This window comes from Hydrogenophaga sp. (assembly GCF_025699295.1).
Classification (GTDB): Bacteria; Pseudomonadota; Gammaproteobacteria; order Burkholderiales; family Burkholderiaceae_C; genus Hydrogenophaga.
Genome location: NZ_JAILWB010000021.1, coordinates 1 through 55,833, shown reverse-complemented (window position 1 = coordinate 55,833; position 55,833 = coordinate 1). Strand labels below are relative to the sequence as shown.

General features: G+C 67.7%; 52 protein-coding genes (1 of these 52 only partly in view). 18 read left to right on the top strand and 34 right to left on the bottom strand.

Annotated elements, in window-relative coordinates; translation table 11 throughout:
* A protein-coding gene (locus K5880_RS19620; protein ID WP_297656373.1) for an alpha/beta hydrolase crosses the window boundary here: on the bottom strand, positions 1 to 33 show its 5' portion. Its footprint begins 951 nt before the window's first position; 33 of the gene's 984 nt are visible here — the first part of the coding sequence; it begins with the start codon at positions 31 to 33; its stop codon lies beyond the left edge, outside the window.
* A gap of 124 nt (positions 34 to 157) precedes the next feature.
* On the opposite strand from K5880_RS19620, the gene K5880_RS19615 reads away from it, so the two are divergent.
* From K5880_RS19615 to K5880_RS19585, 7 genes are all read left to right on the top strand, one after another.
* A complete protein-coding gene (locus K5880_RS19615; protein WP_297656370.1) occupies positions 158 to 1,294 on the top strand; it encodes an iron-containing alcohol dehydrogenase in 1,137 nt (378 codons plus the stop codon).
* 387 nt (positions 1,295 to 1,681) lie between these two features.
* On the top strand, positions 1,682 to 1,927 hold the full coding sequence (locus K5880_RS19610) for a LuxR C-terminal-related transcriptional regulator (RefSeq protein ID WP_297656368.1): 246 nt from the start codon (positions 1,682 to 1,684) through the stop codon (positions 1,925 to 1,927).
* 54 nt (positions 1,928 to 1,981) lie between these two features.
* A complete protein-coding gene (locus K5880_RS19605) occupies positions 1,982 to 3,490 on the top strand; it encodes a hypothetical protein (protein WP_297656365.1) in 1,509 nt (502 codons plus the stop codon).
* 56 nt (positions 3,491 to 3,546) lie between these two features.
* Entirely contained in the window at positions 3,547 to 5,043 is a 1,497-nt protein-coding gene (locus K5880_RS19600; protein WP_297656362.1) for a hypothetical protein, read from the top strand.
* A 12-nt stretch (positions 5,044 to 5,055) separates the two neighbouring features.
* Positions 5,056 to 5,718: a glycoside hydrolase family 19 protein gene (locus K5880_RS19595; RefSeq protein WP_297656359.1), complete on the top strand. Its 663-nt coding sequence runs from the start codon at positions 5,056 to 5,058 to the stop codon at positions 5,716 to 5,718.
* Positions 5,715 to 6,776, top strand: a complete 1,062-nt coding sequence (locus tag K5880_RS19590) for a hypothetical protein (RefSeq protein WP_297656355.1) — start codon at positions 5,715 to 5,717, stop codon at positions 6,774 to 6,776. The genes K5880_RS19595 and K5880_RS19590 overlap by 4 nt, the downstream gene beginning before the upstream one ends.
* A gap of 345 nt (positions 6,777 to 7,121) precedes the next feature.
* Positions 7,122 to 9,368, top strand: a complete 2,247-nt coding sequence (locus tag K5880_RS19585) for a winged helix-turn-helix domain-containing protein (RefSeq protein WP_297656352.1) — start codon at positions 7,122 to 7,124, stop codon at positions 9,366 to 9,368.
* A 15-nt stretch (positions 9,369 to 9,383) separates the two neighbouring features.
* Here the strand turns inward: K5880_RS19585 and K5880_RS19580 are convergent, their stop codons facing one another.
* Entirely contained in the window at positions 9,384 to 10,337 is a 954-nt protein-coding gene (locus K5880_RS19580) for a rhodanese-related sulfurtransferase (protein WP_297656349.1), read from the bottom strand.
* Positions 10,338 to 10,403: 66 nt separating this feature from the next.
* Between K5880_RS19580 and K5880_RS19575 the strand changes: the two genes are divergently transcribed.
* Positions 10,404 to 11,144: a lysozyme inhibitor LprI family protein gene (locus K5880_RS19575; RefSeq protein WP_297656346.1), complete on the top strand. Its 741-nt coding sequence runs from the start codon at positions 10,404 to 10,406 to the stop codon at positions 11,142 to 11,144.
* On the opposite strand, the gene K5880_RS19570 is transcribed toward K5880_RS19575, so the two are convergent.
* From K5880_RS19570 to K5880_RS19555, 4 genes are all read right to left on the bottom strand, one after another.
* Entirely contained in the window at positions 11,141 to 12,235 is a 1,095-nt protein-coding gene (locus K5880_RS19570; protein WP_297656343.1) for a patatin-like phospholipase family protein, read from the bottom strand. The two genes, K5880_RS19575 and K5880_RS19570, sit on opposite strands and share 4 nt — an antisense overlap.
* Positions 12,236 to 12,267: 32 nt before the next feature.
* Positions 12,268 to 13,101 carry an HDOD domain-containing protein gene (locus K5880_RS19565; protein ID WP_297656341.1) on the bottom strand — a complete coding sequence of 278 codons (834 nt, stop codon included), beginning with the start codon at positions 13,099 to 13,101 and terminating at the stop codon, positions 12,268 to 12,270.
* Between the two features lie 108 nt (positions 13,102 to 13,209).
* Positions 13,210 to 14,037, bottom strand: coding sequence for an HDOD domain-containing protein (locus K5880_RS19560; protein WP_297656338.1), 828 nt, complete (start codon positions 14,035 to 14,037; stop codon positions 13,210 to 13,212).
* An 88-nt stretch (positions 14,038 to 14,125) separates the two neighbouring features.
* Positions 14,126 to 16,528, bottom strand: coding sequence for a Tex family protein (locus tag K5880_RS19555; RefSeq protein ID WP_297656336.1), 2,403 nt, complete (start codon positions 16,526 to 16,528; stop codon positions 14,126 to 14,128).
* Between the two features lie 109 nt (positions 16,529 to 16,637).
* On the opposite strand from K5880_RS19555, the gene K5880_RS19550 reads away from it, so the two are divergent.
* Positions 16,638 to 17,687 carry a DUF72 domain-containing protein gene (locus K5880_RS19550; protein ID WP_297656333.1) on the top strand — a complete coding sequence of 350 codons (1,050 nt, stop codon included), beginning with the start codon at positions 16,638 to 16,640 and terminating at the stop codon, positions 17,685 to 17,687.
* 163 nt (positions 17,688 to 17,850) lie between these two features.
* Positions 17,851 to 19,542, top strand: coding sequence for a methyl-accepting chemotaxis protein (locus K5880_RS19545; RefSeq protein WP_297656330.1), 1,692 nt, complete (start codon positions 17,851 to 17,853; stop codon positions 19,540 to 19,542).
* Positions 19,543 to 19,582: 40 nt separating this feature from the next.
* On the opposite strand, the gene K5880_RS19540 is transcribed toward K5880_RS19545, so the two are convergent.
* The gene (locus K5880_RS19540; protein ID WP_297656327.1) at positions 19,583 to 20,962 is read right to left on the bottom strand and encodes an MFS transporter; all 1,380 of its coding nucleotides are present in this window, start codon (positions 20,960 to 20,962) and stop codon (positions 19,583 to 19,585) included.
* Positions 20,962 to 22,176, bottom strand: coding sequence for a multidrug effflux MFS transporter (locus K5880_RS19535; protein WP_297656324.1), 1,215 nt, complete (start codon positions 22,174 to 22,176; stop codon positions 20,962 to 20,964). Before K5880_RS19535 ends, K5880_RS19540 begins: the two co-directional genes overlap by 1 nt.
* Before the next feature lie 125 nt (positions 22,177 to 22,301).
* On the opposite strand from K5880_RS19535, the gene K5880_RS19530 reads away from it, so the two are divergent.
* Positions 22,302 to 24,113: a monovalent cation:proton antiporter-2 (CPA2) family protein gene (locus K5880_RS19530; protein ID WP_297656321.1), complete on the top strand. Its 1,812-nt coding sequence runs from the start codon at positions 22,302 to 22,304 to the stop codon at positions 24,111 to 24,113.
* Positions 24,114 to 24,126: 13 nt separating this feature from the next.
* On the opposite strand, the gene K5880_RS19525 is transcribed toward K5880_RS19530, so the two are convergent.
* From K5880_RS19525 to K5880_RS19425, 21 genes are all read right to left on the bottom strand, one after another.
* Positions 24,127 to 24,486 (bottom strand): VOC family protein, encoded by a 360-nt coding sequence (locus K5880_RS19525; protein ID WP_297656317.1) that lies wholly within the window; start codon positions 24,484 to 24,486, stop codon positions 24,127 to 24,129.
* Positions 24,465 to 25,385, bottom strand: a complete 921-nt coding sequence (locus tag K5880_RS19520; protein ID WP_297656314.1) for an AraC family transcriptional regulator — start codon at positions 25,383 to 25,385, stop codon at positions 24,465 to 24,467. The genes K5880_RS19525 and K5880_RS19520 overlap by 22 nt, the downstream gene beginning before the upstream one ends.
* A complete protein-coding gene (locus K5880_RS19515) occupies positions 25,382 to 25,942 on the bottom strand; it encodes a methylated-DNA--[protein]-cysteine S-methyltransferase (RefSeq protein WP_297656311.1) in 561 nt (186 codons plus the stop codon). The genes K5880_RS19520 and K5880_RS19515 overlap by 4 nt, the downstream gene beginning before the upstream one ends.
* A gap of 18 nt (positions 25,943 to 25,960) precedes the next feature.
* The gene (locus tag K5880_RS19510; RefSeq protein ID WP_297656309.1) at positions 25,961 to 26,866 is read right to left on the bottom strand and encodes an SDR family oxidoreductase; all 906 of its coding nucleotides are present in this window, start codon (positions 26,864 to 26,866) and stop codon (positions 25,961 to 25,963) included.
* Positions 26,867 to 26,897: 31 nt separating this feature from the next.
* The gene (locus K5880_RS19505) at positions 26,898 to 27,353 is read right to left on the bottom strand and encodes a GNAT family N-acetyltransferase (protein ID WP_297656305.1); all 456 of its coding nucleotides are present in this window, start codon (positions 27,351 to 27,353) and stop codon (positions 26,898 to 26,900) included.
* Positions 27,350 to 28,285, bottom strand: coding sequence for a glutathione S-transferase family protein (locus K5880_RS19500; protein ID WP_297656302.1), 936 nt, complete (start codon positions 28,283 to 28,285; stop codon positions 27,350 to 27,352). The genes K5880_RS19505 and K5880_RS19500 overlap by 4 nt, the downstream gene beginning before the upstream one ends.
* 19 nt (positions 28,286 to 28,304) lie before the next feature.
* Positions 28,305 to 29,945 carry an isovaleryl-CoA dehydrogenase gene (locus K5880_RS19495; protein ID WP_297656299.1) on the bottom strand — a complete coding sequence of 547 codons (1,641 nt, stop codon included), beginning with the start codon at positions 29,943 to 29,945 and terminating at the stop codon, positions 28,305 to 28,307.
* A gap of 20 nt (positions 29,946 to 29,965) precedes the next feature.
* Positions 29,966 to 30,982: an NADP-dependent oxidoreductase gene (locus tag K5880_RS19490; protein ID WP_297656297.1), complete on the bottom strand. Its 1,017-nt coding sequence runs from the start codon at positions 30,980 to 30,982 to the stop codon at positions 29,966 to 29,968.
* Between the two features lie 29 nt (positions 30,983 to 31,011).
* Positions 31,012 to 31,440 (bottom strand): PaaI family thioesterase, encoded by a 429-nt coding sequence (locus K5880_RS19485; protein ID WP_297656296.1) that lies wholly within the window; start codon positions 31,438 to 31,440, stop codon positions 31,012 to 31,014.
* A 120-nt stretch (positions 31,441 to 31,560) separates the two neighbouring features.
* Positions 31,561 to 32,352 (bottom strand): SDR family oxidoreductase, encoded by a 792-nt coding sequence (locus tag K5880_RS19480; RefSeq protein WP_297656294.1) that lies wholly within the window; start codon positions 32,350 to 32,352, stop codon positions 31,561 to 31,563.
* Between the two features lie 73 nt (positions 32,353 to 32,425).
* Complete coding sequence (locus K5880_RS19475; protein ID WP_297656292.1) at positions 32,426 to 32,725, bottom strand: Dabb family protein; 300 nt, start codon at positions 32,723 to 32,725, stop codon at positions 32,426 to 32,428.
* Entirely contained in the window at positions 32,725 to 34,548 is a 1,824-nt protein-coding gene (locus K5880_RS19470; protein ID WP_297656289.1) for an acyl-CoA dehydrogenase, read from the bottom strand. The genes K5880_RS19475 and K5880_RS19470 overlap by 1 nt, the downstream gene beginning before the upstream one ends.
* A gap of 17 nt (positions 34,549 to 34,565) precedes the next feature.
* Positions 34,566 to 35,003 (bottom strand): PaaI family thioesterase, encoded by a 438-nt coding sequence (locus K5880_RS19465; protein WP_297656476.1) that lies wholly within the window; start codon positions 35,001 to 35,003, stop codon positions 34,566 to 34,568.
* Between the two features lie 17 nt (positions 35,004 to 35,020).
* Positions 35,021 to 36,196 carry an acetyl-CoA C-acyltransferase gene (locus tag K5880_RS19460; protein ID WP_297656286.1) on the bottom strand — a complete coding sequence of 392 codons (1,176 nt, stop codon included), beginning with the start codon at positions 36,194 to 36,196 and terminating at the stop codon, positions 35,021 to 35,023.
* A 34-nt stretch (positions 36,197 to 36,230) separates the two neighbouring features.
* Complete coding sequence (locus tag K5880_RS19455; RefSeq protein ID WP_297656283.1) at positions 36,231 to 38,345, bottom strand: 3-hydroxyacyl-CoA dehydrogenase NAD-binding domain-containing protein; 2,115 nt, start codon at positions 38,343 to 38,345, stop codon at positions 36,231 to 36,233.
* Between the two features lie 262 nt (positions 38,346 to 38,607).
* Positions 38,608 to 39,303 carry an ABC transporter ATP-binding protein gene (locus K5880_RS19450; RefSeq protein WP_297656279.1) on the bottom strand — a complete coding sequence of 232 codons (696 nt, stop codon included), beginning with the start codon at positions 39,301 to 39,303 and terminating at the stop codon, positions 38,608 to 38,610.
* Between the two features lie 14 nt (positions 39,304 to 39,317).
* On the bottom strand, positions 39,318 to 40,094 hold the full coding sequence (locus K5880_RS19445; RefSeq protein WP_297656277.1) for an ABC transporter ATP-binding protein: 777 nt from the start codon (positions 40,092 to 40,094) through the stop codon (positions 39,318 to 39,320).
* 47 nt (positions 40,095 to 40,141) lie between these two features.
* Positions 40,142 to 41,437 (bottom strand): branched-chain amino acid ABC transporter permease, encoded by a 1,296-nt coding sequence (locus K5880_RS19440; RefSeq protein WP_297656275.1) that lies wholly within the window; start codon positions 41,435 to 41,437, stop codon positions 40,142 to 40,144.
* Between the two features lie 2 nt (positions 41,438 to 41,439).
* Entirely contained in the window at positions 41,440 to 42,387 is a 948-nt protein-coding gene (locus tag K5880_RS19435) for a branched-chain amino acid ABC transporter permease (RefSeq protein WP_297656273.1), read from the bottom strand.
* Positions 42,388 to 42,518: 131 nt separating this feature from the next.
* Complete coding sequence (locus K5880_RS19430) at positions 42,519 to 43,754, bottom strand: branched-chain amino acid ABC transporter substrate-binding protein (protein ID WP_297656271.1); 1,236 nt, start codon at positions 43,752 to 43,754, stop codon at positions 42,519 to 42,521.
* A 151-nt stretch (positions 43,755 to 43,905) separates the two neighbouring features.
* A complete protein-coding gene (locus K5880_RS19425; RefSeq protein ID WP_297656269.1) occupies positions 43,906 to 45,549 on the bottom strand; it encodes a 3-(methylthio)propionyl-CoA ligase in 1,644 nt (547 codons plus the stop codon).
* Between the two features lie 202 nt (positions 45,550 to 45,751).
* On the opposite strand from K5880_RS19425, the gene K5880_RS19420 reads away from it, so the two are divergent.
* The 4 genes from K5880_RS19420 to K5880_RS19405 are packed head-to-tail and all read left to right on the top strand — an operon-like array spanning position 45,752 to position 49,615.
* On the top strand, positions 45,752 to 47,233 hold the full coding sequence (locus K5880_RS19420) for a protein adenylyltransferase SelO (RefSeq protein ID WP_297656267.1): 1,482 nt from the start codon (positions 45,752 to 45,754) through the stop codon (positions 47,231 to 47,233).
* 23 nt (positions 47,234 to 47,256) lie between these two features.
* Positions 47,257 to 47,676, top strand: a complete 420-nt coding sequence (gene msrB, locus K5880_RS19415) for a peptide-methionine (R)-S-oxide reductase MsrB (RefSeq protein WP_297656265.1) — start codon at positions 47,257 to 47,259, stop codon at positions 47,674 to 47,676.
* Positions 47,673 to 48,593 (top strand): cysteine synthase A, encoded by a 921-nt coding sequence (gene cysK, locus K5880_RS19410; RefSeq protein ID WP_297656262.1) that lies wholly within the window; start codon positions 47,673 to 47,675, stop codon positions 48,591 to 48,593. Before msrB ends, cysK begins: the two co-directional genes overlap by 4 nt.
* A complete protein-coding gene (locus K5880_RS19405; RefSeq protein ID WP_297656259.1) occupies positions 48,590 to 49,615 on the top strand; it encodes an LLM class flavin-dependent oxidoreductase in 1,026 nt (341 codons plus the stop codon). Before cysK ends, K5880_RS19405 begins: the two co-directional genes overlap by 4 nt.
* A gap of 82 nt (positions 49,616 to 49,697) precedes the next feature.
* On the opposite strand, the gene K5880_RS19400 is transcribed toward K5880_RS19405, so the two are convergent.
* A complete protein-coding gene (locus K5880_RS19400; RefSeq protein WP_366883275.1) occupies positions 49,698 to 50,645 on the bottom strand; it encodes a DUF533 domain-containing protein in 948 nt (315 codons plus the stop codon).
* A 144-nt stretch (positions 50,646 to 50,789) separates the two neighbouring features.
* Between K5880_RS19400 and K5880_RS19395 the strand changes: the two genes are divergently transcribed.
* The 3 genes from K5880_RS19395 to K5880_RS19385 all read left to right on the top strand — a co-directional run bounded on the left by K5880_RS19395 (position 50,790) and on the right by K5880_RS19385 (position 52,485).
* On the top strand, positions 50,790 to 51,335 hold the full coding sequence (locus K5880_RS19395) for a septation protein A (protein WP_297656253.1): 546 nt from the start codon (positions 50,790 to 50,792) through the stop codon (positions 51,333 to 51,335).
* The gene (locus K5880_RS19390) at positions 51,332 to 51,604 is read left to right on the top strand and encodes a BolA family protein (protein WP_297656249.1); all 273 of its coding nucleotides are present in this window, start codon (positions 51,332 to 51,334) and stop codon (positions 51,602 to 51,604) included. The genes K5880_RS19395 and K5880_RS19390 overlap by 4 nt, the downstream gene beginning before the upstream one ends.
* Positions 51,605 to 51,705: 101 nt before the next feature.
* Complete coding sequence (locus K5880_RS19385) at positions 51,706 to 52,485, top strand: peptidylprolyl isomerase (RefSeq protein ID WP_297656247.1); 780 nt, start codon at positions 51,706 to 51,708, stop codon at positions 52,483 to 52,485.
* Positions 52,486 to 52,552: 67 nt separating this feature from the next.
* Here the strand turns inward: K5880_RS19385 and K5880_RS19380 are convergent, their stop codons facing one another.
* The 4 genes from K5880_RS19380 to K5880_RS19365 all read right to left on the bottom strand — a co-directional run bounded on the left by K5880_RS19380 (position 52,553) and on the right by K5880_RS19365 (position 55,648).
* Positions 52,553 to 53,296, bottom strand: a complete 744-nt coding sequence (locus tag K5880_RS19380; RefSeq protein ID WP_297656244.1) for a heparan-alpha-glucosaminide N-acetyltransferase — start codon at positions 53,294 to 53,296, stop codon at positions 52,553 to 52,555.
* An 8-nt stretch (positions 53,297 to 53,304) separates the two neighbouring features.
* Entirely contained in the window at positions 53,305 to 54,057 is a 753-nt protein-coding gene (locus K5880_RS19375; RefSeq protein ID WP_297656241.1) for an alpha/beta hydrolase, read from the bottom strand.
* A 108-nt stretch (positions 54,058 to 54,165) separates the two neighbouring features.
* Complete coding sequence (locus tag K5880_RS19370; RefSeq protein WP_297656238.1) at positions 54,166 to 54,717, bottom strand: hemerythrin domain-containing protein; 552 nt, start codon at positions 54,715 to 54,717, stop codon at positions 54,166 to 54,168.
* Positions 54,718 to 54,814: 97 nt separating this feature from the next.
* Positions 54,815 to 55,648 carry a hypothetical protein gene (locus tag K5880_RS19365; RefSeq protein ID WP_297656235.1) on the bottom strand — a complete coding sequence of 278 codons (834 nt, stop codon included), beginning with the start codon at positions 55,646 to 55,648 and terminating at the stop codon, positions 54,815 to 54,817.
* Positions 55,649 to 55,833 lie beyond the last annotated feature (185 nt).

Genomic DNA, 55,833 nt, shown 5'->3' with positions numbered 1-55,833 from the left:
GAGCAATGCGCGGGGCTCGTTCGGGTTGACCATGGGTTCGATTGTGGCTGTCTTTTGGGCGACCGTCGCAGGGGCCTGTGCCATGGCCACATGCACGGGCGGCCCGTATAGTTTTCCACCAGCGGCCCACGAGCCCGCCACCATCACGGAGACACGCATGGCACAGATTCTTTACGTCACCAACATCCTGATCGACTTCGGCGCGCTGGCCCAGTTGCAGGTCGAGTGCGAGCGCGTGGGCATCGGCCGCCCGCTCATCGTCACCGACGCGGGCGTGAAAGCCGCGGGCCTGCTCGACAAGGCGGTGGCCGCCCTGCCCGGCCTCTCGCCCGCGGTGTTCGACCAGACGCCGTCCAACCCGACGGAAGCGGCGGTGCGCGCCGCCGTCGAGGTGTACCGCCAGGCGAACTGCGATGGACTCATCGCGCTCGGCGGCGGCAGCGCGATCGACTGCGCCAAGGGTGTGGCCATCGCCTGCACGCACGAGGGCCCGCTCAAGACCTACGCAACGATCGAGGGCGGATCGCCGAAGATCACCGAGCGCGTGCCGCCGCTGATTGCCATCCCCACCACCGCGGGCACCGGCAGCGAGGTGGCGCGTGGCGCCATCGTGATCGTGGACGACGGGCGCAAGCTCGGCTTCCACAGCTGGCACCTGGTGCCCCGGACCGCCCTGCTCGACCCCGAGCTCACGCTGGGCCTGCCGCCCATGCTCACCGCCGCCACCGGCATGGATGCCGTCGCCCACTGCATGGAAACCTTCATGGCGCCGGCCTTCAACCCGCCGGCCGACGGCATCGGCCTCGATGGGCTGCAGCGCGGCTGGTCGCACATCGAGCGCGCCACGAAGAACGGCCAGGACCGCGACGCGCGCCTGAACATGATGAGCGCGTCCATGCAGGGTGCCATGGCGTTCCAGAAGGGCCTGGGCTGCGTGCATTCGCTCAGCCACAGTCTGGGCGGCGTGAACCCGCGTCTGCACCACGGCACGCTCAACGCCGTGTTCCTGCCGGCCGTGATCCGCTTCAACGCGCAGGCCGAATCGATGCAGAAGGAGCAGCGCCTGCAGCGCATGGCGCACGCCATGGGCCTGGCCAGTGGCGGCGACGTGCCCGAGGCCATCCGGGACATGAACGCGCGTCTGGGCCTGCCTACGGGCCTGGCGGCCATGGGCGTGACGCCCGATCTGTTCGACCGCGTGATCGCCGGCGCGCTGGCCGACCACTGCCACAAGACCAACCCGCGCATCGCCAGCGCGGACGACTACCGGGCGATGCTGATCGAGTCCATGTGAGGCCCGGCCAGCGCGCGGCGCGCCTCTGTGGCGCGGGACACCCGCGACCCCACTGATGGCGCGGCCCATGGCCGCAGCCCCGCATGATGCTTGCATCCTGTCGCATGAGCGACGAGGGGTGCGGTGACGCGCGCGCCACGCCGCATTTCTCCCTGGGTCGACGACAGCGTGGTGGCTTCCGCGAGGTCATCGATTCATGAGATTTTCTTGATTCGTCCATCACGGCGCGCGCCCGCCCGCGCCGCACACTGACCGCGTCCCGATACCACGGTCACCACCCCGGACGTGACCAGGCCCCGGGGCAACGAGCCACCTGTCCGCCAACGACCTTCACCCCGGATCGGGTGGGCATGCGGCGCGCACGCCGTTCCAACAGGGAAAGAACCCATGACAGACCCACACGCACACCTCCATTGCAGCGACACGGCACTGACCGTGAGAGAAACCGAGATTCTCGACTTCATCGCCCGCGGCCTGACGTCCAAGCAGATCGCCCGCGAACTCAACATCAGCCCGTACACGGTGAACACCCACCGCGACAACCTGCGCCGCAAGCTGGGCGTGCACAACGGCGCGCAACTGGCGTATTGCCAGGCCACGCGCAACGGCGGCGCCTCCCGCGCTTCCCTGTGACAGCGCTTCACGCGTCCCGCGCGCCCCACCCAAGGAACCCACAGGAGTTCGACCATGCCCACGCCCATTCCCTACTCGCCGTCCCTGGTGCTCGGCGCCATCGTCGACCCGGCCGCGATGGACAACCTGCTGGCCATCTCGGCGGCCCAGGCGCCCATCGACGCGGCGCAGGAAACCCTCAACTCGTTCATCGCGATGAAGCGCAGCCTGGAGATGACGGCGCAGGAACTCATCAACATGGACATCAACCCGAGGGACCTGCTGAAGAAGATGCACGACGTCGATGCCGACGTGGACCGCGCCGCCACGGCCTACGCCACGACGCGGCTGGAGCAGGAACTCAAGATGCAGCCCCTGCGCGCCCGAACACGGGTGGTCAACTCCAGCATTGAAAGCCCGGTTGACTACAACCGCACAAAGATCAAGTCCATGCCGCTGGCGGCCGATTCACTCAAGATGGACGCGCAGTTCTTCTCGTTCGACGAGAACGACGAGAGCGACAGCAACACGCTCTCCAACATCAAGTCGTACGTCAGTGCATCCACCTCCATCCTGGGCAGCGGCGCCTCGTTCGAGATGGCCAAGACCGCGGTCAGCCAGGTGAACAAGCAACGGCAACTGCACAGGATCGCCGGCACCCTGGTGGTCACGGCGTCCTGCACGCACAAGGAAGCGCAGGTCCTCGCACCCTTCTACATCGACGTGGACAAGGCGGTGCGGGCCTGGAACCGCATGTTTCCGGACGCCAAGGACAAGATCGCCCTGGACCCGGTGGCCATGCAGCAGATTGCCGAGCAGGTCGGCACGGGCGCGGAGAAGTCGTTCCACATCGTCTCCGGCACAACGCTCGGCTCCAGCTTCGTGGGCATGGTGCACGTCCTGCAGACACAGGACACCCAGAGCAGCCAGGACGTCGAGTCCCGGGCCAGGGACCTGCAGTTCAAGCTGTCCCTGGGCGTGGCCAAGGCCGGACTCAAGGGCGGTTTCGGCATCGACAAGAACGTCGGCAAGGACATCAAGGCCCTGCTGAGCACGCAGGACATCACCTCGCACGTCACCCTGATCACCGCCGGCTACATCCCGACACTGAAGTCGAACCAGGTGTCCATCGGCGTCAAGCAGTTCGCCAACTTCGACCCGAACGCCATGATGACCGACCTGCTCAAGCTCTCGGACTACACGGCGTCGGAAAACGTGACGGTGCAGCAATCGGCGATCGCCGCGCGCGCCAAGGGCGAATTCGTGCAGCTCAAGACCGCCGCCATCACCAGCGTGATGCAGGGTCTGGCGGCCCTGGACGATGGCCAGAACAAGATGCTGGACATCGCGTCGATGATGGTCGCGTTCGAGGACTACGTGAAGGCCGCCACGGGCACGGACGAGAACGTCAGGATCGGGGTCCCGATCAACTACTACACCAAGCCGATCACGCGCAGCCAGCTCGCGCAGATGTGGGTCGGCAAGTACTACCCCAACAAATTCCTGGGCATCTCGGGCGACGACACCGTGCGGGTGGCTCCGCCCAAGCCCGAGGCCAGCGGCGATGCAGCGGCTTCGCAATGAAGCACATGGCACCGCAGATTCCCTGAACCCTCCTCCGAACCTTCCGGGAGCATCCCATGCCCTCCACCATTCCCTACTCGCCTTCGCTCGTGCTCGGCAGCATCGTGCACCCGGCCGCCATGGACAACCTGCTGGCCATGGCGGCCGTGCAGACGCCCATCGACGCGGCGCAGGACACGCTCAATTCGTTCATCTCGCTCAAGCACAGCCTGCAGATGACGGCCGACGAGCTGATCAACATGAACATCGACCCCAAGGACCTGGTGGCCCGGATCCACGATGTCGACACCGAGCTGGACAAGGCGGCCACCGCCTACGCCACGACACGCATCGAGCAGGAACTCAAGATGCAGCCCCTGCGCGCCAAGGTGCAGCAGGTCAACGCCAGCCTGGAGAGCCCGATCGATTTCAACCGCACCGTTCCCAAGGCCCTGCCTCTGGCGGCCGACACGCTCACGATGGATGCCCAGTACTTTTCCTTCGACGAGAACAAGCAGAACGCCGAGAACACGGTCAGCACCATTCGCCAGTTCATCAGCGCATCGGGCGCACTGGGCGGCACGCAGGGATCGGTCGAGCTGGCCGATTCCGCCGTCAAGCAGATCAACCACCAGCGCCAGCGGCACAAGGTCGAGGGCACGCTGGTGCTCACGGCCAACTGCACGCACCGCCAGGCAACGGTGCTGGCCCCGCTGGTGCTGGACGTGGACAAGGCAATTCGCGTGTGGAACCAGCTGTTTCCGAGCGACCAGGACAAGATCAAGATGGACCGCGCGTTCATGGCGCGCGTGGCCAGGGAGGAAGGTTCCGCGAGCGAGAAATCGCTCAGCATCATCTCCGGCGCCACTTACGGCTCCAGCTTCGTCGGCATGGTGCACGTGCTGCGCAAGGAAAAGACAGAGACCAGCCAGGACATGGAGGCCGACGAATCCGTGCTCCAGGCCCAGGTCGAGCAGGACTCCTGGTGGCGGTCCTCGGCCGGCGGACTGGGCGAGGACGACGACACGGCGTCCTCCAGCAAGTCCCTTCTGAGTCGCCAGGACATCACCTCGCACGTCACGGTGCTCACCTCGGGCGTGATCCTGGGCATCGAGGGTGTCGACGTGCAGACCGCCGTGCGCGCCTTTGCCGCCGAGGAAGGAGAAGGCGGGACCATGGCGGCGCTCACGGCCCTGGCCAACGCCAACAGCGGCGAGCTGCAGTCGGCCCAGGCCGCGGCCACGGCCGCGCGAACCGGGCAGGACCTGGTGGACCTCAAGAAAGCCACCGTGAACGCCGTGATCGGCAAACTCGGTGAAATCCAGGGCCAGAAAGTGCGCATGCTCAACATCGACTCGCTGATGACCGCGTTCGACAACTACGTCGACCGGGCGCGTGCGGGCGGCATCGGCGTGCCGATCAACTACTACTTCAAGCCCATCACGCGCAGCCAGCTGGCCCAGATGTGGCTGACCAAGTACTACCCAGGCCAGTACCTTGCGCTCGCTGGCGACGACAGCGCCGTGGCCGAGGCCGGCGCCAGTGCCGGTGGCGACGCGACCACGCAGAACTGACCGGTGACCGGCATGAACGCCAACGACCTTGCCGCGCTGACCGAACGGCCCGTGGACGCCGTGGCGCCATGGCTGCAACCGATCACCGCGGCGATGAGCGAGTTCCAGATCGACACGGCCGCGCGGCAGGCCGCGTTCCTGGCGCAGATCGTCCACGAATCTGACGGCCTGGCGCGGCTGGTGGAAAACCTCAACTACAGCGCCGCGCGCCTGACAGCCGTCTGGCCGCGCCACTTCTACCTGCCCCCGGACGCCCCCGAAGGCCGGCAGGATGCCAGCCAGTACGAACACCAGCCCGAAGCACTGGCCAACCTGGTCTACGCCAGCCGCCTGGGCAACGGCGCGCAGGCCAGCGGCGACGGGTGGCGTTTCCGGGGCCGCGGGCTGGTGCAGCTGACCGGCCGCGCGCTGTACACCGAGGCCGGCGATGCCCTGGGGCTCGATCTGGTGAACCAGCCCGATCGGCTGTTCGAGCCCGTTGCGGCCGCCCGCGCGGCTGGCTGGTACTGGCAGCGCATCCGTGGCAACGCCGACGCCGACGAGGCCACGCCCGCGGCCTTCCAGCGGTTGACGGTGGCCATCAATGGCGACCTGATCGGTCAGGACCACCGCGAGGCCTTGTGGCGACGTGCCCGGACCCTGCTGGGTGCGACGGGCGCGCCGGGGGTGTCATGAAGGCCGCCCCCCGCCTCGGGCAGGTGCTTCCCGCCCTGCTCTGGCTGCTGGCCTGTCTCTGCGGCCAGCCGGCGCAGGCCCAGTCGGCCGCGCCGCAGGGGGCCGACGCCGGGCGCCCGCGGGTCGTGCAACTGCAGGGGGAGCTCGAGGCCGACAGGGTCCTGCTGGTGCAGGTGGCGGGGTTGTCCGAGTGGGCCATGACACCCGGCCACGCACCCTGGCGCCTCGTGCCGTACATCAACGGGCTCCCGCTCCAGGGCCTGTACCCGGCGGCCGTGAACCTGCGTGCCGCCACGGTGCAGTTCCACCTGCGCATCACGCCTGAAAACCAGGCCACGTGGATGCGGGTACTCAGCCCGCTGACCCTGAAGCACCCGGTGGACTTCAGCATCGGCCCGGAACAGCAGGACCCGTTCGACACCGTGTTCTCCCGGCCGGACCACCCCGCGCTGCTGACGGTCGTCAACCCGCGCTGGATGACCGTGGCCACGTGCGTGCTGCTGGTGTTCGCCGTCTTCTTCTGCGCGCTGGCCACGAAGACCGATCTGCTCATGGAGAGGACGCCTTCCACGCAGGGGCCCGACGCGCTCGGCTTCAGTCTGGCCAAGGTGCAGCTGGCGCTCTGGTTTTTCGTCATCTTCGGCTCGTTTCTCGCGATCTGGCTGGTGACCGGCAACTTCAACACCATCGACGGCTCCCTGGTGGCCACGCTGGGCATCAGCGCCGGCACCGCCGTGGGCGACGCCTACATCAAGAGCGCCCAGCCCCGCGACACCCCGCCCACCGGCCCCGCGGTGCGACCCGGCTGGGCCGCGAAACGGTTCGTGCGCGAACTCGTCTCGGACGGCGAGGGCTATTCAATCTACCGCTTCCAGATGCTGGCCTGGACGGTGGCACTGATCGTCGTGTTCCTGGCCGACGTCAGCGACGATCTCGTGATGCCGACGTTCAGCCCCGAGCTGCTGTACCTGCTGGGCTTGAGCACGGGCACCTACGTGGCGCACCGGATGCCCGAGATGCGCCAGAACAAGGCGCAGGCCGCGACACCTCCTGCCTGACGCGGCGGCGGTCCGCTCCGCAGGCACGCTCCGGCCGGCCCCGGGGGCTTTTTTCCTTCGCCATCAGGACAGACACTCGACGCGCGGCCGGGGCTGGCGGCGGACCGCCTCCCGCCCGGAGCCGATGGTGCGTGCGAGAAAAATGCAATATAACGAAATCATTAATTGTCAAAAATAACATTTGTTCTTGCACTTTGGTGTTAATCAGAAGAGCGCGCCCGGCTGTATCCCCCGCCCCTGGAGGCGCGGGGCGGTGAGTGGAAAAGGCGACGACACCGATCCCATCCGTGCACCCTCTTGTCGTTTCGAACCCGATCGAAGCGACCCAGTCAGAAGGACCAAGTTATGAATGAACACATCAGGGGGCGGCGCGAGGAATTCCATTTCAACAACTGCGTCATCCGCAGCGACACCCGTGAGCTGTTGAGGGATGGCGTGGTGCAGAAAGTCGAGCGCCGGGCTTTCGACCTGATCCTGTACCTGCTCAGGCTCGAAGGCCGGGTCGCGAGCAAGGACGAGTTGCTCGAGCACGTCTGGGGCAACAAATACGTGTCGGATTCGGTGATCGCGCAAAGCATCATGAAGGCGCGCAAGGCCATGGGCATCAGCGGCAAGGAACCGGGCCCGATCAAGACCATTCACCGGGTGGGCTACCGCTTCGTGGGTGACGTGCGCCAGGTCGCCTGCCCTGCGGGCCATGGCGAAGCCCGCGAGCCCTTGTGCGCCCGCGCGCGCATCCTCTGGCTGCCCACCGAGTGCGAGCAGACGCCGCCCGACCTGTCCTGGGTTCGCTACGGGCTGATCTCGGTGGCCACGCAATTGCTGCAGTCGCACGGCGTCGGCATCGTCTCCGTAGGCGAATCCATCCACCTGTACGAATCGTCCCCCATGGAACGCACCGTGGAGGCGCTGTCCCTGCAACTCAGAACGCCCGGCACGGAACTGGGGGTGGTCTCCAGCAGGCTGGTGCCGATGGGCGGGGAATACCGGCTGGAGTGGCAGATGCACCTCGATGGCACACGAAGCGCCAACAGCGTGACCGGGCGGTCCCCCGCCGAGATGGCGCTGATGGCTGCGCAGGACGTCTCCATGCGCGCGCGCCTGCACGCCCTGCAACTCGCACCGGCCACCCCGGACGCGAGCTTCTGGAAGGAGCTCGAGAACCTGATCGCGCTGGCCGAGTCCCTCCACCTGACGGAGCAACTGGCGCCCCTGCTGGCACCCAGCGTGGCGCACGCGCACTGCCCGGCACGGGCCCTTGCCGAGTTCCTCTGGATCCAGGCACAGCGCGCCGACCCGCAGGCACCCGCGCTGGCCGCCGCGCTGACCGAACGGGCCCGCCGGACGGAAGAGGACGAATACGCCGGCTGGGCCGAACTGTGCCTGGCGCTGTACCACCTGCACGCCCTGCAGCCCGATCGGGCGCGCCAGCATGCGCTGCAGGCACTGCCGGTGGTGCGGCGCCACGCTATCGGGCCGTTCCGCCCCAGGGCGCTGCTGCTGGCATCACACATCCTCGCGTCCCTGCATCTGGAGGAAGAGGCCGGTGCGCTGCTGTGCGAAGCCGATCAGCTCATCGCGCAGAACCCGGTCAGCCACATGGTGTGCGCCGCGCAGCGGCAGCGCTGCGAACTGGCGCATCTGGACAGGCAGGGCGCCGCGCCGGCCCCCCTTCTCGCCAGCGCGCTGGCCAGCGCGCGCCACATGGGCTACCAGGCCCCCGCGGCATGGCTCGAGATCTATTGCGGCCTGCAGTGCTGCGCGGCGGGCGACTTCGACCAATGCCACCAGCATCTGCACGCCGCGCTCGTTGCCAGCGAACAGGGCGGCGCCACGCTGGCGCACATCCATGCCGTGCTGCAAATGGGCAGCTTCATGGCCCGCACCGAGGACCAGGGCGGGCTGGAGCAGTGCCTCGTGCGGCTCGCGCATGCCCGGCTGAGGGACGCGCCCCTGGGCGTGGCGGCATGGCGCTGGCTGCGGGCGCGGCACCTGATGCTCACGGGCCGGCCCCATGAAGCCCTGCCCCTGGCCGAACATGCGATGCACGAGCTGGCCGATCTGGGCATCTGGTGGTCGGAGGACAACTGGCTCTTTGTCGTGCAGGTGGCGTTGACCAGTGGCAACCGCACGGCGGCCCAGCATCTGGTGGCGCGCCTGCAGTCCCGCCAGCAGCGCAGGCCGCATGCCCTGCTGCGGGCGACCGCCCTGGCAACGCAGGGCATGCTCTGCAGTTTCGACGGCGAACCGGCGCCTGCGCTGCACCTTTTCGAGCAGGCGCACGAACTCGCGCGCCACGCGGTGCTGGCGCACGTCCTGCTGTTCGGCCTGGTCTGGCTGGCCCTGGTCAACGGGCGCCGGCCGACGCCATCGCAGCTCTCGGGGTGCGGGCACTGGTGCGATCGCACGCAGGCGGGGCGGCATGTGCGCGCCGCGGCACTGCGCGCTTTCCAGTGGCAGGCCGAAAGGCGCCAGCGCGAGCCGGCTCTGGCATGGGGCACGGGCACCGATCACGCGGTGCCCATGGTCTCGGAAGCGGCCGAGCCGCCAGCGCACCCGGCGCACACGGCCTGTCTGCCGATGCCGGTATGACCTGCGTGGCAACCCTCAGGCGGGGCGGCACGCCTCGTCGTGGCCGCCGATGCGCGCGCCCACATGGACCTCCCCGCGCTGCTCGGCCAGTTCCACCTGCCGCTGCCGTTCGGCCAGCCGTTCCTTCTCCTGCGGGGTTCGCTGGTCGTGGCAGTGGGGGCAGCTCACACCCTTGACGTAGCGCGGTGAGGCCTTCTCCTCGGCGCCGAGCGGCCAGCGGCATGAGCGACAGAGCTCGTGCGGCCCCTGCACCAGTCCATGCCCCACGCTCACGCGCTCGTCGAACACGAAGCACTCGCCCTGCCAGGTGCTCTGCTCGGGCGGGATCTCCTCCAGGTACTTGAGGATGCCGCCTTCGAGGTGGTAGACCTCGTCGAAGCCACGCATCTTCAGCAGCGCTGTCGACTTCTCGCATCGGATGCCGCCGGTGCAGAACATCGCCACCCTGGGCTTGCGGCCTTCGCCCTGCAGCGCGGGTTGGGCATCGAGCCAGGCCGGCAATTCGGTGAAGGTCCTGATGCCGGGGTTGACCGCGCCCCGGAAAGTGCCGATCGCCACCTCGTAGTCGTTGCGGGTATCGATCAGGAGCACCTGCGGGTCGGCCAGCAACGCGTTCCAGTCCTGCGGCTTCACGTACTGGCCCACGGTCCGGTTCGGGTCCAGCCCCGGCACGCGCAGGGTGACGATCTCCTTCTTCAGCCGCACCTTCATGCGGTGGAACGGTGGGTAATCGCTCCAGGAGGCCTTGTGCGGCAGATCGGCCAGGCGTGGGTCCGAACGCAGGTGCGCCAGCACCGCCAGCACGCCGGCTTCGGGCCCCGCGATCGTGCCGTTGATGCCCTCTCGCGCCAGCAGCAGCGTGCCCTTGACCTGATGGGCCTCGCAGCAGGCCAGCAGCGGTTCGCGCAGGTCGGCGAAATCCGGCAGGTCGACGAACTGGTAGAGGGCGGCGGTGAGGAAAGCTGGCATGGGCCCCGATTATCCCGCGCCCGCCGTGTGCCGGTCATGCCCTTCTCCCATGCTATGTTGCGCGCCATGAAATCCCGCCTTGTCGCCCTCTTCCTGAGCCTGAGCTGCGCCGCCGCCTGGGCGCAGCCCGCCGGATTCGACTGCGCCCAGGCCAGTGCCGTGGCCGAGCACCTGGTGTGCGCGCACCCCGATCTGGCCGAGGCCGACAGGGCGCTCAACGCCCTGTACCGTGCCGTGCTGAAAAAGCCGACCCGACCGCCCGGATTGCGTCAGGAGCAGTTGCGCTGGCTGCGCACGACGCGCAACCGCTGTGCGAATGCGGACTGCCTGCGGTCCGCGTACCGCCAGCGCGTGGCGGTGCTCCACGCGCTCAACATCCGGCCGTTGTCGCTCACGGACGCGGCTTTCCAGCCCGTGCTGGAGCGTGCCATCGCCCGGATCGACGACACCTGGGTGGTCGGCGGCCTGCGCCTGCGCGCCAACGCACCGCGGCGCCTGCAACTGGAGCTGCACGTGGACCCAGGCGACCACCTCGACTGGACGCTCTGGGGTCCCCGGGTGCAGCTCTTCTGCACCCACCCCGGCCGGCGCGAAGGCTACGCGGGCCGCTTCGAGCACCGCGACCAGGCCAACGGCATCGATTTCCTGCGCGTGCGGCGCGCACAGGCCCAGGGTTTTGTGCTGATGCGGTTCGAACTGGGCAAGGCGCTGCCGCTGAACGAGGACATCGTCTGCAGCGTCGGCTTCACCGAGTGGCTGCTGGACAGGCCCAGCACCCTGTACGTGGTCGACGTGCCGCCGCCTTAGAGCGGCTCGATGCGCGACAGGTCGGGGCGTTCCAGCCACTGCGCGAACTCGTCGGCGAGCCGCTGCGCGGCGCTGGTCGCCCCGCTCCAGACCTGCATGCGCGCCGCCAGATCCTGGCCGTAGCGCGTGAAGTCGCCCCGATCGGGCAGCTTGGCATTGGGCAGGGTGGCGATCCACGCCGGGTCGGGCGCGAGCACCAGCATGGAGTCCAGCGCCGGGCTGCTGCGGTGGCGCCCCGTCCAGGCCTTGTCGAGCCAGCCCGGCACCACCGCCTTCTGGAAGTGCGGGTACAGCACGATGGGCGAGGCCTCGGGCAGGCGGTAGCTCAGATGCAGGTGGTAGTCGGTCAGCCCGCCATCCCAGTAGGTACCACGTGGCGCTCCCTGGATGCCCTTCACCGGTCGCAGCACGAAGGGGATTGAGCAACTCGCCTGCAGCGCGTCCATGAAGTTGTCGGCGAACATCGGCACCTGGCGTGTGCGGTAGTCCTGCGTGGCAAAGGGCAAGGCACTCACTGCCCCCGAACCCGGTGGCACCGAAGAGAACACCACGCGCTCGAGCCATGCGCCCAGCGCCTTGCGGTGCACCGCGTTGGCGGCAAAGGCGCTCAGATAGCCCAGCGGTGTGCGCAACGCGCCCTCACGCCGCAGCAGCAGGCGCCCGCGCGAGGTGACGATGTGCAGGTGATAACGCGAGTGGGACAGCACCTCGTCCACCCGCCCGCCGTAGAACAGCTTCAGGTTGTCGGCAAACCGCCTGCTGATCTGGTCCGCGGTGGGCCGGCGCTGGCCGGGTGGCAGTTCGTAGTGCTGGGCGATGTAGTCGCGCTCGAGACGTTCGAACGCCGCCACCGTGTTGCCCAGGCAGGCCGTGGCCATGCGCCAGGCGCCGATGGAAGCCCCCACCAGGTGCACGGCCTGCGTGCTCCGCGGCAGCCATTCGCCGAACAGGAAGCGGTCGATCGGGCCGAGGATCAGGCCTTTGGGTCCACCCGCCGCTGCCGGAATCACGCCCACGTCCTGCGGGTTCAGGCCATGCAGTTCAATGTGTTGCCGGGCCCGGGGGCCAGCGTAAAGGCGAAGCGCTTGCATAGGGCTGCGATTGTGGCGCAGCCCCGGGGGTCTCACTGCGGTTCCGACGCCTCGGTGACTTCCGTGTGGCGCGATATGGACGGGATTTCCTCGGCCACCACCGTGTCGGGATCGATGCCGAGCACCAGGCCGACCGGGTCCGGGTAGGTGTTGATCAGCAGCTCGGCGCGCATCTGCTGCTCCTCGGCACGGGCGCGCCAGGAACCGATGTGGATCACGCCCGCGATCGGCTCGTACACGTCGTTGTCGAACGGCGCGGTCTGGTGCTCGATGGCATTGACCATGCGCTTGGGGAAATGCCACTCGCGCGCCAGCGCCGCGCCCACCTCGGCGTAGCTGTAGCCGAACAGGCCGCGCTCGGCCTTGGCGCGCTTGAGGTCGAGCATGGGCACGCTGCGGTCCAGGTCGATCATGGCCTCGGGCATGCCCACGTGCATCACGAGTTCACCAATGCCGTGGATCAGGCCGGCAGTGAACGCCGTGTTCTCGTCCATCTTGATCGGCAGCGCGATGTAGCGCGAGAGGTTGGCGGTGTTGAGGCTGTAGCGCCAGAACTGGTTGAGGTTGACGCCGCCCACGGTGTGAAAGCCCTCGCCCAGCGAGGCCGCGATCACCAGCGCGCGCACCTTGATGAGGCCCAGCACGTTGATCGCGTCGCGGGCCGTGCAGACCGAGCGGTGCAGGCCGAAGAAGGCCGAATTGGCGGTCTTCAGCAGCTTGGCGGTGAGCACCGGATCGTCCTCGATCAGCGACGCCGCCAGCATCGCATCGACGTCCTCCTGCTCGAAGGTTTCGATCAGCTTGCGCACCACCTTGGGGGCGGATGGCAGCACGTTCGGCTGCTTCAGGAGTTTCTCGAGCTGCATGGCGGTGGGCCCTTCGGTTGGTGCGTTTCCGTGGGAGGAGGTGCTAGGTCATTCATCGTCCGGGCCACGCGACACTTGAGAACTTTTTGCCCACAAATCCGCCGGCGGCTAGTCGATGAAGGCGCCCAGCGCCTGGCTGAACGACCACTCGGTCGGGTCCTTGCCCAGCACGCTGTCGAGGTCCAGGCCCAGGGTGAGCCCCACCATGTCGGGGAAGGTCGCGGCCAGGCCGCTTTCATCCAGCTGGATCTCCTCGGCGCGGGCGCGCCAGGAGGCGATGTGCAGCACGCCACCCAGGGGGTCGTAGTTGTCGCCGTCGAAGGGGGCGGTCTGGTTCCTCAGCGCCGAGACGATGGTCTGCGGGAACTGCCATTTCTCGGCCATGCCGGCGCCCACCTCGGCGTAGCTGTAGCCCAGCGCGGAGCGCTCCACGTCGGCGCGGCGCAGGTCCAGCGGCGGCGTGCCCATGTCGATCGGGCCGATCACGTCGGGCATGGCGATGTGCATGATCAGGTCGCCGATCGCGTGCACCAGGCCGGCCGTGAAGGCATTGCCCTCGTTCTGGCGCAGCAGCGTGGCCAGCGAACGCGAGATGTCGGCCACACGCAGGCTGTAACGCCAGAACTGCACCATCTCCACGCCGGGCACGTTCTTGAAGCTCGAACCGAGCGCGGCGGCCATCACCAGCGATCGCACGTGCGTCATGCCCAGCAGGGCCACCGCCTCCTCGGCACTGCCGATCTGGCGGCTGACGCGGAAGAAGGCGGAATTCGACAGGCGCAGCACGCGCGTGGTGAGTGCCGGGTCGGTCGCCACCAGCTCGGCCACGCGCTTGGGACTGGGGTCGTCCTTGTTCATCTCCGCCAGCAGGTCGGAGACCGTGCGGGACATGGCAGGCAGTGCGCGGGGGTAGTTGAGGAGGGCTTCGAGTTCCATGGGGCTGTGAAGTCCGGTTCTGGGGTTTTTCCGATTCCTCTTCTTATCGGCGCCTGCCCCCCCGACTTGAGCCCTCTACATCCCCCCGTCAGCGCCCGTTTTTCAGCTTCGCGAAGGCCGACGCCATGGCCGAGGGCACGGCAGGCGCAGCCGGGCCCTGCCCGCCCGGGCGACCCGTGCGCGATCCCGCGCCGCGCGCGGGCTCGAAACGGTTGTCGCGCGTGCCGGTTCCTGCGGCGCCGCGCCCGGGCGCCTCGCTCAGCTTCATGGACAGGCCGATGCGCTTGCGCGCCACGTCCACTTCCATCACCCTGACCTTGACGATGTCACCGGTCTTGACGATCTCGCGCGCGTCGTTGACGAACTTGTGCGCCAGCTGGCTCACGTGCACCAGACCGTCCTGGTGCACGCCCAGGTCCACGAAAGCGCCGAACTGCGCGACGTTGCTCACCGTGCCTTCCAGGACCATGCCCTCGCGCAGGTCGCTGATGTCGTCCACGCCCTCGTTGAAACGCGCCACCTGGAAATCGGGGCGCGGGTCGCGGCCGGGCTTTTCCAGTTCGGTCAGGATGTCCCTGACCGTGATAACGCCGAATTTTTCGTTGGCAAACAGCTCCGGGCGCAGCGTCTTGAGCATGTCGGCGCGGCCCATGAGCGCGGCCACCGGCTGGCCGGTCTTCGCGATGATCTGCTCGACCACCGGGTAGGTCTCCGGGTGCACGCCTGTCATGTCCAGTGGGTTGTCACCGCCGCGGATGCGCAGGAAGCCCGCGCTCTGCTCGAAGGTCTTCGCGCCCAGGCCGGCCACATCCATCAACTGCTGGCGGCTCTTGAACGCGCCGTGGGTTTCGCGCCAGCGCACCACGGCCTTGGCCACGCTGCCCGAGAGCCCCGACACTCTGGAGAGCAGCGGCACGCTGGCGGTGTTGAGATCCACGCCCACACCGTTCACGCAGTCCTCCACCACGGCTTCGAGCGTGCGGGCGAGTTCGCTCTGGTTCACGTCGTGCTGGTACTGGCCCACGCCGATGCTCTTGGGATCGATCTTCACCAGCTCGGCCAGCGGGTCCTGCAGGCGGCGCGCGATGCTGGCCGCGCCGCGCAGGCTCACGTCCACGTCGGGCATTTCCTGGCTGGCGAACTCGCTCGCGGAGTAGACCGAGGCGCCGGCCTCGCTCACCACCACCTTCTGCACCCCGCCCTGCCCGGCCTTGTCCAGCAGCTTGATCAGGTCGGCCGCGAGCTTGTCGGTTTCGCGGCTGGCCGTGCCGTTGCCGATGGCGATCAGGTTCACGCCGTGCTTGCGCGCGAGTTGCGCCAGGGTGTGCAGGGCACCGTCCCAGTCGCGCCGGGGTTCGTGCGGGTAGACCGTGGCGGTGTCCACCAGCTTGCCGGTCGCATCCACCACCGCCACCTTCACGCCGGTGCGGATGCCCGGGTCCAGGCCCATCACCACCTTGGGGCCAGCCGGCGCGGCCAGCAGCAGGTCGCGCAGGTTGTCGGCGAACACCTTGATCGCCACGCCTTCAGCGCTCTCGCGCAGGCGGGCGAACAGGTCGCGCTCGCTGGAGAGCGAGAGCTTCACGCGCCAGGTCCAGGCCACGCATTTGCGCAGCAGGTCGTCGGCCGCGCGGCCCTGGTGGCTCCAGCCCAGGTGCAGGGCGATGCGGCCTTCGGCGAGCGACGGCACCACCGTTCGGGCTGAGCCTGCCGAAGCCGGCGTGTCCGCAGGCTCGGGCAGCACCAGTTTGGCATCCAGGATCTCCAGAGAGCGGCCACGAAATACCGCCAGCGCGCGGTGCGAAGGCACGCGCGAGATCGGTTCGTCGTAGTCGAAGTAGTCGCGGAACTTGGCAACCTCGGGGGCGTTCTCGTCCTTGCCCGCCACCAGCGTGCTCTTGAGCAGGCCTTCGGCCCAGAGCCATTCGCGCAGGTTCTGCAGCAGCGCGGCGTCTTCGGCCCAGCGCTCGCTCAGGATGTCGCGCACGCCGTCGAGCACGGCCGGCACGGTGGAGAAGTCGGCGCCGGGCTTGCCGTCGTCCAGCACCTCGGGCGGCTTCGTGAACGCAGCGGCCTCGGTGGCCGGGTCCAGCGTCGGGTCGGCAAAGAGCCTGTCGGCCAGTGGCTCGATGCCGAACTCGCGCGCGATCTGTCCCTTGGTGCGGCGCTTCTGCTTGTACGGCAGGTACAGGTCTTCCAGTTCCTGCTTGGTGGGCGCGGCAGCGATGGCGGCGCGCAGCGCGTCGGTGAGCTTGCCCTGCTCGTCGATGGCTTTCAGCACGGCCGCGCGGCGGTCTTCCAGCTCGCGCAGGTAGTCCAGGCGGTAGGCCAGTTCGCGCAACTGCACGTCGTCCAGCCCGCCCGTGGCCTCCTTGCGGTAGCGCGCGATGAAGGGCACCGTGGCGCCGCCATCGAGCAGCTCGACCGCCGCGAGCACCTGCCGTTCCTCAACCCTGATTTCTGTGGCGATCTGCCGGATGATCTGCTGCATGCACCGTCGATGTCGAAACAAGAAGCGCGCGAGTTTGCCACAGGCGTAGGGGCTACCATGCCCGTGTCCCGGGCGGCATTTGTGCTAGGCATCGCCCCCGCTTTCCATCATGCAAGACGACCTCTTCGGCGACCCGCCATCCCCTCCCGCACCGCCCGCGCCGCCCCCGACGCCTGCCGCGCGAAAAAGCCCGGCCCGCGTGAACCCCGCGCCGCGCGACGAGGCCCTGGTCGCACTGGCCGCCGCCCTGCCCGCCCGCCTGCGCCTGGGCTCCTCGTCGTGGACCTACCCGGGCTGGGCCGGCCTGGTGTGGGACGCCGAATACCCCGACGCGCTGCTGTCCAGGGAAGGCCTGCGCGCCTACGGCCAGCACCCCCTGATGCGCACCGTGAGCGTGGACCGCAGCTTCTACCGCCCACTCACGCAGGACCAGTACGCGCGCTACGCCGCCCAGGTGCCGGACGATTTCCGTTTCGTGGTGAAGGCACCCAGCCACATCACCGATGCCCTGGTGCGCGGCGAGGACGGCCGCGGCCTGCAGCCCAACCCGGCGTTCCTGGACGCGGCGCTGGCCACGCAGGACTTCGTCGCCCCCGCGCTCGCCGGCCTGGGCCACAAGGTCGGCGCGCTGGTGTTCCAGTTGAGCCCCCTGCCGAGGCACCTGCTCCACAACCTGCCCTTGGTGCTGCAGCGCCTGCGCACCCTGCTGCTGGCCCAGCCGCCACTTGCGCACACGGCTCCCGACGGTGTGCTGGCCGTGGAAGTGCGCGACCCGGAATGGCTGGACCCGGTCTTCATGCCCGAGCTGGCGGCCGTGCTGCGCGAGTGCGGAGCCACCTGGTGCCTGTGCCTGCACGCCAGGATGCCGCGCCTGGCCGACCAACTGCCGCTGCTGCGATTGCTCTGGCCCGGCCCCATGGTCTGCCGCTGGAACCTCAACCCGCTGCACGGCGCCTACGGCTACGAGGACGCGCAACGCGAGTACAGCCCCTACGACCGCATCCACGACGTGGACAACGAGACGCGCGCCCTGCTGGTGAAGACCATCGCCGGCATCGCGGGCGCCGGACAGAACGTGTACGTGACCATCAGCAACAAGGCCGAGGGTTGTGCACCGCTGTCGGTGCGGGCGCTGGCGGAAGGTTTGGCCGGGAGGTAGCGACCATCTGGCGCCGTGACGTCTTGGCCGACGCACGGCATCAAGTTGTTCAAGGTCGTGTCGAGAAACCATGCGCGTGCACAGTGAAACCGACGGGCTGCCTGAACCTGTTCGAACACCTCGTTCACCGAACACTTTCATTGCATCTCATCGGAGAACTGGTATGGGCATCATCAACAATTTCACCCTGCGTCAGAAGCTTGCTCTTCTGATGAGCCTGCTTGTGGTCACGATCGCGGGCATTGCGTTCACACAGTGGCGTCTCAACCTGGCGAACGCCGACATTGCAACGGCCCACCAGAAGCGCTACGCCTCATTCCTGCTGGCGGACGAGCTTCGCCAGAGCTCGGACGACCTTACGCGCCTGGCCAGAACCTACGTGGTGACGGGTGATGCCATGTGGGAAAAGCAGTACAACGAAGTGCTGGACATTCGCTCCGGAAAAGCAGCCCGCCCCGGTGGCTACGAGGGCATTTACTGGGACTTCCGGGCCGCCGGCATCACGCCTCCTGGCGCGGGGGGCGAGAAAATCGACTTGCTGGACATGATGCGGCGCGAGGGCTTCACCGAGGCGGAAATGGCCCAGCTGGCCGAAGCGAACAAGAACTCCGGCGAGCTGGTGCAGACCGAGGTGCTGGCCATGAATCTCGTCAAAGGCCTCACTCCCGATGGTTCTGGCACCCTGGTTCAGGGCGCGCCGGACCTGGAGAGGGCCCGTGACCTGATGCACAACGCCGGCTATCACGGCAACAAGGCCAGGATCATGGCGCCGGTCAACGAGTTCTTCAAACTGCTCGATGCCCGCACCAGCGGCGCCATCGCAGCGGCCGAAGCGAATGCCCGAACGTGGCAAACCGTGTTCGTGGTGGTGGCGACCCTCATGCTGGGTGTGTTTTTCGTGGTGCTCTACGCGGTTTTCACCGGCATCATCAACACCATGCGCGCGGCCGTGGCGTTTGCCGATCGGGTCTCCAACGGCGATCTCTCCAGCGCGATCCAGGCCCAAGGCCGCGACGAAGTGGCTCAGTTGCTGCGTTCCTTGAGCACCATGCAGGCGAGCTTGTCGTCCGTGGTGACCCGCGTCCGTCTGGGATCGGAATCCGTGTCCACGGCCAGCGCCGAGATTGCCCAAGGCAACCAGGACTTGAGCTCGCGCACCGAAAGCCAGGCGAGCGCACTGGAGGAAACCGCAGCCTCCATGGAGGAGCTGTCCTCGACCGTCAGGCAGAACGCCGACAACGCCCAACAGGCCAACCAGCTTGCTCAAACCGCGTCCACGGTGGCCATGCAGGGCGGCGAAGTGGTCTCGCAAGTGGTGGACACGATGAAAGGCATCGAGACCAGTTCCAAGAAGATTGCCGACATCATCTCCGTGATCGACGGCATTGCCTTCCAGACCAACATCCTGGCGCTCAACGCCGCGGTGGAGGCGGCGCGCGCCGGCGAGCAAGGCCGCGGTTTCGCCGTGGTGGCGGCCGAAGTGCGCAACCTCGCGCAGCGCAGTGCCGGCGCTGCCAAGGAGATCAAGGACCTCATCACCGAAAGTGTGGAGCGCGTCTCCAGCGGCACCGTGCTGGTGGACAAAGCCGGCAGCACCATGAGCGAGGTGGTTGACAGCGTGCGTCGGGTCACGGACATCATGGCCGAGATCAGTGCGGCGAGCAAAGAGCAAAGCGATGGCGTGGCCCAGGTCGGTGAGGCCGTGACGCAAATGGATCAGGCCACGCAGCAGAATGCCGCTCTGGTTGAAGAGATGGCCGCAGCCGCCAGCAGCCTGCGCACGCAAGCCACCGATCTGGTCGAGACGGTGGCGGTGTTCCAGCTGGACAACCGGGCGGATGGCACCGGTCGGTGACCGGAGTCGCGCAAGCCATAGAGTGGGCACCGCCCGCGGCTCAATGCCGCACGCGCAGCGAACTGCTCACCCCCGCCAGCAAGGCGCAGCCGGCGGCCAGGCACAGCGCCACCGTCTCGCCGCGCCCGTCGTGCTGGTTCCACACCGCGTAGATTGCCGCCAGCATCACCGCGCCCAGCGTCTGGCCGGTGAGCCTGGCCGTGCCCAGCATGCCGCTGGCCGCGCCGCTGCGGTGCACGGGTGCCGTGGTCACGATGGTGTGGTTGTTGGGTGACTGGAACAGCGCGAAGCCGGCGCCGCACAGCGCCAGGCGCCAGCCCATCTCGAAGGCTGTGACCTGCTCGGGCCGCAGGCCCACCAGCAGCAGGCCGGTGGCGAACACCACCATGCCGATGCCGCCCAGCCAGCCCGCCGGGTAGCGCCCGATCAGGCGGCCCGCGATGGGTGCTACCAGCACGGTGGCCATGGGCCAGGCGGTCATGATCAGGCCGGCTTCCATGTGCGAGCGCCCCTGCACCTCCAGCAGCAGGAACGGCAGGCTCACGAAGGCCAGCATCTGCGCACAGAAGGCCCCCAGCGACGAACCCATGGACAGCGCGAAGACGGGGATGCGCAGAAGGTCCAGCGGGAACAGCGGCGCCGCCAGGTGCCATTGCCGGCGGAGGTAGACCACGCCCACCGCCACCCCGGCGGCGAGCAGGGCCCAGCCCAGCACCGGGGCGCCGTGGCCGGCGCCGCTGCGCACGCCGAGGTAGTCCGCACCGACAAAGACCAGGGTGAACATGAGCACGTTGAGCAGCACGTCCAGCAGCGAGAACTGCGGTGCGGCGGCGGTGCGCGGCGGGTTGGTGGGCAGGGCCTTGCGCCCCATCGCCAGCGTGAGCAGGCCCAGCGGCACGTTCAGCGCGAACAGCCAGGGCCAGGACGCCACCGACAGGATGGCCGCGGCCACTGCCGGCCCGGCCATGGTCGAGGTGGCCACCACCATGGAGTTGACGGCGATCCCGCGCCCCAGGCGGTCGCTCGGGTAGATCAGGCGCACCAGCGCGGTGTTCACGCTCATGATGCCGGCGGCGCCCAGGCCCTGCAGCGCGCGCGCTGCCGTGAGCATGGGCAGCGAGGTGGCCAGCATGGCCGCGATGGACGACAGCACGAACAGCGCCATGCCCACGAGATAGACGCGCCGGTAGCCCAGCCGGTCACCCAGTGCGGCCAGCGGCAGCAGCATGACGAGCGAAGCGATCTGGTAGGCGTTGACGACCCAGATGGCCTGCGAGGCGGGCGCGTCCAGTTCACGCGCAATGCCCGGCAGGGCCATGTTGACGATGCTGCCGTCCATCACCGCCATGGTGATGCCCAGCACGATCACCCAAACGGCCCGCCCGCGCTGGGGCGACGGCAGGCCGTCGGGGTGCGGCATCAGCCCTGCACCCTGGTGGGCAGGGGTGCCCTCTCGGCGCCACCCAATGTGATCCAGGTCAGCGCCACGCCGGTGAGCGCGCCGCAGGCCATGCCCACCACCATGGGCAGGGGCTTGCCGTTGGCGAACAGGCTCACGATGCCCATGGCGGCCGCGCCGCCCAGCATCTGCAGCGTGCCCATGAGCGCGGAAGCGGTGCCGGCGATGGCGCCGTGTTTTTCCAGGGCCAGCACCGAGGTGGTGGGGATCACCAGGCCCATGAATCCGCTGGCCACGAAATACAGAGCGATCAGCACCCACAGCTGGTCACCGCCCGCCAGGTAGTACGCCAGCAGCAGGCACATCACCACGCCCGAGGCACTGGCCGCACCCTTGACCACATTCACCAGACCAAAGCGGCGGCCGAGCCATGCCGTGCACTGCGCCGCGCCAAAAAACGCGGCCGCGTTGACCGAAAACGCCAGGCTGTATTGCGTGGGGCTCAGGCCGTAGTGGTCGATCATCACGAACGGAGAGCCCGCCAGGTACACGAAGAAGCCCGCCAGCGCCGTGCTGGCAATGCCCACCAGGCCCAGAAAGTGCCCATCGCGCAGCAGCACGCCGTAAGAGCGCAAGGCGCTGCCCAGGCTGCTTTCCAGACGCTGGGCTGGCGGGCGGGTTTCGTTCAGCGCACCATGCACCAGCGCCAGGCCGGCCACGGAAGCCAGTGTCACGGCCCAGAACACACCGCGCCAGCCGGTCAGTGCGATCACGCCGCTGCCCACCAGCGGTGCCAGGATGGGAGAAACGCTGAACACCAGCATCAGCAGCGACATGATGCGAGCGGCCTCCGTACCCGTGTGCAGGTCGCGCACCACGGCACGCGGAATCGCCATGCCGGCGGCCGCGCCCAGGCCCTGCAGAAAGCGCAGCACCACCAGGGTCTGTACGTCGCTGGTCATCGCGCAGCCCACGCTGGCCACGGCAAACAGGCCCAGACCGAAGTACAGCGGCGGCTTGCGTCCGACCATGTCCGAGATGGGGCCGTACAGCAACTGACCGGCCCCCAGCGACAGGAAGAAGGCGGTGAGCGTCCATTGCACGGCACCCACGCTGGCCCCCAGCGTGCTGCCGATGGCCGGCAGCGCGGGAAGGTACATGTCGATGGCGAAGGGGCCGATGGCCGAGAGCAGGCCCAGGATCAGGGCCAGTTTGAAGTAAGGGGTGAAGAACATGCGGCGATTGTCTCCAGACGGCAATGGCAGCGCTGGCGCGGGGTCGATGCCCTGGAGGCGGGGCGTGCCCGCGTGCGTCACAATTTCGCCTCCCGGACCCCGCCCCATTTCACTGGAGAAACCCCATGGCCGTTGAAGGCAGCGCAGGCGACCTGCTCAAAGTCGTGACCCTTCTGGGCGCCGCCGTGGTGGCCGTTCCCCTGTTCAAGCGCCTGGGCCTGGGCTCGGTGCTGGGCTACCTGGCCGGCGGCCTGGCCATCGGTCCGTTCGGCATGGGCCTGATCAACGACCCGGCCACCATCCTGCACATCGCCGAACTTGGCGTGGTGATGTACCTCTTCGTCATCGGCCTGGAGATGCAACCCTCGCACCTGTGGAGCCTGCGCCGCGCGATCTTCGGGCTGGGCAGCCTGCAGGTGGTGGTCTGCGGTTTCCTGCTCACCGGCGTGGGCCTAGCCTTCGGTTTCCCGCTCGGGGTGTCCTTCGTCAGCGCCATGGGTTTCGTGCTCACCTCCACCGCCGTGGTGATGCAGGTGCTGGGCGAGCGCGGCGACATGGCCCAGCCGCGGGGCCAGAAGATCGTCGCCATCCTGCTGTTCGAGGACCTGCTGATCGTCCCGCTGCTGGCGGTGGTGGCGTTCATGGCGGCGCACGAACCCGGCGCGCAGGTGGTGGCCGAGCAGGCCTCGCGCTGGGCCACCATCGGGCTCGCGCTGGGTTCGCTGGTGGCGCTGGTGGCCGTGGGCACCTGGCTGCTCAACCCGCTGTTCCGCGTGCTGGCGCGGTCCCGCGCGCGCGAGGTGATGACCGCCGCCGCGCTGCTGGTGGTTCTGGGCGCGGCGCTGCTGATGCAGCTCGGCGGCCTGTCCATGGCCATGGGCGCCTTCCTCGCGGGCGTGCTGCTGTCCGAATCGACCTTCCGCCACCAGCTGGAGGCCGACATCGAACCCTTCCGCGGCCTGCTGCTCGGCCTGTTCTTCCTCAGCGTGGGCATGTCGCTGGACCTGGCCGTGGTGGCGCGCAACTGGCCGCTCATCGTGGGTGGTGTGCTGGCCATGATGGTGGTCAAGGCCCTGTGCATCTACGCCGTGGCGCGCTTCGCGAAAAGTTCGCACGCCGACGCGCTGGACCGCGCCGTGCTCATGGCGCAAGGCGGTGAATTCGCCTTCGTGCTGTTCTCCGCCGCGCTGGGCGCGCGCGTGATCGACGCCACCGTCAACGCCAACATGACGGCCATCGTGGTGCTGTCCATGGCGCTCACGCCGCTGATGGTGCTGGTGCACAAGCGCTTCGCGCGCAAGGAAGGCGTGTCCATGGACGGCATCGAGGCGGTGGACGGCCGGGCCGCCAGCGTGCTGGTGATCGGCTTCGGCCGCTTCGGCCAGATCGCCAGCCAGGGCGTGATCGCGCGCGGCGCGAGCATCACCATCATCGACAACGACGTGCAGATGATCCGCGACGCCGAGGCCTACGGCTTCAAGGTCTACTACGGCGACGGCTGCCGCTCCGACGTGCTGCACGCCGCGGGCGCGCACACGGCGCAGACGATCCTGGTGTGCCTGGACAACAAGGAGGCCGCCACCCGCATCGCCGCGCTGGCGAAGACCGAGTTCCCGCAGGCGCAGCTGCTGGTGCGCGCCTTCGACCGCGAACACGTGCTGGACCTGCGCAAGGCCGGCGTGGACTACCTCGTGCGCGAGACCTTCGAGTCCGCCATGGCCATGGGCCATCAGGCCCTGCTGACCATGGGCGCCGAGGAAGAAGAGGCCATTGCCGTCATGGACCACCTGCGCCAGCGCGACACCGAGCGCATGGACCTGGAAGCTGCGGGTGGCATGTTCGCCGGGCGGGCGCTGGTGCTGGGCAACCAGGTGAAAAAGGCCGCCGCGCAACAGGAAAAGACCCCGCAGGAACCCGACGCGCCGCCGGCTTCCTGAGCACCTCGCCCTTTCAGGGACAGACCGCTTCGACGTTGTTGCCGTCGGGGTCGATCAGAAAAGCCGCGTAGTAGGACGGGCTGTAGTCGGGGCGCGGGCCGGGGCCGCCGTTGTCTTTTGCGCCCGCCTTCAGGCCGGCCTTGTAGAACGCGTCCACCGCCTCGTGGTTTGCGGCGCAGAATGCGACGTGTGTGCCCGGCCCTTGGGCGCCTGGGGTGGCGTAGAGCCACAGCGCGGGGGCACCTGCCGGGCCCAGGCCAGCATAAGTGTCGTCGTGCGAGCCGAGCACGTGGCCGAGGGGGGCGAGTGCGGCTTCATAAAAGCGCTTGCTCGCAGCGAGGTCTTTGACTTTCAGTCCGATGTGGTCGTACATGAGGATGGTTTCCTGCTCGATGGGTGGATCAGGCGTCCATCGTCGATGAGGTCGGCCACGCGGTCTTGGAGAATCTTGCGCACCTTGCGCGGCCCCGTCCGGGCGGCCTGGCGAAAGCCGCGCGGCGAGACACCGGCCGCGCGGTGGAAGGTGCGCACGAAGTTGCTGAGGTCGGCAAAGCCCACCTCCAGGGCCACGTCGGTCACCGCTTGTTCGCTGTCGGCCAGCAACCGCGCCGCGTGGCGCAGCCGCGAACGCACCAGGTACTGGTGCGGCGTGACGCCGAGCACGCGCGAGAACAGCCGCAGGAAATGAAACGGGCTCAAGGCCACCTCGCCGGCCGCGCGGTCCAGGTCGACATCCTCGTGCGAATGGGCGGCGATCCACATCGCCGCCTCCACGGCACGGCGGCGGTCTCGCTCGCTCGCGGGCTGCGGAGCGCGCTGGCGGCCGGTGACGACATCCACGAAGCGGGAGGCGAACCACAGGCCGACTTCGTCCAGGCCGGCATCGCTGCAGCCGCTGGCCACCGCCTGCGCGAGCTCGCCCAGCACCATGAGTTCGGGCAGCGGCGGCAGACCGCCGGTGCGCCAGTTGCGCTTGTCGCCGCCGACCAGATCGACGAAGCCCGGCGAGAGGTGAAACGCCAGGCATTCGTCGCCGCAGACGTGGTGGTCGTGGGTGCACATGAACTCGTCGCCCGGGTGGCCCACCAGCACCGAACCGGCCACCAGCTCGTAGGTCTCGCCCCGCGTGCGGTAGCCGAAGCTGCCCTTGCGCACATAGGACACCGAGTGGCCTGCGTGCGTCTCGGTGAACGGCTTCTCGGCGGGGCCGGCGCTGCAGCAGTAGTCCACCACCCGGATGGCACCCGACAGGAGCTCGGTCGTGGTGATCATGCGGGGTCTGCGTCGAACAGGCCGGGCGCCCCGCCGATCTGCGCGTGTTCGATCTGCAGCATGCGCAGCTTGGTCGCCACGCCGCCACTGGCCGAAAAGCCTCCCGAGCGGGCACCCGCCGCGAGCACGCGGTGGCAGGGCACGATGGGGGCAAACGGGTTGTGGCCCAGGGCCTGGCCGACGGCGCGCGACAGGCCCGGGTCACCGAGTTCATGCGCCACCTCACCGTAGGTGCGCGTCTGGCCGGGTGGTATCGCACGGGCAATGGCATACACGGCGCGCTGGAACGGTGTGACCTGGCTCATGTCGAGTTCGATCTCGCGCAGGTCGCTGCGCGAACGGCCCTCCAGCAAGGCCTGCACGCCTTCGATGGCCGCCTGTACCGGCGCGGGCGGCCGGGCCACCTCGGGCAGCGGTGCCAGCCCTTTCAGCAGCCGTGCACGGGTGCGGGCCGCATCCGCCTCGGGCAGCTGCACCGCGACCACGCCGCCCGGTCCCCAGGCGATGCCGCAGACGCCGATGGCGGTGTGAAACAGCGCGTGGCCGCCCTCGCCCATGGTCGTTTCATCCGGCGCTCACACCGCGCGCAGCGCCGCCTTCAGGGCGATGCCGATTTCGGGGCGCTCGTGGAACGGGTCGGCCGGGTTGGTGATGTTGACGATACCTTCCATGCGCGCGCGCACATTGCCCAGCGCGCGTGGGTGGCTGAAGATGTAGAAGCGGTCGGCCGTGATGGCGTCGAACACCAGCTGTGCCACGTCGGCCGCCGAGACCTTGCCCGAGCTCACGGCCTTGTCGCTCTGGGCCTGGCCGATCAGCTGGCTTTGCGTGGGCTTCTCGTCGGCCAGCTCGGCGGGCTTGTTGCGGTGGCTCTGGCTGATGCCAGTGGGCACGAAGTACGGGCAGAGCACGCTGGCACTGAGCTGGTCGCTCACGAGTTTCAGGTCCTGGTACAGCGTCTCGGTCAGGCTCACCACGGCGTGCTTGCTGACGTTGTAGATGCCCATGTTGGGCGGCGTCAGCAGGCCTGCCATGCTGGCGGTGTTGACGATGTGGCCGCGCCAGGCGGGGTCGACCTTCGCGGCGGCCAGCATCATGGGCGTGAACAGGCGCACGCCGTGCACCACGCCCCAGAGGTTCACGCCCAGCACCCATTCCCAGTCCTTGACCGAGTTCTCCCAGATCAGGCCACCCGAGCCCACGCCCGCGTTGTTGAAGACGAAGTGCGGCGCGCCGAAGGTCTTCTGCACGTCGGCGGCCAGCGCCTCCATCTGCGCCTGGTTCGACACGTCCACCTTGCGCGAGAGCACGCGCACGCCGGTGGCCTCCATCTCGGCGGTTGCCTTGTCCAGCGCGTCCTGCTGCACGTCGACCAGCACGAGGTTCATGCCCCGCTTCGCGCCGATGCGCGCGCATTCGAGGCCGAAGCCCGAGCCAGCGCCGGTGAGCACCGCCGTCTTGCCTGTGAAATCCTGAATCATCCGTGTCTCCTGTGGGTGCGTGAAGAAAAACTCATGGCGTCAGCAGCATCTCGATGTGGTCGATGCCGTCTTCCAGATAGATCTCGCCCTCGGGCTCGAAGCCGTGCTGGCGGTAGAAGGCCTGCAACCGCGACTGGGCGCTGATCCGGATCGCCTGCACACCCCAGATGGCATGCAGCTGACGCACCGCCTCGTCGATCAGCACATGGCCCAGGCCAGTGCCGCGCGCGCTCTCGTCGGTGATGACGCGGCCAATGCTGGCCTCCGTGAACTTCAGGCCCGGCGGCACCAGGCGCGCATAGCCCACCAGGCTCTGCGCGCGCTCGCCCAGCAGGTGAAAACATGGCACATCCGCGCCGTCCATGTCGAGGTAGATGCAGCGCTGTTCCATCACGAAGACCTGGGTGCGCAGCCGCAACAGGGCATAGAGCGTGCGGGCATGCAGGGCATCGAAGGGCAGGCAGCGCCAGTGGACGGGGCCACTCAAGTTCGCACTTCCCTCAGCACATAGCCGATGCGCGGAAAGTGCACGTGCAGCAGGCCGGCGCGCTCGTCGGTGCGCTCCAGCGTGTAGCGGGTGCGCGTGGCCGCGCGCAGGATGCCTTCGGTGGGTTCCTGGCCGAACGACTCCGCCGCCACGGTGACGCGGCTGCCCAGCGCGATGCCGTGGTCGTCCTGGAAGGTGTCGTCGGCGTGGGGAACGGGCTGCGCGGCGGCGGCGATCGCGATCGCTTCGGTCGCGCTCAGCTTGCTCATCTGCCCGTGGCCAATGGCGGCCATGCGGTCCATCCACTCGATCACGTGCGGCGTGGCGTCCAGGATGCCGGCCATCGCGGGGTTGACCACGCGGCTGAACCACAGGGGATGGTAGGCCGCGAAGTCGGCCACGCAGGGCGCGCTGCCGAGCAAGAAAGGCTGTTCCTCGACCATGGTGGAGAGGCGGCGCAGATAACTGCGGTAGGCCGCGGTGGCATCGCCCGGGCGCAGGCTGGTCATGTTGCTGCGCATGGCGCCCCGGTCGGCTCCAAAGGCCTGTGCCGCTTCGGGCGGCTGGCCGGCAAACAGCGCGGCTGCGCCCTTGGGGCTGAGGTTGTAGGCCATTGCAGCCCAGAACAGCGTGTGGTCGGCCCACTGCGCCAGCACGCGCGCCACACCTTTCTGGTGTTCGGGATAGAGCGGCGGCTCGGGCTGGCGGTGTTCGAGCACGTCGCAGATGAGGGCGGTGTCGCAATAGATGTCGGCACCGATCTGCAGGAACGGCGTACGGCGGTAGCCGCCGGTGAGCGCGATCACATCGGGCTTGGGCAGGATGCGCGGGATGTTCACGCTCTGCCAGGCCAGGCCCTTGTGGCCGAGCATCAGGCGCACCTTTTCAGAGAAGGGTGAGGTGGCGTAGTGGTGCAGGATGAGGTCGGACATGAGGTCTCCGGAGTGCAGATCAGTGCGGCAAGGCGCGGTGGATGATGGCGTCGAAATCGGTGCCGGCGCCCAGCGAGCCGAAGCTGTGGCCCCACTGCCCGCCCAGGCGCGACTCGCAGAAGGCGCCGAACACGGCCGTGGGCGCGGTCTGCGCCAGCAGCGCCGCCTGCACGGCCAGCGCCACGTCCTGCGCCAGGCGGCGGGCCTCCATCTCGGTGGCCATCTCTTCCACGCGCGCGGGCAGGCGCTCGACCAGGTGGTCCAGCGCCGGGTGCATGCCGCGCGCGGGCGCGAGTTCGTGGGCCAGCGCGGCGGCCGCGTCGGCCTTGCGCAAGGCGCGCAGCAGGTCCAGCGCCATGATGTTGCCCGCGCCTTCCCAGATCGAGTTGAGCGGCATCTCGCGGTAGATGCGCGCCATGATGCCCTCGCCGCCCTCCTCCACGTAACCGTTGCCGCCCAGGCATTCCATGGCTTCCTGCGCGAAGTGGCTGCCACGCTTGCAGATCCAGAACTTGGCCACCGGCGTCAGCAGGCGCGTCATCACCTGCTCGTGCGGATCGCTCGCGCGGTCGAAGCTGCGCGCCAGGCGCAGCGCGAGTGCCGTGGACGCTTCGGATTCCAGCGCGAGGTCGGCCAGCACGTTCTTCATCAGTGGCTGGTCGATCAGCGCCTTGCCGAAGGCCTTGCGCTGCGTGGTGTGGTTCAGCGCGATGCTGAGCGCCTGCCGCATCAGTCCGCTGGTGCCCAGGGCGCAGTCCAGCCGCGTCATCGTGCCCATGGCCAGGATCTGCGGCACGCCGCGCCCCTCTTCACCCACCAGCCAGGCACTGGCACCGACGAACTCCACCTCGGAACTTGCGTTGGCCTTGTTGCCCAGCTTGTCCTTCAGGCGCTGGATGAAGATCGCGTTCATCGTGCCGTCGGGCAGCACGCGCGGCAGGAACAGGCAGGAGAGGCCACTGGCCGTCTGCGCCAGGATCAGAAAGGCGTCGCACATCGGCGCCGAAAAGAACCACTTGTGGCCGGTGACGCTGAAGCGCTGGCCCCAGGCGTCGGACCCGGCGGGTTCTGCGCGCGTGGTGTTGGCGCGCACGTCCGAACCGCCCTGCTTTTCCGTCATGCCCATGCCCATGGTCAGGCCGGGTTTGTCGCGCCAGACCTTGAGCGCGGGGTCGTAGGCGCGGCTGGTGAGGCCAGGTGCCCAGTCCTTGTAGATGGCCGGGTTGTCCCTGAGCGCGGGTGCGACCGCGTAGCTCATGGAGATGGGGCAGAGGACGGAGGGTTCGAGCTCGGTGAAGAGCATGAAGCCTGCGGCTCTGAGCAGGTGTGGGCTCGTTCCACCCTCACCCCAGGGCGTGCCATGCAGGCCGGCACCCACCGCCTCCGTCATCAGCGCGTGGTAACTCGGGTGGAACTCCACCTGGTCGATGCGGTGGCCGAAGCGGCTGTGCGTCTTGAGCTGCGGCGCGTGCACATTGGCCAGCCGCGCGTGCGTCTGCATCTCGCCACTGCCCACCACGGCGCCCAGTGCCTGCAACGGGGCAGTGTCCAGTGCAGGCGCGTTGAACGCCAGCGCCGACTGCATGGCCCGGTTGACGGCAAACAGATTCACGTCCACCAGCGGCACAGGCTGGTTGAACACCTCGTGCGTGGTCGACATGGGCGCCTCCTGCGATACCTTCAGATCAGCTTCACGAGCTGCTTGCCGAAGTTCTTGCCTTTGAGCAGACCCAGGAATGCCTCGGGCGCGGACGCGATGCCCTGTGCGATGGTCTCGCGCGGGCGCAGCTTGCCGGTGCCCACCAGCGTGCCCAGTTCGGTCAGCGCCTCGGGCCAGACTTCCATGTGCTCGCTGACGATGAAACCCTCGACCTTGAGGCGGTTGACCAGGATCAGCGCGGGGTTGGCCAGCGGCAGCGGCTGGCCGTCGTAGCCGGCGATCATGCCGCAGACGGCGATGCGGCCGAAGGCGTTCATGCGCAGCAGCACCGCGTCCAGGATCATGCCGCCGACGTTTTCAAAGTAGCCGTCGATGCCGCTGGGGCACGCGTCCTTGAGCGCCTTGGCCAGGGAGTACATGTCCTTGTGCACCTTGTAGTCGATGCAGGCGTCGAAGCCGAGTTCCTCCACCGCGTACTTGCACTTGTCGGGGCCGCCGGCGATGCCCACCGCGCGGCAGCCGCGCGCCTTGGCCAGCGCACCGAAGGCACTGCCCACGGCACCGGTGGCGGCGCTGACCACCACCGTGTCGCCCGCCTTGGGGTTGATGATCTTCACCAGGCCGTACCAGGCGGTCACGCCCGGCATGCCGACCGCGCCCAGGTAGTGCGAGAGCGGCACATGCGTGGTGTCGACCTTGCGCAGCGCGCCGGGCTGGCCGGCGTCGACCACGCTGTACTCCTGCCAGCCACCCATGCCCACGACCTTGTCGCCGGGCTGGAACTTGGGGTGCTTCGATTCGGCCACCTCGCCCACGGTGCCGCCGATCATGACCTCGCCCAGCGCTTGCGAGGCGGCGTAGCTCTTGCTGTCGTTCATGCGCCCGCGCATGTACGGGTCCAGGCTCAGGTAGTGGTGGCGCACCAGCACCTGGCCATCGGCCAGCGCGGGCGTCTGGGCGGTGACGAGCTTGAAGTTGGCCACGGTGGCTTCGCCCTGGGGGCGGTTGTCGAGAAGGATCTGCTGGTTGGCGGGCATGGGGGGTCTCCGGTCTTGGGGAAAAGGGGTCAGTCGGTGGAAATGCGGTTGAGCGGCTGTGCGCTGCCCGGCCCGGTGGCCAGTCGCGGCATCAGCTTGAAGGTGCCGGTGGCGTGGGCGCAGAGCTTGCCGGCAGCGTCGTAGAGGCTGGCCTCGGTGAACACCAGGGTGGCGGTGCGGTGCAGTGTGCGGCCGGTAGCGCGCAGCGGGCCCCTGGCCGCGCGCATGAAGCTGGTTTTCATCTCGATCGTCACCGCGCCCATGTCCGGCTCGTTCGAGCGCGCGGCGTGCGCCATGACCACGTCGAGCAGGGTCATGCTCGCGCCGCCGTGCACCACGTCGAAGGAATTGAGGTGTTCACCAGTGGGCGTGAACGTGATCTCGGCCTCGCCCGCCTCCATGCGCTGCAGCTCGAAACCAAGCAATTCGACGAAGGGGATGCGGACACTGAATTTCATGGATCTGAAAATATTTCCGTTCGCCCTGAGCTTGTCGAAGGGTTCTTGCAATGTGAGTGCGAGGGCTTCGACAGGCTCAGCCCGAACGGTATTGTGCTCGGCCGAACGATGTGGGTGTGCTCAGCCGCCGGTGATCACGGACACGCCACCGTCCACCGCCAGCCACTGGCCGGTGATGTGCTTGCCGGCGTCCGACGCGTAGAGCACGGTCAGGCCTTTCAAGTCCTCGTCGTCGCCCAGGCGGCGCAGGGGGGCGTGCGCCGCGAGCTTGTCTTCACCCATGGCCTTGAGCGTGCCCACCGTCATCTTGCTCGGGAAGAAGCCCGGGCAGATGGCGTTGACGGTGATGCCGTACTTGCCCCATTCGGCGGCCAGCGCGCGGGTGAAGTTGATGACCGCGCCCTTGGAGGTGTTGTAGGCGATGGTGTTCATGCCCGAGGGGTTGCCGCCCAGGCCGGCGATGGACGCGGTGTTGATGATGCGGCCGCTCTTGCGCGCGATCATGCTGCGCCGGGCGATCACCTGGCTGAGGATGAAGTAGCTGCGCACGTTGAGGTTCATCACCTTGTCCCATGCCTCGACCGGGTGGTCCTCGGCCGGCGCGCCCCAGGCGGCACCGGCGTTGTTCACCAGGATGTCGATGTCGCCCAGGCGCTGCAGGCTCTCGTCGGCCAGGCGGTGGATCTCCTCTTCTTTCGAGCAGTCGGCGGCGAACCAGCGCGCGTCGATGCCGGCGGCCTGCAGCTCGGCAACGGCGCTCTCCAGGTCCTCGGCCTTGCGCGAACTCACCAGCACGCGCGCGCCGGCCTCGCCCAGCGCGTGCGCCATCTGCAGGCCCAGCCCGCGCGAGCCACCGGTGATCAGGGCCGTCCTGCCCTTGAGGTCGAAGAGTTGGGGAATGGTTCGGGTCATGTTCAGGTCTCCTGGTTGTCAAGCTCCCTCCCGCGCTGGGGGAGGGTTGGGGTGGGGGCACCGTGTCCGGTGCTCAAATCTCGTAATCCATGCACTGCCGCTGCTCCACGACCGCGCGCATGAAGGGCTTGAGCGCCGCGTGCGAGGGGTGGCCCTGGTAGGCGGCGAGCGCGTCGCGGTCGGTGAACGTGCTGTTGAGCACCAGATCGTAGGTGCATTCCAGGCCGGGCTGGGCCGTGGCCACCTCGAACTTCACGATGCCGGGCACGAGTTGGGCGCAGGCCTCGAGCAGGCTGCGGGCCTTGGCGAGGTTGGCCTCGCGGCTGCCGTCCGCCGTGGCCTTGATCTTCCACATGACGATGTGCTGCAGCATCAGAAGGCCTCTTCCGGCAGGGCCGCGCAGGTCTGGTCGCGGCTGCTCACCACCTGCAGCCAGGCGCCGATCTTCGGCAGCTCGTAGTGGAAGAAGAAGCGCATGGCGCCCAGGCGGCCGGTGCGCGCGGCCGATGCGGGCGCCACTTGCGCGGCCAGCGCCACGTCCAGCCAGATCCACGCCAGCACCGTGTGGCCGAAGGCCTGCAGGTAGGGCACGGCATTGGCGAGCGCGTCGGTCGGCTCGCCGGTGGCCCAGGCGGCCTGGGTGGCCGCACCGACCTGCGCCAGCGCCTGACCCAGCGCGCTGGCGTGCGCGGCGAGTTCGGGCACCTGGCTCGCGCGCTGGATCGTGGCGTTGATGCGCCCGGCCAGCAGGCTCAGGCCCTTGCCGCCCTCCATCAGCACCTTGCGGCCCAGCAGGTCCATGGCCTGGATGCCGTGCGTGCCCTCGTGGATCATGTTCAGGCGGTTGTCGCGCCAGTACTGCTCGACCGGGAAGTCGCGCGTGTAGCCGTAGCCGCCGTGGATCTGGATCGCGAGGCTGTTGGCCTCCAGGCACCACTCGCTCGGCCAGCTCTTGGCGATGGGCGTGAGCACCTCCAGCAGCAGGCGCGCGTCGTCCGCCGTGGCGGCGTCGGCTGTGTGCTGTTCGTCCACCAGGCGCGCGCAGTAGAGCTCGAGCGCGAGCGCGCCTTCGCAGTACGCCTTCTGCGCCAGCAGCATGCGTTTCACATCCGCGTGTTCGATGATGCGCACCGGCGCTTGCGCCGGGTCCTTGCCGGCTGGTCCCATGGGGCGGCCTTGCGGACGGTTCTTCGCGTAGTCCAGGCTGGCGTGGTAGCCGGCCATGCCCAGCATCGTGGCGGCCATGCCCACGCCGATGCGGGCCTCGTTCATCATGTGGAACATGCAGTGCAGGCCCTTGCCCGCCTGCCCCACCAGGTAGCCCACGGCGCCCGCTTCGCCCTTGACGGGGTACTTGCCTTCGCCGAAGTTGAGCAGCGTGTTGGTGGTGCCGCGCCAGCCGCACTTGTGGTTCAGGCCGGCCAGCGCCACGTCGTTGCGCTCGCCGGTCAACTCACCCGCGGTGTTCACCAGTTTCTTGGGCACGATGAAGAGCGAGATGCCGCGCGTGCCGGGCACGAGCTTGCCGTTCTCGTCCGGGATCTTGGCCAGCACCAGGTGGATGATGTTCTCGGTCAGCTCGTGTTCACCGGCCGAGATCCACATCTTGTTGCCCTTGAGGCGGTAGCGGGGCCCCAGCGGGTCGTCCGCGAAGTCGGCGCCATCGGGCACGGCGCGCGTTGCCACGTCGCTCAGGCTGGAGCCGGCCTGCGGCTCGGACAGGCACATGGTGCCCGAGAAGCGCCCGCTGAATTCATTGAGCGCGAACACGTTCTTCTGCGCTTCGGTGCCGTGCACCATGAGCAGGTTGGCGTTGCCGGTGGTGAGCATGCCGCTGCCGATGCTCACCGAGGCCATGGCGAAGAAGGCATTGGCCGCGGCCTCCACCGTGTAGGGCAGCTGCATGCCACCCACCTCGTAGTCCTGCGCGGCGCTGAGCATGCCCGAGGCCGCGTAGGCCTTCTGCGCGTCGTGCGTGGCCTGCGGCAGGATCACGCGCTCGCCATCGAAGTGCGGCTCCTGCGTGTCCACCACGCGGTTGAAGGGGGCGTACTTCTCGCGCGCGATGCGCTCGCAGGTGTCGAGCACCGCGTCGAAGGTCTCGCGGCTGTGGTCGGCGAAGCGTTCGCGCTCGCTGAGAGACGGGGCATTCAGCCAGTCGTACAGCAGGAAATCGACGGTGGGGCGAAGGCTCATGGTGTCTCTTCTTCTGTTCAGGTCCTGGGCGGCAGCGCGGCAATGGTGCCCTGCGCCACCGCGCAGAGCTTTTCCACGCCGTCCTGCAGCACGAACACATCGCACCGGCAGACCGATTGGGTCTTGCCGGTGTGCACCGCCTCGGCGCGCGCGATCAGGCGCTCGCCCATCGCCGGCCGCAGGTAGTTGATCTTGAACTCACTGGTGACCACGGGCAGGCCCAGTGCGCTGCCACCCGCGTAGGTCAGCGCATTGTCGGCCGCATAGCTGAGCACGCCGCCGTGCACGAAGCCCAGCTGCTGCTTGACGGACTCGACGATGGGCACGTGCAGTTCGCAGCGCCCCCTGGAGAAGGCGGCGAGTTCGGCGCCGATCAGGCGCGAGAACGGCTGGGCGGCCAGCACCTCGCGCCCCATGGCGAGAAACACCTCGGGGCTGACGCTGGCCTCGGCCATGGCCATGGCGATCGTCCTCAGAGCACTTCGAAGACGCCGGCTGCGCCCATGCCGCCGCCGATGCACATGGTCACGCAGACGCGCTTGGCGCCGCGGCGCTTGCCTTCGATCAGCGCGTGGCCGGTCAGGCGCTGGCCCGAGACGCCATAGGGATGGCCCACCGCAATGGCGCCGCCGTTGACGTTGAGCCTGTCGCCCGGGATGCCCAGCTTGTCGCGGCAGTAGATCACCTGCACCGCGAAGGCTTCGTTGAGTTCCCACAGGTCGATGTCGCCGATCTTCAGGCCCAGGCGGGCGAGCACCTTGGGGATGGCGAACACCGGGCCGATGCCCATTTCATCGGGTTCGCAACCGGCCACGGCGAAGCCGAGAAAACGGCCCAGGGGTTGGAGGCCGCGCTTCTCGGCCATGGTTTCGTTCATCAGCACGCAGGCGCCGCCGCCGTCGCTGAACTGGCTGGCGTTGCCGGCCGAAATCACGCCGCCGGGCACGGCCGGGCGGATGCCGCTGATGCCTTCCTTGGTGGTGCCAGCGCGGATGCCTTCGTCGTCCTCCACTGTCACCTTCTTCGTGGTGAGGCCCATGACCTTGTCGGCCACGCCGGCGGTCACGGTGATGGGGGCGATCTCGGCCTTGAACAGGCCGGCTTCCAGCGCAGCCGTGGCCTTTTGCTGGCTGGCGGCACCGTACTCGTCCATGGCGTCGCGGCTGATGTTGTAGCGCTTGGCCACCTGTTCGGCGGTCTGCAGCATGTTCCAGTAGATCTCGGGCTTGTTCGCGACAAGCCAGGGGTCGGCCAGCATGTGGGTGTTCATTTCCTGCTGCACGCAGGAGATGCTTTCCACGCCACCGGCCACGTACACATCACCTTCGCCTGCAATGATGCGCTGCGCGGCCATCGCAATGGTCTGCAGGCCGGACGAGCAGAAGCGGTTGACCGTCATGCCCGAGGTGGTGATGGGCAGGCCGGCGCGCAGGGCGATCTGGCGCGCGATGTTGGCGCCGGTGGCGCCTTCGGGGTTGGCGCAGCCCATGATGACGTCGTCCACTTCGGCGGCTTCGATGCCGGCGCGCTGCACGGCATGCTGCACCGCGTGGCCGCCGAGGGTGGCACCGTGGGTCATGTTGAAGGCGCCCTTCCAGCTCTTGGCCAGGGGCGTGCGGGCGGTGGAAACGATGACGGCGTTGGTCATGAAAGTTCTCCTGGTTCGGTCTTGTGCTGTGGGGTCAGGCGTTGAAGGTCTTGCCTTCGGCGACCAGGCGGGCCAGCAGCGGTGCCGGCTCCCAGAATTTCGCGTCGTCCAGCGGGTTCTTCGCGAAACGCTTCATGCTCTGCACCACGTTGAACAGGCCCACGGTGTCGGCGTAGATCATCGGGCCACCGCGGTGCGCGGGGAAGCCGTAACCGAAGATGTAGACCACGTCGATGTCGCTGGCCTTGTTGGCAATGCCCTCTTCCAGGATGTGCGCGGCCTCGTTCACCAGCGCGTACACCAGGCGCTGCACGATCTCTTCGTCGGAGATCTTGCGCGGCGTGATGCCGAGCGACTTGCGGTGGTCCTCGATCATCTTCACGACCTCGGCGTTCGGGATCGCGTCGCGCTTGCCCGGCACGTAGTCGTACCAGCCGGCGCCAGTCTTCTGGCCAAAGCGGCCCTTCTCGCACAGCAGGTCGGCCGTCTTGCTGTACTTCATGTCCGGCTTTTCCTGGTAGCGGCGCTTGCGGATCGCCCAGCCGATGTCGTTGCCGGCCAGGTCGCCCATGCGGAACGGGCCCATGGCCATGCCGAACTTTTCCATCGCCTTGTCGACCTGCTCGGGCGTGCAGCCTTCGTCGAGGAGGAAGCCGCCCTGGCGGCCGTATTGTTCGATCATGCGGTTGCCGATGAAACCGTCGCACACGCCGGAGACCACGGCGGTCTTCTTGATCTTCTTGGCCACCGTCATCACCGTGGCCATCACGTCCTTGGCGGTCTTCTCGCCACGCACCACTTCGAGCAGCTTCATCACGTTGGCCGGGCTGAAGAAGTGCAGGCCCACCACGTCCTGCGGACGCTGGGTGAACGAGGCGATCTTGTTCACGTCGAGCGTCGAGGTGTTGCTGGCCAGGATCGCGCCGGGCTTCATCACGCGGTCGAGTTCCTTGAACACGGCCTCCTTCACGCCGATGTCCTCGAACACGGCTTCGATCACGAGGTCGGCATCCTTGAGGTCGTCGTAGCTCAGCGTGGTGCTCAGCAGCGCCATGCGCTGCTCGTACTTGTCCTGTTTGAGCTTGCCCTTCTTGACCTGGGCTTCGTAGTTCTTGCGGATGGTCGCGATGCCACGGTCCAGCGCGTCCTGCTTCATCTCCAGAATCTTCACCGGGATGCCGGCGTTGAGGAAGTTCATCGAGATGCCGCCACCCATGGTGCCGGCGCCGATCACCGCCACCGACGCGATCTCGCGCTTCGGTGTGTCTTCCGGCACATCGGGAATCTTGCTCGCAGCGCGCTCGGCGGTGAACAGATGGCGCAGCGCGCGGCATTCGGGCGTCCACATCAGGTTGATGAAGATCTCGCGCTCGAACACCATGCCGTCGTCGAACTTCTTCTTCGTCGCCGCTTCCACCGCGTCCACGCACTTGGCGGGCGCGGGGAAGTTCTTCGACATGCCCTTGACCATGTTGCGCGCGAACTGGAAGTAGGCGTCGCCTTGCGGGTGCTTGCACGGCAGGTTGCGCACCTTGGGCAGCGCGCTGCCGTCGGCGTGCTTGGCCGCCATCTCGCGCGCCAGCGCCAGGGCTTCGTCGGCCAGGCTCTCGGGCGAGGCGGACAGCTTGTTGAACAGCATCTGGCCGGGCAACTGCGCCAGCATCTCGCTCTTGACGGGCTCGCCGCTGACGATCATGTTCAGCGCGGCCTCCACGCCCAGGGCGCGCGGCAGGCGCTGCGTGCCGCCGGCGCCAGGGATCAGGCCGAGCTTGACCTCGGGCAGCGCCACATTGGTGCCGGGTGCGGCGATGCGGTAGTGGCAGCCCAGGGCCAGCTCCAGGCCACCCCCCATGGCGACACTGTGCATGGCGGCCACGACCGGCTTGGACGCGTTTTCCACCGCCAGGATGACCGACAGCAGGTTGGGTTCGGCCAGCGCCTTGGGCGAACCGAATTCGCGGATGTCCGCACCGCCCGAGAAGGCCTTGCCCGCGCCGGTGAGCACGATCGCCTTGACCGCCGGATCGGCCTCGGCCTGCGCCAGTCCGTCGGTGATGCCCTGGCGGGTAGACAACCCCAGGCCGTTGACCGGGGGGTTGTTCATGGTGATGACGGCCACATCGCCGTGGACCTTGTACTCAGCGGTCATGGAAGCTCCTTCGTTGTGTCAGGCAGTGTCTGAGGGCGTTGACTGTGACGTTCTTCGGTAAAAAGAACGATCGTTCGATTCTAGGAAGATTGTGCAGTGCCGCAAGAGCCAGGTGTCGCCGGCTTGTCTCGGAATGAACCTCGGGCAGAAGCCCGCACCTGGCCGGCGCACGTGCCCGTACCAGAAATGCCGTGGAACCGGCTTTGCCGGGCCACAGGCATTGCCCCCAGGGGGGTGACGCCGCAGGTGGCGCGGGGGGCGTTCAAACCTCCAGCCACTCCTTGCGGGTGTAGGGGTCCGCGCGCAGGCTGTCCGGTGTTCCCTGGAACACGATGCTGCCGTGCCCCATGACCAGCGCGCGGTCGGAGATCGACATGGCGATGGTGAGCTTTTGCTCGATCAGCAGCACCGAGACGCCACGCGTCTTGAGCGTTTTCAGGTACTCGCCCACCAGTTCGACGATCTTGGGTGCCAGGCCCTCGGTCGGCTCGTCGATGATGATCAGGTCCGGGTCACCCATGAGCGTGCGGCACAGGGTGAGCATCTGCTGCTCGCCGCCGGAGAGCACGCCGGCCTCGGTGTGCTGGCGCTCCTTGAGCCGCGGGAACATGGTGTACATGTCGTCGAAGCTCCAGCGCGAGCCCTTGCCACGCCCCTTCTGCCCGAGCATCAGGTTCTGGTGCACCGTGATCCTGGGGAAGATGTCCCGGTTCTCGGGCACGTGCCCGATGCCCAGGTGGGCGATCTCGAAGGACTTTTTGCCCTGGATATCCTGGCCCTTCCAGCGCACCTGGCCGGTGCAATCGACCAGCCCCATGATGGCCTTGGCCGTGGTGGAGCGGCCCGAGCCGTTGCGACCGAGCAGGGCCACGATCTCGCCCGGCTGTACCTGGAACGACACCCCGTGCAGCACATGGCTCTTGCCGTAGTAGGCGTGCAGGTTCTGTATGTCAAGCATTGCGCATCCGTCCTTCAGTGTCCCGCGGCCTGTTGTTCGGCCTCGGTGCCCAGGTAGGCCTCCTGCACGCGCGGGTTCGCGCGCACGGCGTCAGGGGTATCGAAGGCAATCACCTCGCCGTACACCACCACCGCAATGCGATCGGCCAGGCCGAACACCACGCCCATGTCGTGCTCCACCGTCAGCAGCGTCTTGCCCACCGTCACCTCGCGGATCAGCTCGATGAAACGGCTGGTCTCGCTCTTGCTCATGCCCGCGGTCGGCTCGTCCAGCAGCACCACGTGCGCGCCGCCACCGATGGTGATGCCGATCTCCAGCGCACGCTGCTCGGCGTAGGTGAGGTTCATAGCCAGCACGTCGCGCTTGCGCTCCAGGTGGATCATGCGCATGAGTTCCTCGGCGCGCTCGTTGGCGTCGTCCAGGTCGGCAAGGAACTTGAACAGCGTGTACTTGTAGCCCAGGCTCCAGAGCACGCCGCAGCGCAGGTTTTCGAACACGCTGAGCTTGGGAAAGATGTTGGTGATCTGGAAGCTGCGCGAAAGGCCCAGGCGGTTGATCTCGTAGGGCTTCTTGCCATTGATGCGCTGGCCCGAGAGCAGCACGTCGCCACTGGTGGGCTCGAAGCGCCCCGAGATCAGGTTGAACAGCGTGGACTTTCCCGCACCGTTGGGGCCGATGATGGCCACCCGCTCGCCGGGCTGCACCACCAGGTTGGCGCCCCGGATGATCTCGGTCTTGCCAAAGCTCTTGCGCAGGTCGCGCAGCTCCAGCGCCGGCGTGGCGGCACTCATGGATGTTCCCTCCTGTCGCGCGCCAGGTTGTGCCATCGCTGCTGCGCTCATACGGCCTCCCGTCGCTTGATTTCGATTTCGATGTCGGTCTGGATCTGGTGCCATTCGCGCAGGAACTGGCGCCGCGCCAGCTCGAACAGGCCCAGGCCGGTGAGCATGACGAAGGCCGAGCCGAACCAGCTACCCGGACTGCGCGCGTTGAGCGTGGCGCCCAGGAAGGTGAGCTCGTCTCCCAGCGCGGCATTGAGCTGCAGGTGGTAGACCATCTCGATCATGGCGCCCGCGCCCACCAGCACGACCAGGGCCAGCAGGCCCAGCGCCAGGTAGCTCGTCCAGACCCGGCGCAGCATGCCGTAGGCGGCCACGCGCACGTTCATCATGATCAGACTGGCCACGCCACCGGGCGCGTACATCACCATGAACAGGAAGATCAGGCCCAGGTAGAGCAGCCAGGCCTTGGTGAATTCCGACAGCAGCACGAAGGCCAGCACCATGAGGATGGCGCCGATGATGGGCCCGAAGAAGAAGGTCGCGCCGCCCAGGAAGGTGAACAGCAGGTAGGCCCCCGAGCGTGCGCCTCCGACCACTTCAGCGGTCACGATCTCGAAGTTCAGCGCCGCCAGACCGCCCGAGACGCCGGCGAAGAAGGCCGCGATCACGAAAGCGAGATACCTCACCATCTGGGTGTTGTAGCCCACGAACTCGACGCGCTCGGGGTTGTCGCGCACGGCGTTGAGCATGCGCCCCAGCGGCGTGCGGGTGAACGCGAACATGAGCCCGGTGCAGACGAAGGTGTAGACCGCGATCAGGTAGTAGAGCTGGATCTGCGGCCCGAAGGTGATGCCCAGCGGCCGGCCGCCGGTCACGCGGTTGCCCGAAATCCCGCCTTCGCCGCCGAAGAACTCGGGGAACATCAGCGACATGGCGTAGACCAGTTCGCCGATACCCAGCGTGATCATGGCGAACGGGGTGGCGGCCTTCTTGGTCGTGACCCAGCCGAACACGATCGCGAAGGCCACGCCCGCCAGGCCACCGGCGATCGGCACCAGGCTGACTGGCAGCGGGAGGTGGCCATCGCTCACGACATTGAGCGTATGGATTGCGATGAAGGAGCCCAGCCCCGAGTACACCGCATGGCCGAAGCTGAGCATGCCCCCCTGCCCCAGCAGCATGTTGTAGGACAGGCAGACGATGATGGCGATGCCCATCTGGCTCAGCAGGGTCTGGCTCAGACTGCTGGTAAACACCATCGGCGCGCCCAGGAGCACCAGCGCGTACAGGCTCCAGACGATCCAGCGACCGACATTCAAGGGCTTGAACTGGTAATGCGATTGGCTCGGCATGTTCAACCCTCCCTGGTTCCGAGCAGGCCCTTGGGCCGGAAGATGAGGATCAGCACCAGAAACACGTAAGGCAGGATGGGCGCGATCTGGCTTATCTTGAGTTTCCAGAGCGCCCAGCCGAAGGTCTCGGGGGTGAGCGTGAGACCGACCACACCGGCGAGGTCGACCAGCGCCTTGTCGATGCCCACCGCGAAGGTCTGGATGATGCCGATCAGCAGCGAGGCGACGAAAGCGCCCGAGAGCGAGCCCATGCCGCCGACCACCACCACCACGAAGATCACCGAACCCACCGTGGCCGCCATGCCGGGTTCGGTGACGAAGGCATTGCCCCCGATCACGCCGGCCAGGCCCGCCAGCGCGGCGCCCCCGCCAAAGACCAGCATGAACACACGCGGCACGTTGTGGCCCAGGGTCTCCACCGTTTCCGGGTGGGTGAGCGCGGCCTGGATCACCAGGCCGATGCGCGTGCGCGTGAGCAGCAGCCAGATGGCGATGAGCATGAGCACGGCCACCAGCATCATGAAACCCCGGTACATCGGGAACTGGGTGCCGTAGATGGTGAACAGCGGGCCGGAGAGGAGCTCGGGCACGCGGTAGTCCACCGAACTGGTGCCCCAGACGAGCTGCACCATCTCCAGGATGATGAAGCTCAGGCCGAAGGTGATGAGCAGTTCGGGCACATGGCCGAACTTGTGCACCCGGCGCAGGCAGTACTTTTCGAACACGGCGCCGAGCACCCCCACCAGCAGAGGCGCGAAGAACAACGCCGGCCAGTACCCAACCAGCTCGGTCGTGCTGTAGGCGAAGTACGCGCCCAGCATGTAGAAACTGGCGTGTGCGAAGTTGAGCACGCCCATCATGCTGAAGATCAGCGTGAGCCCCGAACTCAACATGAACAGCAGGAGCCCGTAGCTCAGGCCGTTGAGCAGGAAGATGGTGAAGAATTCCATGGAAGTGGCAGGCAGAAGAAACAGAAAAGCCCGTTCACCCTGAGCGAGTCGGAGGGAGAACGGGCTTCGACTGGGCCTGACCCAGACCCGTCGAAGGACTCAGCCCGAACGGGGCACGCGGGCCCAGGATTTCAGGAGGGTCGCTTCATGTCGCAGCTGGTGGGGGTACTGGCGACATATGGTTCCATCTGCTTGACGGGCGCGAAGGTGTACCCGGTGTTTTCCACGCTGTAGGGGTTCTTGGCGTCGGCCTTCTGCCACTTGGTCACGAACAGCGACTGTTGCAGCTGGTGGTCGGTCTTGCGCATGGTCACTTCGCCGGCGAAGCTCTTGAACGACAGGCCTTCCATGGCGGCGGCCACCTTGACCGGGTCGGTGCTCTTGGCCTTGGCGAACGCGGCGCTGAGCAGGTTGATGCCGTTGTAGGTGGCGTAGGTGTAGTAGTCGTCGTTGAACTTCTTCTTGAACTCGGCGGCCATCTTGCCGATTTCGCCGCTGTGGTTCGCATGGCCGTAGGCGATCACGTAGACCTCGCCTTCACCGCCGGCTGCCAGCGCCGTCGGGGTGCCGGTGACGCCGGAGTAGTAGGTGTACATCGGCAACTTCAGCCCGGCGTCGTTCAACGCCTTCACCAGCAGCGTCAGGTCGGCGCCCCAGTTGCCGGTGACGACGGTATCGGCGCCGGACTGCTTGATCTTGGCGACGTAGGGGGCAAAGTCCTTCACCTGGCCGATGGGGTGCAGATCCTCGCCCGCGATCTTCACATCGGGCCGCTTGCGCTGGATGCCCTCCTTGAAGTATTTGGCGACCTGCTGGCCATGCGAATAGTTCTGGTTGATCAGGTAGACGTTCTTGACCTTGGGCTGGTCCTTCATGAAGGTGGTCAGCGCTTCCATCTTCATGGTGGTGTCGGCATCCAGGCGGAAGTGCCAGTAGTCGCACTTCTCGTTGGTCAGCGCCGGGTCCACCGCCGCGTAGTTCAGGTAGATCACTTCCTTGCCAGGATTGCGCGCGTTGTGCTTGCTCACCGCATCCAGGATGGCGGCCGCCGCGCCCGAACCGTTGCCCTGCGTGACATAGCGAAAGCCCTGATCGATCGCCGCCTTGAGCGTGTTCAGGCTTTCCTGCGGCGAGCCCTTGTTGTCAAAGCCCACCACTTCGTACTTCACGCCGGCCGGGTTCTTGGCGCCGGACAGCGTCTCGGCGGCGAACTGCCAGCTCTTGAGCTGGTTCTGGCCCACGTTGGCAAAGGGCCCGGAGAGTGGGTCCATGAAGGCGATGCGGACCGTCTCGCCCTTCTGGGCGTGGGCGGCCAGTGCGCAGGCGATCAGGGAAGCGGCGGTCAGGCTCTTGATGGCGAAATGCATGCTTGTCTCCAGTTGGTTGTGGGATCGCCTTGCAGCTTACAAGCCTGCTGCGGCGCAGCACTCAGGGATACTCCCTAGGGGGTATCGCAAGGGCGACTGCGTCGCCCTTTTCGTGTCCGGTCGGTGACTGTGTCCCGACCAGACAGCCGCTTCAGACACCAGGCAGCACATAGTCCTTGAGCTGCTGGCGCAGGGTCATCTTCTGCATCTTGCCGGTGGCCCCCAGCGGAATGGCATCGACGAAGACCACGTCGTCCGGAATCTGCCATTTGGCGGTCTTGCCTTCGTAGAACGCCAGGAGTTCCTCGCGCGTGACCTCGGTGCCGGGCTTCTTCACCACCACCACGATGGGCCGTTCGTCCCACTTGGGGTGGCGCATGCCGACGCAGGCCGCCATGGCCACGGCCGGGTGGGCCATCGCGATGTTCTCCACGTCGATCGAGCTGATCCATTCGCCGCCGGACTTGATCACGTCCTTGCTGCGGTCGGTGATCTGCATGAAGCCGTCGGCGTCGATGGTGGCGACGTCGCCGGTGGGGAACCAGCCCTGTCCCTGCGCGTCGTACTGCAGCGGGTCTCCCCCTTCGCCCTTGAAGTAGCTGGCAATGATCCAGGGACCGCGCACCAGCAGGTCACCATAGGCCTTGCCGTCCCACGGCAGCTCCTTGCCGGCCTCGTCGACGATCTTCATGTCCACCCCGAAGACCGCCCGGCCCTGCTTGAGCCGCACCTTGAGCTGGTCGGGAGCCGGCAGCACGAGCTGCGCATTCTTGAGCGTGCAGACCGTGCCCAATGGCGACATCTCGGTCATGCCCCAGGCATGCAGCACCTCCACGCCGTAGGTGTCGTTGAACGCGTTGATCATGGCAGGCGGGCAGGCCGAACCACCGATCACCGTGCGCTTGAGCGTGCTGAACTTCAGGCCGCCCGCCTGCATGTGGCCCAGCAGCATCTGCCACACGGTGGGCACGCCCGCGGCCATGGTCACCTTCTCCGCCTCGATGAGTTCATAGACCGATTTGCCGTCCAGCGCCGGGCCGGGGAACACCAGCTTGCAGCCCACGGCAGCGGCCGAGTACGGCAGGCCCCAGGCGTTGACGTGGAACATCGGCACCACCGGCAGGATGCTGTCGCGCGCCGAGCAGCCCAGCGCATCCGGCAGCGCCGCGCCATAGGCGTGCAGCAGCGTGGAGCGGTGCGAGTACAGCGCCGCCTTGGGATTGCCGGTGGTGCCGCTCGTGTAACACATGCTGGATGCCGCGTTCTCGTCGAAGCTGGGCCAGGCGTAGTCGGTCGGTTGCTGGCCCATCCAGGCCTCGTAACTCAGAAGGCCGGGAATGCCACTGTCCGCGGGCAGCTTGTCGGCGTCGCACAGGGCAATCCAGTGCTTCACCGTGGTGCACTTGGCGGCCACGGCCTTCACCAGCGGCAGGAAGGTCATGTCGAAGCAGACCGCCTTGTCCTCGGCGTGGTTGACGATCCAGACCAGTTGCTCGGGGTGCAGTCGCGGGTTGAGCGTGTGCAGCACGCGGCCGGTGCCGCTGACGCCGAAATACAGTTCCAGATGGCGATAGCCGTTCCAGGCCAGCGTGGCCACGCGATCACCCATGGAAAGCCCCAGGCCATCGAGCGCGTGGGCCACTTGGCGCGCACGGCGGGCAACCTGGCCCCAGTTGCTGCGGTGGAGGTCGCCCTCGACACGGCGGGACACGATCTCGGTGCTGGCGTGGTGCCGCTCGGCGTGCACGATCAGCGAGGAAATCAGAAGGGGTTGGCTCTGCATCTGGCCCAGCATGGGGGTGTCTCCTGTCGGTAGGTAATGGGAAGCGGCATCATGTTAGCGGGTTGCACCCCACAACCATGCAAGGGTTTACTTGATGAACTTTCCGTCGGCGCCAGTGATGGTCTGCCTTGCAGGGTGCCTGGATGTTTGCGTTGGCCCCGCGCCGATTAGCCCTGCGCCACCGAGGTTGCATCGACGCGGCGACAATGCCCCGATGAACACTTCCGTGGATCCGGCCGTCGACCTGGGCATGGTCTGGCGCAACCGCTTTGCCACCCTGGGTGAAGCGTTTTTCACCCTCCAGCAACCGACGCCCCTGCCCTCTCCCGTCTGGGTCGGCACCAGCCCTTCGGTCGCCCGCCTGCTGGGCCTGGAACTGCAATGGCTTGCGTGCCCGGCCGGTCTGGGGGCGTTCACCGGCAACCTGCCGATCGCCGGCACGCAACCCCTGGCCAGCGTCTACAGCGGGCACCAGTTCGGCCACTGGGCGGGACAACTGGGCGACGGCCGCGCCATTCTGCTGGGCGAGGTGGACACGCCTTCGGGCCCGCAAGAGGTGCAACTCAAGGGTGCCGGCCTCACGCCCTACTCCCGCATGGGGGACGGGCGCGCGGTGCTGCGCAGCTCGATCCGCGAGTTCCTCTGCAGCGAGGCCATGCACGCGCTGGGCATCCCCACCAGCCGCGCGCTGTGCGTCACCGGCTCGCCCGCGCCGGTGCGGCGCGAAGAGATCGAAACGGCGGCCGTCGTCACGCGCGTGGCGCCCAGCTTCATCCGCTTCGGGCACTTCGAGCACTTCTCGCACAACAACCTGCACGGCGAGTTGCGCCAGCTGGCCGATTTCGTCATCGACCACCACTACCCGGCCTGCCGCGACGCCCCGGGCAATCCCTATGCGGCACTGCTGGAAGCCGTGAGCGCGCGCACGGCCGAGATGGTCGCGCAATGGCAGGCCGTGGGCTTCTGCCACGGTGTGATGAACACCGACAACATGAGCATCCTGGGCCTGACCATCGACTACGGGCCCTTCCAGTTCCTCGATGCGTTCAACCCCGGGCACATCTGCAACCACTCCGACCCCGGTGGGCGCTACGCCTACAACCGCCAGCCCAACATCGCCTACTGGAACCTGTTTGCGCTGGGTCAGGCCCTGCTGCCCCTGATGGACGACCAGCAGCAGGCGCTGGACGCCCTTGAACCCTACAAAGCCCTGATGCCGGGGGCGTTGCAGCGGCGCATGAACGCCAAGCTGGGCCTGGAGCGCGTGGAAGACGGTGACACCGAACTGACCGACACGCTGATGAAACTCATGGCCGCCGACGCGGTGGACTTCACCATCTTCTGGCGCCGCCTGAGCCAGGCGGCCGATGGCGCGATCGATCCCGTGCGCGATCTCTTCCTGCAGCGCGAGGCCTTCGATGCCTGGGCCCTGCGCTGGCGCGAGCGCCTTGCCGCGCAATCGGGCTTCGACGCTGGCGCCACGCGCGCGCGCATGCTGCGCACCAACCCGCGGGTGGTGCTGCGCAACCACCTGGGCGAACTGGCCATCCAGCGCGCCAAGGCCGGCGATTTCAGCGAAGTCGCGCGCCTGCAGAACGCGCTCGAACACCCGTTCGACGACCTCCCCGGCCAGGACGATCTGGCCACCTTCCCGCCCGACTGGGCCAGCGAGATCGAGATCAGCTGTTCATCATGAGCACCCACCCCGAGGAGACCCCCATGAGCTTTCCGATCCAGAAAACCGAAGCCGAGTGGCGCGAACTGCTGGCCGCCAAAGGCGCGGAGCCACGCGCCTTCGACATCACCCGCCACGCCCAGACCGAACGGCCCTACAGCGGCAAGTACGAACAGGTCTGGGCCGACGGCAGCTACCACTGCATCTGCTGCGGCAACACCCTGTTCGACGCGAACACCAAGTTCGACGCCGGCTGCGGCTGGCCCAGCTTCTCGCAGGCCGTGCCGGGCGCCATCACGGAGATCACCGATCGCAGCCACGGCATGGTGCGGGTGGAGACGGTGTGCAGCCAGTGCGGCGCGCACCTGGGCCATGTCTTCGAGGACGGCCCGCAACCCACCGGCCTGCGCTATTGCATGAACTCCGCGTCGCTGGAACATCAACCCGGGAAGGACTCTGCATGAAGGCCGACAACATTCTCCAGACCATCGGTCGCACGCCGCACATCCGCATCCAGCGCCTGTTCGCGGGTGCGTCGCAGCCGGTGTGGGTCAAGTCCGAGCGCAGCAACCCGGGCGGTTCGATCAAGGACCGCATCGCGCTGTCCATGGTGGAGGACGCCGAACGCTCGGGCGCGCTTCAGCCCGGCGGCACCATCGTCGAACCCACGTCCGGCAACACCGGCATCGGCCTGGCCATGGTCGCGGCGGTCAAGGGCTACAAGCTCATCCTGGTCATGCCCGACAGCATGTCCGTCGAGCGCCGCCGCCTGATGCTGGCCTACGGCGCGAGCTTCGACCTGACCCCGCGCGAGAAGGGCATGAAGGGCTCGATCGCGCGTGCCGAGGAGATTGTCGCCAGCACCCCCGGCGCATGGATGCCCCAGCAATTCAACAACCCGTCCAACGTGGATGTTCACGTGCGCACCACCGCAGAGGAGATCGCGGCCGACTTTCCCGAGGGGATCGATGTGCTCATCACCGGCGTGGGCACCGGCGGACACATCACCGGCGTGGCCCGCGTGCTCAAGGCGCGCTGGCCCCGGCTCAAGGTGTTCGCGGTGGAGCCCACCGCCTCGCCCGTCATCTCCGGCGGCCAGCCGTCACCCCACCCCATCCAGGGCATCGGCGCGGGCTTCATCCCGAACAACCTCGACACCGCCCTGCTCGACGGCGTGATCCAGGTCGACGCGGAACCCGCGCGCGAGATGGCGCGGCGTTGCGCGCGCGAGGAAGGCATCCTGGTCGGCATCTCCTCCGGTGCCACGCTGGCGGCCATCGCGCAGAAACTGCCCGAATTGCCGGCCGATGCCGTAGTGCTCGGCTTCAACTACGACACTGGCGAGCGTTATCTGTCCATCGAAGGCTTTCTCCCGGCATGAAACCGCTCCAAGACATCCGCCTGTCCATGCTCGATCTGGTGGCCGTGCGCGAAGGCGGCACGGTGGCCGACGCCCTGGCCATTGCCCTGCGCACCGCGCAGCACGCCGAGTCGCTCGGCTTCACGCGCTACTGGCTCGCCGAGCACCACAACATGAGCGGCATCGCCAGCTCGGCCACTGCCGTGCTGATCGGGCACATTGCGGGCGGCACGCAGCGCATGCGCATCGGCTCAGGCGGCGTCATGCTGCCCAACCACGCGCCGCTGGTGGTGGCCGAGGCCTTCGGCACCCTGGCCGAGCTCTACCCGGGGCGCATCGACCTGGGGCTGGGCCGTGCGCCCGGCACCGATCCGCACACCATGCGCGCGCTGCGGCGCGACCGGGTGGAGACCGAGGCCGACTTCCCGCGTGACGTGGCCGAGCTGCAGCACCTGCTGGGCCCGGCCGCGCCCGGCCAGCGCCTGGTCGCCAACCCCGGCGCGGGTACCAATGTGCCGATCTGGCTGCTGGGGTCGAGCCTGTTCTCGGCGCAACTGGCGGCCGAGCGCGGTCTGCCCTACGCCTTTGCCTCGCACTTCGCGCCGCGCCTGCTGCTGCAGGCCCTGGACGTGTACCGCACACACTTCAAACCCTCGGCCACGCTGGCAGAGCCCTATGCCATCGTCGGCGTGCCACTGATCGCTGCGCCCACCGACGACGAAGCCGAGTATCTGGCCAGCAGCACCTACCAGCGCGTGCTGGGTATCCTCACCGGACGGCGCGGCCAGTTGCCGCCCCCGGTGAAGGACTTCATGCAGGGCCTGCACCCGCAGGAGCAGGCGGCGATTGCCGACTTCCTCGCCGTCGCCGTGATTGGCGGGCCGGACACGGTGCGCGAAGGTCTGGCGTCCCTGGCCCAGGTCACCCAGGCCGACGAGTTCATGCTTGTGAGCGACGTCTTCGATCCCGCACTGCGACTGCGCTCGATGACCCTCACGGCCGAGGCGATGGGCGCACGGCAGCCGATCGCAGATCCCGCATGACCGGAGCACCCGCGGCACCGGCTTTGCCGGGCTGCGGGGTGAGCCCCCTGAGGGGGGTGACGCCGCAGGCGGCGCGGGGAGCCTACTGCCTGATCATCTGCATGATCTGCCCCGCGTCCAGCGTGGCCGCCTTCTGACGGATCTGTGGCAGGTACTGCGTCTGCATCTGCTTTGCCGGGCCCAGCAGATCCTGGAAGGTGTGTCTGAGCAGTTCGGTGCTCATCACACGACCACCGGCGTAGTAGCGCCTGGCGACCTGGCCCAGCGCGTAGGTGGTGGCGAACGAGAACGCCATGCCCGTGGCCGCTCCGCCCAGACGCCCCACGCTGCGCCCGGCGGCCTTGCCGAGCAGCCCACCCAGCAGCTTGCGGCCGAACTGCTCGAGGTACTGCGATGTCAGCCCAACGCCCACCGCGGCAATGAACTCGCGGATGTGGCCCTGGTCCAGCTCCACGCCATGCGCCTTGCCGATGCCGTACACCATCTTCACCTGCAGCGGAATGATGGCCATCGAGGCCCAGGACTGCGGCAACAGCTCCAGCGCGCCGTTGAGCAGCGCGTGGTTGAGGATGGACTTGTCGAGCTCGGCGCCCGTGGCCGCAGGGACTTGCGCAGCCGGCGCCGTTGAAGAAACCGGCACCACCTGCTCCGCCGCTGCCACGATCGCATCGGCCTGGCGCTCGAATGCCACAGTCTCTCCGGCGTCCAGTTGCAGGCGGGCCTTGAGGTCGGCCAGGAACGCGCTCTCGGCGGGGCTCTGCCGCCCGTCGGCATCGCACACGCACACGGCCATTTCATAGGCCAGCTGCCGTTGCCCGGCGTCCGACAAGCCGCGCGTGGCCTCATCCAGCGTGACGCGCTTGAGCAGCACATCCTGATACAGCCGCACCAGCCCGATGCCACCGGCTTCGGGTGCCAGCGAATCGGCCAGCCGCCGGATCGCGTCGCGCTCGCTGTCGGCCTTGTGGCCATCGGCGAACGCAGCCAGCAGGGCGACGGTAAGGATGGACTGTTGTTCCTGCGGACTCATGTGCGGCGATCTCCCGGGGTGGTGGATGGTGAAGACGAATCGGTTCTGCTGGCACGATAGAGAGCCTCTGGGCTTCGGCAAGTTCCATGGGCCCCCAATGCCCCGCTGCGGGGCGGCAGCGGTCCCAAGCCCGATAATCCGGCCATGCGTTTCCTTATCGACTTCTTTCCCATTGCCCTGTTCGTGGTTGCCTACAAGATGGCCGACATCTACACGGCCACCGGCGTGCTGATGCTCGCCACCTTGCTGCAGACCGGCATCATCTACACGATCGACCGCAGGCTGCAGACGCTGCACAAGGTCACGCTGGTGCTGGTGCTCGTGTTCGGCGCGCTCACCCTGCTGCTGCAGGACGAGCGTTTCATCAAATGGAAGCCGACGGTGCTCTACGCCAGCATGGCCATCGTGCTTGCCGCTGCGCTGTGGATCTGGAAGAAGAACTTCCTGCAGATCCTGCTCGGCAGCCAGCTGGATCTGCCCACGGATGTCTGGGCACGGCTGACGGTGGCGTGGATCGCGTATTTCTTCTTCATGGCCGGCATCAACGCCTATGTGGCCGCGTATTTCTCGACCGAGTTCTGGGTCAACTTCAAACTCTGGGGCTATGTGTTCCCGGTGGTCTTCATCGTTGGCCAGGGGCTCTACATCTCGCGCTACCTGAAAGACGACACGGCGGAGAAGAAGCCATGAGCGGCAGCGTGCCCACCGCCGGGGCGATCGAGGCGTGCCTGCGTGAACGCCTGGCGCCGGACACGCTGGAAGTGATCGATGAAAGCGCCGCACATGCCGGCCATGCGGGCGCCAACGGACTGGGTTATGGCACCCATTTCCGCGTGCGCATCGGTGGGCCCGCGTTCGTCGGCAAGAGCCGCGTGGCGCAGCACCGCCTTGTGTATGATGCGCTGCAAAAATTCACCGACGCGGGCCTGCACGCGCTGGCCATCGAGATCAGGACCTGACGGCTGGCCGCGACCCGTTCCGTTCGCTACGTTCTGATACCTGTTCGCTGAAACCCGGCCCCGTGCTGCGGCTCCAAACCTTTTTCATTCCAAGGATCACCATGAAATTCTCCCTGACGGCGCTGACCGCGGCCGTGCTCATCGTCACCGCCCCCTGGGCCGCCGCGCAGAACGTGGCCATCGTCAACGGCAAGGCTGTGCCTACCGCGCGCCTGGCGGTGCTCGAGCAGCAACTCGCGGCGTCGGGCCAGCCGGTGGACGACTCGGTGCGCGCGCGCCTCAAGGAAGAAGTGGTGCTGCGTGAGATCTTCATGCAGGAAGCCGACAAGCGCGGCATCGGGGCCACCGACGAATACAAGAACCAGATGGAACTGGCGCGCCAGACCATCATGATCCGCTCGCTGTTTGCGGACTACCAGAAGACGAACCCGGTGACCGATGCCGACATCCAGGCCGAGTACGACAAGTTCGTGGCAGCCAACAGCGGCAAGGAATACCGCGCACGCCACATCCTGGTAGAGAAGGAAGAGCAGGCCAAGGCCATCATCGCGCGCCTCAAGAAGGGCGCGAAATTCGAGGACATCGCCAAGAAGCAGTCCAAGGACCCCGGCTCTGGTGCCAACGGCGGCGATCTGGACTGGGCAGCCGCGGCCAGCTATGTGCCCGAGTTCTCCGAGGCCATGGTCAAGCTGGACAAGGGCCAGCTGACGCAGGACCCCGTGAAGACCCAGTTCGGCTGGCATGTGATCCGCGTGGACGACGTGCGCAGCGCCGAACTGCCCAAGCTCGAGGACATCAAGCCGCAGATCGCGCAGCAGATGCAGCAGCAGAAGCTGGCCGACTTCCAGAAGACCCTGCGCGACAAGGCCAAGGTCGAATAAGCCTTCCCCTGCCCCATCTAAGAAGCGCGGCCCTGTCGCGCTTTTTTTGTTGCCGTCCCGGACAGGATCAGAACACCTGCAGCCCGAGCCAGATCAATCCCATCAGCACCGGTTGGTGCACCAGGTAATAACTCAGGCTCCAGCGGCCCAGTGTCACCAAGGCACCGCGCGCACCGCGCGCCTGTACATCGGCGACGCCCAGCCCCTGCGGCCAGCGGCGCAGCGCCCACTGCCCGGCAGCCAGGCCCCACCACACCACGCCCAGCCAGGGCACGAGCGGGACGTAGTCTTCCGTGATCGGCTTGCGGCTGATCAGGCCGAGCCAGTTGAGCGCGGGGGTGTTGAGCACCTCCAGCGCGGGCCAGGCGACCAGCGCGTGTGGCACCGCGAACTTGAGCCCGACAGCCAGCGCCCCCAGCACCCAGAGCCAGGCACCCCAAGCCGCCGTGGCGCGAGCGACGACCAGCATGACGGCGATGCCCTGCAGCACGCCGAAGTAGATGAAGCTTTGCGGGAACACCAGCAGCGAGCCGGCAGTGACCAGCAAGGCCGCTCCCACCACCTGCAGCCAGCGCTTCCAGAAGCGCGCCCAGGTCTGGCCCTGGTGCACGGCCACGGCCTGGGAAAGGCCGGCGGTGAACAGGAACAGGCTCACGATCGCCGTGCGCTGCCAGGTCCAGAACGGATCGCGGTAGAAATCCTCGCGCATCAGCCCGAAGAAGTTGAGGTCGAAGCAGAAGTGGTAGGCCGTCATCCACAGCATGGCAGCCGCGCGCAGCAGGTCGATGCGGTCGAGGCGTTGCGCGGACACGGGCTGCCTCAAGCCGAAGCGCGGTGGATGCCCAGCAGCAGGTCGGCCAGACCCGCGGGGTCGCTCACCATCGGGTCGTGACCGGTGGCCATTTCCAGCACCTGCCAGCCCGGTTCGGCGCGCACCCGCGCGCGCGCCGGTGCGATCGTCGGCAGCGCGGGCGATGTGCAGTCGATGAAGCTGCGGGGCACGGCGGCCACGCGCGCGCCATCGAAATCCAGGGGTTGCTGGTACAGCCGGAAAGGCTGCGGCGTCTGGCGGCGGTTGACCCAGTCGCGGTCGGCCCCCGCAAGACCGAAGACGCTGGCATCCGGTGGCGGAAAACTCAGGCCGCCGCTGGGTCTGGACGCGTCGATGCGGGCCTGCTTCGTGTCGGCCGAATGGTGGCTGCTCCAGCTGTCGCCCGGGTACGGCACGGCCGCGTCGAGGTAGACCAGATGCGCCAGCGTACCGGGGCGCTCGCGCTGCAGGCGATCGGCGACGCCCGTGACCACCATGCCCGCGTAGCTGTGCCCGACCAGCACCAGCCGCTGCACCTCCTCGGCCTCGATCAGTCCGATGACGTCCTGGACGTGGGTGTGCAGGTCGATGTCGGGCGACATCAGGTGGGCGCGCTCGCCCACGCCGGTGAGCGTGACGGCATGCGCGTCCACGCCGGCACCACGCAGCAGCGGCAGCACGCGGCGCCAGCACCACGCGCCGTGCCAGGCACCGTGCACGAGCACGATGGCGGTGTGGGCAGAGTTGGGACTTGGGGACATCAGCGTTCTCCGGGACGGCATCGGTCGTTGGCTGTGCCGATTCTGCACGCTCGCGACCAGGTCGCCCGTACGAACGCCCCCCGAGGCGCCGCTGCCGAGGGCGGACGCTCAGATGTAGGCGTTGACGGGGGGCGCGTGCCGCATGTGCAGCGACAGCCCCAGCGCGGCCATGTGGTTGCTGTTGCGGCCCAGGATGGTCTGCGACAGGGGCAGGAACTCGGCCTCCTCGAATGCCGCATGCGCGCGGTAGCTGCTGACCAGCGTGTGCACCTCGTCCAGTTCCAGGCTGGCATCGTGCCCCTTGGCGACCCGTTTGAGATCCTTCTCCAGCCCTCTCCAGAGCGCCTCGATGACACGGTGCTCCTGCGTGAGGCGATCCACCATGGCCTGCACGTGCGCGCGCTCTTCACCAGCCTGCGCGCTGGCGAGCACCGCCGGGAACAGGTCGCGCTCCTCGTCCAGATGGTGCTCGAAGATCGCCTCGCGGAAAAAGGCCAGCGACTGCGCCGCGATCTGGCGAGCCTGGGCAGCGGGTTCGATCAGCGCGGGCAACTGGTCCAGTGCCTGCAAGCGGCGCAGGATGCCGACATGGCAGCCGGCGAAGCCCTCCAGCGGGCTGGCGTCCACGGCGGTCGCGGTCTCGGGGGTCAGGGTGTTCACGGCAACTCCTTGGCGCCCGGCGGGATGCTTGCCGGGCTGTCTGGCCAGTCTAGGCCGGCGCGCCCAGGACGCCTTGACCCAGGTCAAGGGATGGCAATCAGCGGTGGGCCACCAGCTCGAACAGGTCGCGCTCCGCTTCGGTGCCCGAGGCGTAGAGCACGCGGCGCTGCATCTTCACATACCGCTTGACCGTCGGTGCGTACCAGATCAGGTAGTGGATGCGCACCGGCTCGATGTTGGCCATGATCGGGCCACCGCTCGCGCTGCGGCTGCTCCAGACCTCGACCTTGTGCGCCTGGAAGCGGCCGGCCGGCACGGTAACGCTCTCCCGGCCCACCACCTTCGCCTCCGAGTGCCACTGCGACCAGCTGGGCGGCACATCCGGTGTGGCAAAGCCACGCAGCGTGCCCAGGCGGTCCAGATCGGCGTAGGCGCCCAGGTAGGGACTGAACTCGTTGCCGATCTGGCCCCAACTCATGAACATGGGCCTGGCGCCGACGGAGTGACGCACATCGCTGGCCAGGCCGTCGGCGCGCAAGCCTTCGGTGACCACGTCGTTGGCCACCGACTGCACCGCGATGACGATGCTGCGCTTCGGGCTGGTCGGCCATTTGCCGCTGGTGCGGTAGGTCCAGCTCTCGCCCACCCGGGGCTTGCCGGCGTCGGCCGCGCTGGCGGCGGTCTCCGGGGCGGGCGTGGCCGGTGGCCTCGCCGCGACCTCGGGTGCGACCGCAGGCGCACTGCGCGCCGCCACCGTGAGCGTCTTGCGCACCGTCGCCGCCGCGTTGCGGGCGATCAGGGTGAAGGTCGTCGTATCGTCCAGGGCCACGCTGACACAGTCCTTGGCCACGCTCTCGCCCACCGCCAGCGCGCCCGGCCGCGGAACCAGCGTGAGCTGCTCCACCTGGGTAACCGAGTAGCACAGGCGCACGCCAGCGGGGTCGGCCTGGGCCTGGAACGCGCGGATGGCAGGCGGTGCGGGCCTGGGAGCAGGAGCAGGAGCAGGAGCAGGAGCAGGAGCAGGAGCAGGAGCAGGAGCAGGTGCAGGAGCAGGAGCAGGTGCAGGTGCAGGTGCAGGTGCAGGTGCAGGTGCAGGTGCAGGTGCAGGTGCAGGTG

What these genes read in the sequence shown, in the direction of transcription:
- K5880_RS19615 (WP_297656370.1), top strand. Translation starts at nt 158, where the DNA reads ATGGCACAGATTCTTTACGTCACCAACATCCTGATCGACTTCGGCGCG.
- K5880_RS19610 (WP_297656368.1), top strand. Translation starts at nt 1,682, where the DNA reads ATGACAGACCCACACGCACACCTCCATTGCAGCGACACGGCACTGACC.
- K5880_RS19605 (WP_297656365.1), top strand. Translation starts at nt 1,982, where the DNA reads ATGCCCACGCCCATTCCCTACTCGCCGTCCCTGGTGCTCGGCGCCATC.
- K5880_RS19600 (WP_297656362.1), top strand. Translation starts at nt 3,547, where the DNA reads ATGCCCTCCACCATTCCCTACTCGCCTTCGCTCGTGCTCGGCAGCATC.
- K5880_RS19595 (WP_297656359.1), top strand. Translation starts at nt 5,056, where the DNA reads ATGAACGCCAACGACCTTGCCGCGCTGACCGAACGGCCCGTGGACGCC.
- K5880_RS19590 (WP_297656355.1), top strand. Translation starts at nt 5,715, where the DNA reads ATGAAGGCCGCCCCCCGCCTCGGGCAGGTGCTTCCCGCCCTGCTCTGG.
- K5880_RS19585 (WP_297656352.1), top strand. Translation starts at nt 7,122, where the DNA reads ATGAATGAACACATCAGGGGGCGGCGCGAGGAATTCCATTTCAACAAC.
- K5880_RS19580 (WP_297656349.1), bottom strand. Translation starts at nt 10,337, where the DNA reads ATGCCAGCTTTCCTCACCGCCGCCCTCTACCAGTTCGTCGACCTGCCG.
- K5880_RS19575 (WP_297656346.1), top strand. Translation starts at nt 10,404, where the DNA reads ATGAAATCCCGCCTTGTCGCCCTCTTCCTGAGCCTGAGCTGCGCCGCC.
- K5880_RS19570 (WP_297656343.1), bottom strand. Translation starts at nt 12,235, where the DNA reads ATGCAAGCGCTTCGCCTTTACGCTGGCCCCCGGGCCCGGCAACACATT.
- K5880_RS19565 (WP_297656341.1), bottom strand. Translation starts at nt 13,101, where the DNA reads ATGCAGCTCGAGAAACTCCTGAAGCAGCCGAACGTGCTGCCATCCGCC.
- K5880_RS19560 (WP_297656338.1), bottom strand. Translation starts at nt 14,037, where the DNA reads ATGGAACTCGAAGCCCTCCTCAACTACCCCCGCGCACTGCCTGCCATG.
- K5880_RS19555 (WP_297656336.1), bottom strand. Translation starts at nt 16,528, where the DNA reads ATGCAGCAGATCATCCGGCAGATCGCCACAGAAATCAGGGTTGAGGAA.
- K5880_RS19550 (WP_297656333.1), top strand. Translation starts at nt 16,638, where the DNA reads ATGCAAGACGACCTCTTCGGCGACCCGCCATCCCCTCCCGCACCGCCC.
- K5880_RS19545 (WP_297656330.1), top strand. Translation starts at nt 17,851, where the DNA reads ATGGGCATCATCAACAATTTCACCCTGCGTCAGAAGCTTGCTCTTCTG.
- K5880_RS19540 (WP_297656327.1), bottom strand. Translation starts at nt 20,962, where the DNA reads ATGCCGCACCCCGACGGCCTGCCGTCGCCCCAGCGCGGGCGGGCCGTT.
- K5880_RS19535 (WP_297656324.1), bottom strand. Translation starts at nt 22,176, where the DNA reads ATGTTCTTCACCCCTTACTTCAAACTGGCCCTGATCCTGGGCCTGCTC.
- K5880_RS19530 (WP_297656321.1), top strand. Translation starts at nt 22,302, where the DNA reads ATGGCCGTTGAAGGCAGCGCAGGCGACCTGCTCAAAGTCGTGACCCTT.
- K5880_RS19525 (WP_297656317.1), bottom strand. Translation starts at nt 24,486, where the DNA reads ATGTACGACCACATCGGACTGAAAGTCAAAGACCTCGCTGCGAGCAAG.
- K5880_RS19520 (WP_297656314.1), bottom strand. Translation starts at nt 25,385, where the DNA reads ATGATCACCACGACCGAGCTCCTGTCGGGTGCCATCCGGGTGGTGGAC.
- K5880_RS19515 (WP_297656311.1), bottom strand. Translation starts at nt 25,942, where the DNA reads ATGGGCGAGGGCGGCCACGCGCTGTTTCACACCGCCATCGGCGTCTGC.
- K5880_RS19510 (WP_297656309.1), bottom strand. Translation starts at nt 26,866, where the DNA reads ATGATTCAGGATTTCACAGGCAAGACGGCGGTGCTCACCGGCGCTGGC.
- K5880_RS19500 (WP_297656302.1), bottom strand. Translation starts at nt 28,285, where the DNA reads ATGTCCGACCTCATCCTGCACCACTACGCCACCTCACCCTTCTCTGAA.
- K5880_RS19495 (WP_297656299.1), bottom strand. Translation starts at nt 29,945, where the DNA reads ATGTCGACCACGCACGAGGTGTTCAACCAGCCTGTGCCGCTGGTGGAC.
- K5880_RS19490 (WP_297656297.1), bottom strand. Translation starts at nt 30,982, where the DNA reads ATGCCCGCCAACCAGCAGATCCTTCTCGACAACCGCCCCCAGGGCGAA.
- K5880_RS19485 (WP_297656296.1), bottom strand. Translation starts at nt 31,440, where the DNA reads ATGAAATTCAGTGTCCGCATCCCCTTCGTCGAATTGCTTGGTTTCGAG.
- K5880_RS19480 (WP_297656294.1), bottom strand. Translation starts at nt 32,352, where the DNA reads ATGACCCGAACCATTCCCCAACTCTTCGACCTCAAGGGCAGGACGGCC.
- K5880_RS19475 (WP_297656292.1), bottom strand. Translation starts at nt 32,725, where the DNA reads ATGCTGCAGCACATCGTCATGTGGAAGATCAAGGCCACGGCGGACGGC.
- K5880_RS19470 (WP_297656289.1), bottom strand. Translation starts at nt 34,548, where the DNA reads ATGAGCCTTCGCCCCACCGTCGATTTCCTGCTGTACGACTGGCTGAAT.
- K5880_RS19465 (WP_297656476.1), bottom strand. Translation starts at nt 35,003, where the DNA reads ATGGCCGAGGCCAGCGTCAGCCCCGAGGTGTTTCTCGCCATGGGGCGC.
- K5880_RS19460 (WP_297656286.1), bottom strand. Translation starts at nt 36,196, where the DNA reads ATGACCAACGCCGTCATCGTTTCCACCGCCCGCACGCCCCTGGCCAAG.
- K5880_RS19455 (WP_297656283.1), bottom strand. Translation starts at nt 38,345, where the DNA reads ATGACCGCTGAGTACAAGGTCCACGGCGATGTGGCCGTCATCACCATG.
- K5880_RS19450 (WP_297656279.1), bottom strand. Translation starts at nt 39,303, where the DNA reads ATGCTTGACATACAGAACCTGCACGCCTACTACGGCAAGAGCCATGTG.
- K5880_RS19445 (WP_297656277.1), bottom strand. Translation starts at nt 40,094, where the DNA reads ATGAGTGCCGCCACGCCGGCGCTGGAGCTGCGCGACCTGCGCAAGAGC.
- K5880_RS19440 (WP_297656275.1), bottom strand. Translation starts at nt 41,437, where the DNA reads ATGCCGAGCCAATCGCATTACCAGTTCAAGCCCTTGAATGTCGGTCGC.
- K5880_RS19435 (WP_297656273.1), bottom strand. Translation starts at nt 42,387, where the DNA reads ATGGAATTCTTCACCATCTTCCTGCTCAACGGCCTGAGCTACGGGCTC.
- K5880_RS19430 (WP_297656271.1), bottom strand. Translation starts at nt 43,754, where the DNA reads ATGCATTTCGCCATCAAGAGCCTGACCGCCGCTTCCCTGATCGCCTGC.
- K5880_RS19425 (WP_297656269.1), bottom strand. Translation starts at nt 45,549, where the DNA reads ATGCTGGGCCAGATGCAGAGCCAACCCCTTCTGATTTCCTCGCTGATC.
- K5880_RS19420 (WP_297656267.1), top strand. Translation starts at nt 45,752, where the DNA reads ATGAACACTTCCGTGGATCCGGCCGTCGACCTGGGCATGGTCTGGCGC.
- msrB (WP_297656265.1), top strand. Translation starts at nt 47,257, where the DNA reads ATGAGCTTTCCGATCCAGAAAACCGAAGCCGAGTGGCGCGAACTGCTG.
- cysK (WP_297656262.1), top strand. Translation starts at nt 47,673, where the DNA reads ATGAAGGCCGACAACATTCTCCAGACCATCGGTCGCACGCCGCACATC.
- K5880_RS19405 (WP_297656259.1), top strand. Translation starts at nt 48,590, where the DNA reads ATGAAACCGCTCCAAGACATCCGCCTGTCCATGCTCGATCTGGTGGCC.
- K5880_RS19400 (WP_366883275.1), bottom strand. Translation starts at nt 50,645, where the DNA reads ATGAGTCCGCAGGAACAACAGTCCATCCTTACCGTCGCCCTGCTGGCT.
- K5880_RS19395 (WP_297656253.1), top strand. Translation starts at nt 50,790, where the DNA reads ATGCGTTTCCTTATCGACTTCTTTCCCATTGCCCTGTTCGTGGTTGCC.
- K5880_RS19390 (WP_297656249.1), top strand. Translation starts at nt 51,332, where the DNA reads ATGAGCGGCAGCGTGCCCACCGCCGGGGCGATCGAGGCGTGCCTGCGT.
- K5880_RS19385 (WP_297656247.1), top strand. Translation starts at nt 51,706, where the DNA reads ATGAAATTCTCCCTGACGGCGCTGACCGCGGCCGTGCTCATCGTCACC.
- K5880_RS19375 (WP_297656241.1), bottom strand. Translation starts at nt 54,057, where the DNA reads ATGTCCCCAAGTCCCAACTCTGCCCACACCGCCATCGTGCTCGTGCAC.